The organism is Streptomyces sp. NPDC003327 (genome assembly GCF_053589515.1).
In genome coordinates, this window is sequence record NZ_JBSFSA010000021.1 from 56,136 (window position 1) to 96,594 (window position 40,459).

Here is a 40,459-nt window from a genome sequence, read left to right on the forward strand (position 1 = left end):
GGCGAGGGGCCCCGCCCCGGCCCGGAAACCGCGAGGGGAACCCCCGCTCCCCTACCGGGTGATGTCCTGCGCCGCCAGGAGGCCCAGTTCCGTGCGGTGCGGGATGCCTTCCCAGTCGCCCGGGACCGAGACGGCGAAGGCGCCGCAGAGCGCGGCCAGGCGGAGGCGGTCGGGGACCGGGGAGCCGTCGAGGTGGGCCGCGAGGTAGCCGGAGACGAAGGCGTCGCCCGCGCCGACCGGGTCGACCGCCGTGACCGGGATCGCGGGCTGGACGTGGACCTCGCCGCCCGCCACCACGAGGGCCCCCTCGGCGCCGAGTTTGAGGACGGCCTCGCAGGGGCCGAGCCGGGTGAGGGCGCGGGCCGTCCCCTCCGGGTCGCCCTCGGGCACGAAGAGCGCGGCCTCCTCGGGTCCGGCGAAGACGACGTCCGCGTACGGCAGGAGCTTTCCGAGTACCTCGGCGGCCTCGGCGCGGCTCCAGAGCCGCTCGCGGAGGTTGACGTCGAAGGAGACGGTGACCCCGGCGTCGTGCGCGACGGCGACGGCGCGCTCGACGGCCGCGCGGGCGGTGGCGCCGAGCGCCGGGGTGATCCCGGTGACGTGGAGGACGCGGGCGCGGGCGAGCCGCTCCTCGTCCAGGTCGGCGGGGGCGAGCCGGGAGCCGGCCAGCCCGGCGCGGTAGTAGCCGACGCGGAGCCGGTCGGCGGTCCTGCGCTCGCGGAGCATCAGGCCGGTGGGCGCGTCGGGGTCGACGCGGGCGCCGGTGACGTCGACGCCCTCGGCGCGCAGGCCGGCGAGGATCATCGTGCCGACGGGGTCGGCGCCGACCCGGCCGGTCCAGGCGGCGGAGTGCCCGAGGCGGCTGACGCCGACGGCGACGGTCGCCTCGGCCCCGGCCCAGCCGAGCCGCAGGGCGGCGCCGTTGGAGAGGGGTCCGGGTTCGGTGGCGGCCACGACCGCCATGGCCTCGCCGAGCGTGACGAGCTCGGGCGCGGGTCCGGTCTCCGGTGCGGGACCGGTCGTGCGGTCGGGGTGCGGCGGCGTCATCGGAGGCGTATCCCGTCGAGGAAGGCGGCGGCCCGGTCGGTGAGCGCCGCGAGGTCGCCGGTCTCGCAGGCGTCCCCGACGAGGGGGCTGCCGATACCGAGGGCGGCGGCCCCGGCCGCGAGGTACGCCGGGGCGTCGGCGGCGGCGATGCCCCCGGTGGGGACGAGCGGCACGTCGGGGAGCGGGGCGCGAACGGCGCGGAGGTACTCGGGGCCGCCGGTGGCGGCGGGGAACAGCTTCACCATCGTGGCACCGGCGCGCCATGCGGTGAGGATCTCGGTCGGGGTGTACGCGCCGGGCAGCACCGGCACGTCGAGGCGGGCGGCCTCGGCGATGACCTCGGTGGAGGTGGTCGGGGTGATGAGGTAGGTGGCACCGGCCTCGACGGCGGCGGCGGCCTCGGCGGGGGTGGTGACGGTCCCGGCGCCGAGCGCGAGTCCGGGCGGGGCGTCGGCGGCGTACTCGCGCAGCGCGTCGAGCACCCCGGGGGTGGTGAGGGTGAACTCGGCGGCGCGCACGCCGCAGGCGACGAGGGTGTCGGTGACCTCGGCGAAGCGGGTGGCGGAGGTGGAGCGGAGGATCGCGATGACGGGGGCGGCGGCGAGGGCGTCGCGCAGCCCCTCGTACGGGGTGGTCATGGTGGTTCCTTGCGGAGTGGGGGCGGGGAGGCCGGTGGGCGTCGGCGTACGGCTCAGAGGTCGGCGTACGGGGTGGTGGGCAGGCCCGTGGCGCCGGGGCGGCAGACGAAGAGGCGGCCGGCGTCGGGTTCGGCGCGCAGCTGCTCCTCGTCGAGGCCCTGGGTGGCGGTGGTGATGACGAGGACGTCGAGGTCGGGTCCGGCGAAGGCGCAGCTCGTCACGTGGGAGGCGGGGACCTCGACGCGGGCGTGGAGGGTGCCGTCGGGGGTGTACGCGAGGACCTCGCCGCCGCCCCAGACGGCGACCCAGACCCGGCCTTCGCTGTCGACGGTGAGGCCGTCGGGCACGCCGCGGTCGAGGACGGCGAAGGGCCGGCGGTCGGCGAGGGCGCCGGTGGCGGGGTCGTAGGTGAAGACGTCGACGCGGCCGGTGGGGCTGTCGGCGTAGTAGAGGAGGCCTCCGTCGGGGCTCCAGCCGAGGCCGTTGGAGATGGTGACGGAGTCGATGAGGGTGGCGAGGCCGTGGGGGTCGAGGCGGTAGAGCGCCCCGGCGCCGGGGCTCTCGTCGTACGCCATGGTGCCGGCGAGGAGGCGGCCCGCGGGGTCGACGGCGGCGTCGTTCAGGCGGCGGGGCAGGCCGTCGTCGGGGAGGGCGAGGGCGGCGAGTTCGAGGGCCTCGGTGGCGCGGCTGCCGTCCTCGACGCGCAGGAAGGAGGCGCCCGCGGCGACGAGCAGGGCGCCGGAGTCGCAGGGGGCGACGGCGCCGACGGGGCGGTCGAAGCGGAGGGTGGCGAGGGTCTCCAGGTCCGTCCGGCCGCCCTCGCGCCCGTGTCCGTCGGCGTGTCCGTCGGCGTGTCCGTCGGCGTGTCCGTCGGACGGCCCGTCACCGGGCCCGTCGCCACCGTCGCCGCGCTCGCCCGCCGTGGTGAGGGCGGCGCGGTGGACGAGGCCCTCGGTGATGTCCACCCAGAGCAGTTCCCCGCGCCGGGGGTCCCAGAGGGGGCCTTCGCAAAGGCGCCCGGGCTGGGGGGAGCAGGGCACGGCCCTGAGGTGCAGCATCTGGTCCTCCTGGGGTTGACCCTTAAAAAGCTAGGGCTTCGTCTAACGGTTGTAAATATCCCGCCGCCCGCTTCTTCCAACCCTTCGAATAACATTCCGGGAGGGACGTGGGCCGAGCGGAGGAGAGTCACGGGATGATCAAGCGGACGTCGCAGGACATCCGGCGCCTCAACCGCTTCGAGGTGCTCAGGCGGGTCTACGCGGGTCCGGGCGCGATGAGCCGCCAGGACATCGCGGCGGCGACCGGACTCTCGTTCGCCACCGTCGCCAACCTCACGGCGGAACTCCTCGACGCAGGCGTCCTCGTCGAGGCGGGTCACGAGGACTCCAGCGGCGGCCGGCCCCGCGCGCGGCTCGCCGTGAACGCCGAGCGCGGCGCGCTGATCGGGATCGACATCGCCGAGACCTCCGTCCACGCCGAACTCTTCGACCTCTCCCTCGCCGTACGGCACTCCGTCGAACGGCCGCTCCCGCCCGGCGACGTGCGGCCCGCCGACGTCGTCGGCCAACTTGCCGCCTGCGTCGAGGAGTTGCTGCGCGCGACCGGGGTGCCGCGCGAGCGGGTGCTCGGGGCGGGGGTGAGCGTGCCGGGCATGGTCGAGCGCGAGGGCGGCGTCTCGTCCTTCTCGCCGTACTGGTCCTGGCGCGAGGTGCCGCTGCGGGCACTCCTCGAGGAGCGGCTCGACCTGCCCCTCTGGCTCGACAACCCGCTGCGGGCCAGCACGGTCGCGGAGATGTGGTTCGGCGCGGGCCGGGACGTGGACGACCTGGTGGTGCTCACCCTCAGGGCGGGCGTGGGGGCGGGGATCGCGATCGGGGGCCAGCTCCACCGGGGCTTCACCAACAGTGCGGGCGAGTGGGGGCACACGTGCCTCGCGCTCGACGGGCGGCTCTGCACGTGCGGCAACCGGGGATGCGTGGAGGCGTACGTGTCGACGCGCGGGATCGCCGAGACGTGGCGGGAGTTGGCGCCCGGCGACGAGCGGGCGACGGGCCCGGACGACGCGGCCACGGTCGCGGCGCTGGCCCTCGCCGCGGCCGACGGTGACGCGACGGCCGCCGCGGTGATCGACCGCACGGGACGCTACCTCGGCGCCGCCGTCGCCAACCTGGTCAACCTGGTCAACCCCCGGGTCCTCGTCCTCGGCAACCAGGTCGTGGACCTGCTCGGCGAACGTCTGCTGACGGCCACGTACGAGGCGGTGCCGCGGCACGCACTGCCGCTGCCGCACAAGGCGGCGACGCTGCGCCGCAGCGCCGTCCCGCACAACGCGGTCACCCGGGGGGCGGCCACCTTCGCCCTGGAGGGCTTCCTCAACGACCGCGACGTCTTCGGTCCGGTCAGCCGCATGCGCCGGCCCCGGGACGGCCGCAGGAACCGGACGGCGGAGACCGGGGCCTGACGCACAGGAACCCGGTAGCGCCGGGGCCTGACGCACCGGACCCGGCCGCGGCCACCGGCCACCGGCCACCGGCCACCGGTCAGTGGACGCCGCGGAAGCCCAGGCGGGACGAGAGGTCGGCGGCGCCCCGGCCCGCGAGGGCGGTCAGCTCGTTCTCGCGGTCCTCGTTCCAGCGGGTCACCGGGACCGAGACGGAGAGCGCGGCGACGACCCGGCCCGACCGGTCGCGGACGGGGGCGGCGACACAGCTCACGTCCGGGTTCGACTCCCGCTGCTCGACGGCGACGCCGAGGATCCTGATCTCGGCGAGGGCGGCGCGCAGCGCGTCCGGGTCGGCGAGGCTGTGCGGGGTCATCGCGGTCAGCTCGCGCCCGTCGAGGCGCTCATCCAGCTCCTCCTCCGGCAGGGTGGCGAGGAGCATCTTGCCGACGGCTGTGCAGTGGGCCGGGAGGCGGCGCCCGGCGGCGGACACCATGCGGACCGCGTGCGTGGAGTCGACCTTCGCGATGTAGATGACGTCCATGTCCTCCAGGACGGCGACGTGGACGGTCTCGCCACAGGTCTCCGCCACCTGGTGGGCGACCTGGTGCCCCTCGGCGGCGAGGTCGAGCTGTTCGGCGTACCGGCTGCCCAGCTGGTACGTGCGCACGCCGAGGCGGTAGCGGCCCGGCTGGTCCCGCACGGGGACCAGGTAGGTGCGGGCGGTGAGCGTGGCGAGGAGCTCGTGCGTCGTCGTGCGGGGCAGCTGGAGCCTGCGGGCGATCTCGGGCGCGGAGAGCGTCCCGTCGCCCTGGAGGAAGAGCTCCAGTATGTCGAATGCCCTGGTCACCGCGGGAACGAGTCGCCCCATGGCCCCCCACCTCACCCTCGCATCGTTCGATATCCCGTACCACGACCGAAATCGCGGACAGAGACTAGCGGTGCGGACGGGCCCGGGCAACGGCCCCCACGCCCCGTGGATGCGCCTCCGCCGCCGGGGACGCGCTCCGGGCGCGCTGCCATTGACACCTCGACGAGCCGCTGCCTACGGTCGCGCCAGCCCGCCGAACACGATGCGGCATCTCGAACACGCCACGCCGACGCCCAGGGAGCAACTACCGTGCGCCATAAGGGAATCACCACCCACGACGCCGGTACGCCGCGGGACGGAACAGCGAGGCCACGGTCCGGTCGCGCGGTCCTCGTCGAACGGCCCGGCACCCACCGGCTGATCGAGCGGGAGACACCCGAGCCGGGGCCCGGCGAGGTGCGCGTCCGCGTCGCGGCCGCCGGGATCTGTCTCAGCGACCGCGAGCTGTACGACGGCCGCCGCGCGCCCGGGTACGTCCGCTACCCGGTCGTACCGGGGCACGAGTGGTCCGGCACCGTGGAGGCCGTCGGCGCCGGGGTGGACGGCTCGCTGCTCGGCCGGCCGTGCGTGGCCGAGGGGTTCCGCGCCTGCGGCACGTGCGAGCGGTGCCGGTACGGCGAGACGAGCCTGTGCACGGCCGGGTACGCGGAGACCGGCTTCACCGAGCCGGGCGCCTTCGCCGACCACCTGGTCGTCCCGGCCCGGCTCCTCCACCCGCTCCCTGCGGACGCGGACCTGCGGGCGGCGGCGCTCCTCGAACCGGCGGCGGTCGTCGCCGCGGCCGTACGGGCGGGGCGGCCGCGTCCCGGCGAACGCGTCGCCGTCGTCGGCGCCGGGACGCTCGGACTGCTCGCGGTGCAGTGGCTCGCCGCCTCCTCCCCCGCCGAACTCGTGGTCGTCGACCCGCGGGCGGGCCGGGCCGCGCGGGCCCGCGCGTTCGGCGCGACCCGGGCGCTCACTCCCGCGGAGGCGGAGGCGGAGTCGGCGGCTGCGCGCGGCGCCTTCGACCTGGTGGTGGAGACCGCGGGGGCGCCGGGCACCGCGGCCTCGTCCTGCCTGCTGGCCCGCCGGGGCGGGCGGGTGGTGCTGACGGGGATGTTCGCGGAGGGGGCGACCGGGATCGACCCGGTGCACCTGTCGGTCAGCCAGTTGGAGGTGCGCAGCGTCTTCGGGGCCTCCTCGGCGGCCTGGGCCGACGCCGTCCGCGCCTTCTCGCTCGGGCTGCTCGACCCGGGCCCGCTGGTCACCCACACCTTCCCACTGGAGGAGTTCGGCGCGGCGCTCGCCCTCGTCGGCGGCGGCGACCCGGCGACCGGCAAGGTGCTGCTCGTCCCCTGACCGACCTCCCGTCGACGTCTGCCCGCTCTCCCGTCGACGTCCTGTCGAAGCGCTTCGACGTTTCCGTTCCCCTCCCTGGGCAGGTCAACTCCCCCGCGTCTACCGTCTGTTCCGATCGTCGACGCGATCACTCGACGCAGTGTCGACGAAGCGATTCACCCCGGGGAGATGGGATGGTCACGCTCGCCGAGGTCGCCCGGCACGCCGGAGTGTCGGCCGGCACGGTGAGCCATGTCCTCAGCGGCAAGCGCCCCATCTCCGACCCGATCGGGAGCGCGACGACGGAGCGTCCCGCCGGTCCCCCCGACGCGGCGGTACGCCTCCCGGGGCCCGGCACCGAAGCCGTCCGGTGCCGGCCCTCGGCGTGCGGAACGGGGACGGGCCCGCGTGACTACCTTCCGGCGCCGCCCGGATCGTGACCGCCGACGGCGGCGACGGCCGACGCCGTCGCGACGAGTCCCGCGCTCAGCAGGAACGGCCCCGTCGGCGGGTCGAGCACGAGCGCCGCGAGCAGCGGTCCGGCGACCGCGCCGACGTTGAGGGCCGCCGTGGCGTAGGCCCCGGCCAGGGCGGGGGCCTCGGCCGCCTCGTACAGGATGCGCGCGACGAGCGTGCCGCCGAGCGCGAACGACAGGGCGCCCTGGACGAGGAGGAGGCCGAGCAGGGCCCCCGGGTGGTGCGCCGTGACGGCCAGGGCGACCCAGCCCGTGAGGAGCAGCGGTCCGCCGACGGCGAGGACCCGGTCCGCGTGCCGGTCGGCGAACCGCCCCGCCAGCGTGACGCCGGCGAAGGAACCTGCGCCGAACAGCACCAGGGCCCCGGACACCCACGGCGCCGCGAGCCCCGCGGGGCCGGTGACGACCGGCGCGAGATAGGTGAAGGCGCCGAAGGTGGCGGCGTTGACCAGCGCGGCCAGGACGATCACCCGGACGAGCCGGGGTGCCCGGAGTACCGCGAACTCGGCCCGCAGAGACGTGGGTTGGAGCCGCTCGGACGGTCGGTCGGGTACGCCGCGCAGGATGCCGAGGGCGGCGGGTACGCAGAGGGCGGCGACCGCCCAGAACACGGCCCGCCACCCGGCGAGGTTCCCGAGCAGGGCGCCGCCGGGCACCCCGACCACGGTGGCGACGGTCGTCCCGCCGAGGAGGACGGCGAGCGCGCGTGCCGTGCGGTCCGGCGGGACGAGCGCGGTCGCCGTGGTGAGCGCCAGGGCGAGGAAGCCCGCGTTCGCGAGGGCGGCGACGACCCGGCTGACGAGCAGGACGGGAAGGCTCGTGGCGACCGCGCCGACGACGTGGGAGACGAGGAAGACCCACAGGAACGCGAGCAGCCAGGACCGGCCCGCCCGGCCCCGGGCGACAACGGCCATGAGCGGCGCGCCGACCACCATGCCGATGGCGAAGGCGGAGGTGAGCGACCCGGCGGCGCCGACGCTCACCCCCAGGTCGTGGGCGAGGTCCGGCAGCAGGCCGGCGAGCATGAACTCCGATGTGCCCATGGCGAAGACGGCCACGGCGAGGAGGGGGAGAGCGAGGGGCAGCGGGCCGCGCGACGGCGGGTCGACGCGGCGGTGGAACGTGGGCTGGGGCACGAGTGGCTCCCGGGGTGAGGCGAGAACGGTGGACGTCGTCTCGTCACCGCCGCCGCCTCGAAGTGCCCGTCCGCCCACCCGTCCGCGGGCACGCGCGACCGGCCGCGCGGTGCGTCGCGACGGCTGGTCGGTGGTCGTGTCACCGGCTCGGGGGACGACGTAGGGGCTCAGGGGCTGACGGCGCGTGACCGAAAGCCCCCCGCTCTGGACGCCTCGGGGCTCGCCATACGGGCCAGGCTAGCCACGCCGGCCCCGCGGCCGCAGCGGGTTTTCGGACGGCCCGCGGACGTCCGGGTCCGCCCGCTGCCCGGGGCCGTTGTCAGAGCCTCCCGCTAGCGTGCCGACAGCACGCACGCCGGCTTCGCACCCTCCGGGAGAACACACGTGTACGTCCTGCTCATCGCCGGCCTGTGGCTCACCCCCTCCGCATGGGACGACGTGGTGGCCGAGCTCACCGCGCTCGGCCACCGACCCGTGCCGATCGCCCTCCCCGGCCAGGGCGACGGCGCCGCCTCCGCGACGCTCGGCGACCAGCTGGCGGCCGTGGTCGCCGCCGTGGACGCGGCGCCCGGGAAGCCGCTGGTGGTGGGGCACTCGGCCGCGGCGAGCCTGGCTTGGCTGGCCGCCGACGCGCGGCCGGAGAAGGTGTCCAAGGTGGCGCTGATCGGCGGTTTCCCCGCCGCCGACGGGCGGGCCTACGCCGACTTCTTCCCGGTGGCCGACGGGGCCGTGCCGTTCCCGGGCTGGGGCCCGTTCGAGGGAGCCGAGTCCGCGGATCTGGACGACGAGGCCCGGCGACGCTTCGCGGCGGCCGCCGTTCCCGTCCCCGAGGGGGTCGCCCAGGGCGTCGTGCGCCTGACCGACGAGCGCCGCTTCGACGTCCCCGTCGTGGTCGTCTGCCCCGAGTTCACCCCCGCCCGGGCCAAGGAGTGGATCGCGGCCGGAGAGAGCCCCGACCTCGCCCGCGCCACCCACCTCGCGTACGTGGACCTGGACTCGGGCCACTGGCCGATGGCCACCCGCCCCCGCGAGCTCGCCCGCGTCCTGGCGGAGGCCGCGGCCCCGTAGCCGGTGACGCCCGCGCCCGTGCCGCACAGCCGAAAATGCGTCGACACCGCCCCTTCTCCCCCGGCACAGTGGCCGACCGTGACGAGCAGTGAACTGTGGACCCGCGCGACCGCCGAACGCTACGACGCCGAGGAGACCGACCTGTCCTCGCCCGCCGTGCTCGGGCCGACCCTCGACTTCCTCGCGGAACTCTCCGGGGACGGCCGAGCCCTGGAGTTCGCGATCGGAACCGGACGGGTGGGCGTTCCGCTCCGGGAGCGCGGTGTGCCGGTGGTGGGCATCGAACTGTCCGAGCACATGGCGGCGGTGCTGCGGCGCAAGGTCGACGAGGAGACGCTGCCGGTCGTCATCGGGGACATGGCCACCACCGTCGTCCCCGGTGGGTTCACGCTGGTCTACCTCGTCTACAACACCATCAGCAACCTGCTCACCCAGGACGAGCAGGTCGCGTGCTTCCGCAACGCCGCACGGCACCTGGAGCCCGGCGGCCGCTTCGTCATCGAACTGGTCGTCCCCCCGCTGCGGTTCCTGCCCCCGGGACAGGTCGCGGTGCCGTTCGACGTCTCCGAGCGGCACCTCGGCTTCGACACCTTCGACCTGGTGGAGCAGGTCCTCGTCTCCCACCACTTCACCCGCGACGCCGCCACCGGCCACTACCGCCGCGAGAACTCCCGCCACCGGTACGCCTGGCCGGCGGAGCTCGACCTGATGGCCCGGATCGCGGGGCTCGAACTGGAACGTCGTGTCGCGGACTGGGACGGGTCTCCGTTCACCCAGGACTCCCCGAAGCACATCTCGGTCTGGCGCAAGCCGGCCCAGGGTGTGTTTCGAGAGAGGATCTTGGATGAGTGACGAGCAGAGCAGGGCGAGGGAGGAATCCCTCGGCAGGGCGTTCACCGGTGCCTCGCGCGTCGTGTGCGGTCCCGTGGACGTCGAGGCGGCCCGCCTGGCCTACCAGGAGGCGGGTTTCGACGTCACCGACGAGCTCGTGGCGTTCCTCGGGAAGTACGGCGAGACGACGGTCTTCTGGCCGTCGCACGTCACCGGGGACGAGACCTCGCTGACGATCTCGGTCGGGGAGGCCGCGGAGGCGTTCGCGCCGAACGTGCGGTCCTTCGAGAAGCGTCTCGGGATGTCCGCCCTGCCCGTGGGCATCGCTTTCGAGACCGAGGAGATGGTCCTCCTCGCGGAGAACGGTGACATCGCCCTCGGTGGCGACGCCGGAGTTCAGCGGGTCGCGCACGGCTTCGAGGAAGCCGTGCGGGCCCTGATCTCGGGCGACTGGGACATGAGCTTCTTCTAGTCGCCGCAGCTCTCAGGCCCGGTGCTGATCACAGCCGCAACCGGCCCGAAGCCCCGAGCCACGTCCAGGACTTCACGTTCCCGGGGCCCAGCATCCTAACCGCGTACGGCAGTTCCGTGTCCGTCGCGGTCGCCGTCGCGCCCGTGGCCGTCCGGACGGGTGGCGTACGAGGCGTGGACGCCCTCGCGCATCAGCCAGAAGCCGTCGGTGAACTTCATCTGGTCCTTGGGGTGGGGTGGGGGGCTGCACCGAGCCCCCAATAGTCATCCCGGAAAACAAAACGACGAACCAGCCCCGCGGGGAAGCCTCCGGGCCGGCACCGCACGGTTGCCTGACGGGTCGTCATAGAAAACGCTTGCGCGATCCATTGACGAAGCGTGCACGCCCCCCTAGCTTCATGCCCGTTGCACTTCGTACGTCATATATGAGACGCGATACACGAGATCTGAGAGTGCTCCATGGCCTTCGCCCCCAGTCCCATCCCCTCCCGCACGCAGTACGTGCTCGAAGCGATCAAGCACGACATCCTCACCGGAGGGCTCAGACCCGGTCAGGCACTCGTGGAGACCGAACTCGCCGCCCGCTTCGGGGTGTCCAAGACCCCGGTGCGGGAGGCGCTCAAGACCCTCGCGGGCAGCGGGCTCGTGGTGATGAGCCAGTACAAGGGCGTCACCGTCCGGATGGTCGACGCCGACATGGCCCGTGCCGTCTACGACGTGCGGCTGCTCCTGGAGCCCGAGGCGGTCCGCCGCGCCGTGGCCTCCGGCGCCCCGCTCGACGAGGCGCGGGACGCGCTGCTGCGGGCGGCCGGGGCCGAGGGCCCGGCCGAACGCTCCCTGGCCAACCGCGCGTTCCACCGGGCGCTCTACCTGCCCTGCGGCAATCCGCTGCTGGGCCGGATGCTCGACGAGGTCCGCGACCAGGCCGCGCTGGTCTCCACGGTCGCCTGGGCCGCCGTCCCGTCCTGGGAGCGCGAGGCGGCCGAGCACGAGGAGATCCTGCGGCTCGCGGCCGCGCGGGACGTCGACGGGGTCGGGCGCGCGGTGCACGACCACATCGCGTCCTTCGTCGAGCGCGCCTTCCCCCAGTCCCCCCTGAACAGCGAGTGAGCATGCATTTCGAGACGATGAGGGCCGCCCTCGCCGATGTCGTGGCCATCCCGGTCACCCCGTTCGCCGAGGACGGGTCGGTGGACACCGCCGCCCACCGCGCGCTGCTGCGCAGGCTGCTGGACGGCGGCGTGCGCACCCTCACCCCGAACGGCAACACCGGCGAGTTCTACGCCCTCACCCCCGAGGAGCGCCGGGCCGTCACCGAGGTGACCGTCGAGGAGGCGGGCGAGCGGGCGGCGATCCTGGTCGGCGTCGGGCATGACGTGCCGACGGCGGTCGCGGCCGCCCGGCACGCCCGGGAGGCCGGCGCCCACATGCTGATGGTCCACCAGCCCGTGCACCCGTACGTCTCCGAGAGCGGCTGGGTCGAGTACCACCGGGCCATCGCGGAGGCCGTGCCGGAGCTGGGCGTCGTCCCGTACATCCGCAACCCGCTCCTGAGCGGGGCCCGGCTCGCCGAGCTGGCCGACGACTGCCCCAACGTGGTCGGCGTGAAGTACGCGGTGCCGGACGCGGCGCGGTTCGCCTGCTTCGCCCGGGACGCGGGCCTCGACCGGTTCGTGTGGGTGGCGGGTCTGGCGGAGCCGTACGCCCCCTCCTACTTCGCGGGCGGCGCCACCGGCTTCACCTCGGGGCTCGTCAACGTCTCCCCCGCGCTCTCCCTGGAGATGCTGGGCGCGCTGCGGGCGGGCGACTACGCGACGGCGATGAAGGTGTGGGAGCGGATCCGCCGCTTCGAGGAGCTGCGGGCGGCCAACGCCAGCGCCGACAACGTGACGGTCGTCAAGGAGGCCCTCGCCTCGCTCGGCCTGTGCCGCCGCGACATCCGCCCGCCGAGCCGGGAACTCCCCGACGCCGAGCGGGCCGAGGTCGCCGCGATAGCCGCCGGGTGGCCGGTGTGAACGCGCCGGAGGGGACGGGGAGGCGTCCGGAAGAGATCGCGCAGACCGAGCGGCCCGAGCAGACCGAGCGGTCGCGGCGGCCCGGGGAGGCCGGGAAGGCCGGGATGCGGCCCGAGGAGCTGCGCAGCCACCAGTGGTACGGGACGGACGGACTGCGCTCGTTCAGTCACCGCGCCCGGACGCGCCAGCTCGGCTACCTGCCCGAGGAGCACCTCGGCAAGCCGGTGATCGCTGTCCTGAACACCTGGTCCGACATCAACCCGTGCCATGTGCACCTGCGCGACCGGGCGCAGGCCGTGAAGCGGGGGGTGTGGCAGGCCGGCGGTTTCCCGCTGGAGTTCCCGGTCTCGACCCTGTCGGAGACCTTCCAGAAGCCGACGCCGATGCTCTACCGCAACCTCCTGGCCCTGGAGACGGAGGAGCTGCTGCGCTCGTACCCGGTGGACGGGGCGGTGCTCATGGGCGGCTGCGACAAGACGACCCCGGCGCTGCTGATGGGCGCGGCCTCGGTCGACCTGCCGACGGTCTTCGTGCCGGCCGGTCCGATGCTGCCGGGCCACTGGCGCGGGGAGACGCTCGGCTCCGGTACGGACATGTGGAAGTACTGGGACGAGAAGCGGGCCGGGACGATCGGGGACTGCGAGCTGGCCGAGCTGGAGAACGGGCTCGCCCGCTCCCCCGGCCACTGCATGACCATGGGAACGGCCTCGACGCTGACGGCCGCCGCCGAGACGCTCGGCGTGACCGTGCCGGGTGCCTCCTCGGTGCCGGCGGTGGACTCGGGGCACGACCGGATGGCCGCGGCCTCGGGCCTGCGGATCGTGGAGCTCGTCCGGCAGGACCTGCGGCTGTCGCGGATCCTGACCCGGGAGGCGTACGAGGACGCGGTCGCCGCCGTCCTCGCGCTCGGCGGTTCGACGAACGCGGTCATCCACCTGATCGCCATGGCCGGGCGGTCGGGCGTGCGGCTGACGCTCGACGACTTCGACCGGATCGCGCGGACGGTGCCGGTGCTGGCGAACCTTCGGCCCGGCGGGCGGTTCCTGATGGAGGACTTCCACTTCGCCGGCGGCATGCCGGGGTTCCTGTCCCGGCTGACGGACGTACTGCACCTGGACCGGCCGACCGTCTCGCACGCCACGCTGCGGGAGCAGCTCTCCGGCGCCCTCGTGCACGACGACGAGGTGATCCGGGACCGGGCCCGGCCGCTGGCCGCCGAGGGCGGGGTCGCGGTGCTCCGCGGCAACCTCTGCCCCGACGGGGCGGTCATCAAGCACATCGCGGCCGAGCCGCGGTTGCTGAAGCACACCGGCCCGGCGGTCGTCTTCGACGACTACCGGACGATGCAGCGGACGATCGACGACCCGGCGCTCGGGATCACCGCCGACCACGTCCTGGTACTGCGCGGTGCGGGTCCCAAGGGCGGTCCGGGGATGCCGGAGTACGGCATGCTGCCGATCCCCCGCTACCTGCTGGAGCAGGGCGTGCGGGACATGGTGCGCATCTCGGACGCGCGGATGAGCGGGACGAGTTATGGGGCGTGCGTGCTGCACGTGGCGCCCGAGTCCCATGTCGGCGGACCCCTTGCCCTCGTCCGTACGGGCGATGCGATCACCCTCGACGTCGCGGCCCGCTCCCTCCACCTGCACGTCACGGACGAGGAGCTGGACCGGCGACGGGCCGCGTGGACACCGCCGCCGGCCCGGTACGAGCGCGGCTACGGCGCGCTGTACATGGAGCAGATCTCCCAGGCGGACACCGGCTGCGACTTCGCGTTCCTGTCCCGGCCCGGGAAGACCCCCGATCCGTACGCGGGCTGAACCCCGCCCCGAGCTCAGCGGCCCCGGGCCCACCACCCGCGCTCTGCCCGTCCACCTCACCGACCCCATCGTTCGACATGTCGAACGTCGTTCGCGAAGCGCTTCACCTTTGGTGCGGTGCGCCCGCGGACCCCGCACGCCCGCCCGAGAACGGAGCCGCCGTCATGGCCACAGCTGTGACCCCACCGCCCCGAGCCGCCACGGCACGGGGGCGCCGCCACACGGGAGCGACCCCCCGCCGGCTGCCGTACCTCCTGATCGCCCCCGCGGTCCTGCTGATGCTGGGCTTCATCGCCTACCCGGTGCTCAGCGTCTTCTACTACAGCCTCCAGCACCACAACCCCACCAAGCCCTGGCGGAACGGCTTCGCGGGCCTGGAGAACTTCACCCGGATCTTCACCGAGGACCCGCACTTCTGGGGAACGCTGACCTTCAGCCTCAAGTGGGTCGTCGTCGAGGTGACCCTCCAGCTCCTCTTCGGCCTGGCGCTCGCCCTCATCGTCAACCAGACGTTCGTCGGCCGGGCGCTCGGCCGGGCCCTGGTCTTCTCGCCCTGGGCGGTCTCCGGCGTGCTCACCTCGGCGATCTGGGTGCTGCTCTACAACTCCCAGACCGGCATCACCCGTTACCTGGCGGACCTGGGGATGGGCGAGTACGGCACGTCCTGGCTCTCCGACACCGCCACCGTCTTCCCGGCGGCGATCGTCGCCGACCTCTGGCGCGGCGTCCCCTTCTTCGCCATCCTCATCCTCGCCGACCTCCAGTCGATCCCCCGGGACCTGTACGAGGCGGCCGAGGTCGACGGGGCGGGCCGGGTCCGGCAGTTCTTCCACATCACCCTGCCCCACATCCGCGACGCCATCGTCCTGTCCACGCTGCTGCGCGCGGTGTGGGAGTTCAACAACGTCGACCTGCTCTACACGCTGACCGGCGGCGGCCCGGCGGGCGAGACGACGACCCTGCCGCTGTACATCGCCCAGACCAGCGTCGAAGCCCACAACTTCGGCTACGCCTCCGCCCTCACCACGGTGGCGTTCGTGATCCTTCTCTTCTGCTCGATCGTCTATCTGCGCCTGAGCAAGTTCGGAGGCGACGGCAAGTGACCGCCGAGACCACGCTGGCCGCCGTGCCGGCCACCGGGGGCGCAGCGGCCGCCCCCACGCCCCCCGACCGGACCCCGCCGGCCACGGCGCGCAAACGGAACCGCGCCTGGGACGAGGTGCCCCGCTGGCAGATCTACCTGCCGCTCGGGATCTACCTCCTCTTCACCCTCGTCCCCTTCTACTGGATCCTCCTCTTCGCCGTGCGTCCCGCCGGCTCCACCTCGCTCGTGCCCTGGCCGATGACCACGGCGCACTTCGAGAAGGTGTGGACCGACCGCAGCTTCGGCGTCTTCTTCCAGAACAGCCTGCTCATCGGCGTGGCGGTGCTGATCAGCACCACGGTCGTCGCGCTCGCGGGCGGATACGCCCTCGCCCGCTTCGAGTTCAGGATCAAGAAGGGCTTCATGCTCGCCCTCCTCTGCTCCCAGTTCGTGCCGGGCGCGCTGCTCCTCGTCCCGCTGTTCCAGATCTTCGCCGAGCTGCGGATGATCAACTCGATGGGCAGCGTGATCATCGCCGAGACCGTCTTCCAGCTGCCGCTGTCGATGATCCTCATCAGCGGCTTCATCAGGAACGTGCCCGTCTCCCTGGAGGAGGCGGCCTGGGTCGACGGCTGCAACCGCTTCCACGCCTTCCGCGTGGTGGTGCTGCCGCTGCTGCGCCCCGGACTCGTCGCCGTCGGCTCCTTCGCCTTCGTCCACGCCTGGAACCACTTCCTCTTCGCCCTGATGTTCCTCAGCAGCCAGAGCAAGCAGACGATCCCCGTCGGCCTGAACACCCTCATGGGCGCCGACAGCGTGGACCTCGGCGCGCTCGCCGCCGGCGGTGTCATCGCCGCCGTCCCGGTCGTCATCGTCTTCGCCTTCATCCAGAAGTGGCTGGTCACCGGGTTCAGCGCCGGGGCGGTGAAGGGATGACCACTCCCCGCGCCACCCCACGCACCACCCCACGCACCACCCCCCGCACCACCCCACGCGCCGCCGAACCGCTGCCCGTCGTCCTCGCGGGCGCCCGCGGCCACGGCCGCAGCCACCTCCTCAACATCCGCAGGCTCGAAGGGCTCGGCCGGGTCCGGCTCGCCGGCGTCTGCGAGCTGCGCCCGCTGGACGCGGCCGAACTCGACGGCCCGGGGGAGCAGCCCGAGCAGTCCGCCGACTTCGAGGCGCTGCTCGCCTCCACCGGAGCCCGGATCGCCGTGCTGAGCACCCCGATCCAGACGCACACCGACATGACGCTGGCCGCCGCGCGGCACGGCGCCCACGTCCTCCTGGAGAAGCCTCCGGCCCCCTCGTACGCGGAGTTCCGGCGGATGGCCGACGGCGTCGAGGCGGCCGGGGTGGCCTGCCAGATCGGCTTCCAGTCGCTCGGCTCGCACGCCGTGCCCGCCATCCGCCGGATGGTCGAGGAGGGCGCGATCGGCGAGCTGCTGGGGGTCGGCGCCGCCGGGGCGTGGGTCCGCGACGAGGCCTACTTCCGGCGCGCCCCCTGGGCCGGGCACCGGCGCCTCGACGGCGTGGACGTCGTCGACGGGGCGCTCACCAACCCGCTGGCCCACGCGGTCGCGACGGCGCTCACCCTGGCCGGCGCCTCCCGGGCGGAGGACGTCGCGCACATCGAGACCGAGCTGCACCGCGCCCACGCCATCGAGTCCGACGACACCTCCGCCGTACGGATCGTCACCTCCTCCGGCCGGCCGGTCACCGTCGCGGTCACGCTCTGCGCCGAGCGGACCGCCGAGCCGTACGTGGTCGTGCACGGCGACCGGGGCCGGATCACCTTCTGGTACCGACTCGACCGGGTGCTCGTGCAGCGGGCGGGCCACGGCCCGGTCGAGACCGACCACGGCCGCACCGACCTCCTGGAGAACCTGGTCGCGCACGTGACCGACGGCGAGCCGCTGTGGGTGCCGCCGGCCGACACCGGGGCGTTCATGCGGGTCGTCGAGGCCGTGCGGACGGCGCCCGACCCCCGCGAACTGCCCGCCGCGCACTGGCGGGCCGAGCCGGGCGAGAGCGCCCCGCGCCGGGTCGTCGAAGGCATCGACGCGCTGGTCGACGCCAGCGCCGACCGGCTCAGGCTCTTCTCCGAACTCGACGCCCCCTGGGCGTCGCCGACCCGGGCGGAGGTCCGGTGAACACGGACCGCACCCCGGCCCTGCGCTGCGCGGGCCGGACCGTCGCCCACTACACCACCCGCCCCGACCTGGCCCTCGGCCACGCGCCCCGGCCGTACCTCCACCCCGTCACCACCCTCGCCGGGCGCGCGGTGACCGAGACCGTCCCCGCGGACCACCCGCACCACCTGGGCGTCGGCATCGCCGTCCCCGACGTCGACGGGCACAACTTCTGGGGCGGGCGCACCTTCGTCCGCGACCGCGGCCCGGTCGCACTCGACAACCACGGGGTGCAGCGCCACGACGGGTTCAAGCTGTGCGACCCGGACGGCTTCGTGGAGGAGCTGAGCTGGACGGCGGGCGGGGAGCGGCTGCTGCGCGAGCACCGCACGGTGGCGGCGACCGCGCTCACCGGCACGGCGTGGGCGCTCGACCTGACCTTCTCCCTCGCGAACGTCTCCGGGCGTGACCTGTCGATCGGCAGCCCCGCCACCAACGGCCGTCCGGGCGCCGCCTACGGCGGCTTCTTCTGGCGCGCCCCGCGGGAGGCCGTCCCGCCCCTGGCGTTCGGCGCGGCGGGCGACGGCGAGGCCGCGGTGCACGGCGCGCGCGGCGACTGGGTGGCCCTCGCGGGCGACGGCTGGACCCTGGTCTTCGCCGGGGCGACCGCGACGACCCGGCGCGACCCCTGGTTCGTGCGGGCCGCCGAGTACCCGGGCGTCGGCTCGTCGCTCGCCTTCGACGAGCGCCTTCCGGTGGCGGCCGGGGAGACGGTCGTACGGCGCGTGGTGACGGTGGTCGCCGACGGGCGCCTGGACCGGGACGGGGCCGCGGCCCTGGTCCGCAAGGCGGTGGCGGCATGAGCGGCCCCTGGTGCCCGGGGTCACCGGTGACCTCGTCGACGGCACGTACCGCAACCCGGTCCTGGCGGCCGACTGGTCCGATCCGGACGTCCTGCGGGTCGGCGAGGACTACTACCTCACCGCCTCCAGCTTCGGCCGGGCCCCCGGCCTGCCGCTGCTGCACTCGCGGGACCTGGTCAACTGGACGCTGGTCGGCCACGCCCTGGAACGGCTCGAACCGGCGGCGGCGTTCGCGGCGCCCGGACACGACCGCGGGGTGTGGGCGCCCTCGTTCCGGCACCACGACGGCCGGTTCTGGATCTTCTGGGGTGACCCCGACCACGGGATCCACCAGATCAACGCCCCTTCGGTGCGCGGCCCGTGGACGAGCCCCCACCTGGTGAAGGCGGGGCGCGGCCTCATCGACGCCTGTCCCCTGTGGGACGAGGAGTCGGGCGAGGCGTACCTCGTGCACGCCCTCGCCAAGTCCCGCGCCGGGGTCAACAACCGGCTGATCGGGCACCGGATGAGCCCGGAGGGCGACAAGGTCCTCGACGAGGGCCGGGTCCTGGTCGACGCCGACCTGATCCCCGGCTGGTTCACCCTGGAGGGCCCCAAGCTCTACCGCCACGACGGCTGGTTCTGGATCCTCGCCCCGGCCGGGGGCGTGGCCACCGGCTGGCAGGGCGCCTTCCGGTCGCGGTCCTTCTTCGGCCCGTACGAGGAGCGGATCGTCCTCGCGCAGGGCGACACCGACGTCAACGGCCCGCACCAGGGCGGCTGGGTGCGCACCCAGCGCGGCGAGGACTGGTTCCTCCACTTCCAGCAGTGCGGGGCGCTCGGGAGGCTCGTCCACCTCCAGCCGATGCGCTGGGACGGCGACGGGGACGGGGACGGCTGGCCGGTGCTCGGCGCGGAGGGCGCCCCGGTGCGGGTCCACCGCAAGCCGGACCTGCCGGAGCAGCCGCCGTCGCGGCCGGCCGTCGACGACACCTTCCCCGGCGGGCGGTTCGGCCGCCAGTGGCAGTGGACCGCCAACCCGGGCGAGGGCTGGGCCGTCCGGCACGGGTGCGACGGGCTGCGCCTAAACTGCGTGCGTACGGAGCGGCTCGACGACCTGCGGAGCGTGCCGCACGTGCTGACCCAGCGGCTGCCGGCCGGGGCGCGCCTGGTCGAGGTCGGGCTGCGGCTCGACGGCGAGGGCGCGCCCGGGGCGCGGGCCGGGCTGGTCGTCCTGGGTGACGCGTACGCCTGGATCGGCCTGGAGCGCGGCCCGGACGGCGCCGTCCGGCTCGTGCACCGCTTCGCGCCGGGCAACGCCGACCGGGAGCGGGACGCGGCCCGGTCCCGGCCCCTGCCGGACGCGGAGCCCGGCGGCGGGACCGAGGTCCTGCTGCGGATCGAGGTCACGGCGGACGCGCGCTGCCGCTTCTCGTACGCCTCCGGGAGCACCGCGGATCCGGTGCCGCTCGGGCCGGAGTTCACGGCGACGCCCTGGCGCTGGGTCGGGGCCCTGCTCGGCCTGTTCGCCGGGGCGCCGGAGGGCGCGGGGCACGCCGGGACGGCCGTGTTCACCGCCTTCCGTACGACTCCCCTCTGACCCCGTCCGTTCCTGACGACACCCCCGTCCTTCCTTCGGACTCACCCCCACCCATTTCCCGCACAACCAAGAGAAGAGAGCCGACGATGACCATCTTCCGTGGTGGACGGCGCAGAGCCGCCCTCGCCCTCGCCCTGACCGGTGCCCTCGCCCTGACCGCCACCGCCTGCGGTGACGACGGCAGCGGCGCGGGCGGTGACAAGGGCACCGAGGGATCGGGCAAGGGAAAGATCACCTTCTGGGACAACAACGGCGGTGTGCGCACCGACGTCTGGAAGGAGATCATCGCCGACTTCGAGAAGGCGAACCCGGACATCGACGTCGAGTACGTCGGGGTGGCCTCCAAGGAGGTCCAGTCCAAGTACGACACCGCCATCCAGGGGGGCGGCCTGCCAGACGTCGGCGGCGTCGGCGCGGCGATGCTCGCCGGGATCGCGGCGCAGAACGCCCTCGAACCGCTCGACGAGCGCATCGAGTCCAGCTCCCTGAAGGGGAAGCTGAACGCGGGCATGGTCGAGAACGTCCGGTCGGCCGGCGGCCGGGGCAAGCTGTTCACGGTCCCCACCTCGGCCAGCAACGGCGTCCTCTACTACCGCACCGACCTGTTCGAGGCGGCCGGGCTCCCGGAGCCGTCCACCTGGTCGGCGTTCTACGCGGCGGCCGACAAGCTCACCCAGAAGGACAAGAACCGCTTCGGCTACACGATCCGCGGCGGCGCGGGCTCCATCGCGCAGGCCCTGGACGCCATGTACGGCCAGAGCGGCATCAAGGAGTTCTGGGCGGGCGACAGGACGACGGTCAACGACCCGAAGAACGTGGCGGCGCTGGAGAAGTACGCGGGGCTGTTCAAGAAGAACACCCCGGCGGCCGACGTCAACAACGACTTCACCAAGATGGTCGCGCAGTGGGACAGCGGCGAGATCGGCATGCTCAACCACAACCTGGGCTCCTACCAGGACCATGTGAAGGCGCTCGGCACGGAGAAGTTCCGGGGCATCCCGAACCCGACCCTGGACGACGGCACCCGGGTGATGGTCTCCAACCCGGTCGACGGCCTGGGGCTCTTCTCCTCCAGCAAGAACAAGGCCGCCGCCTGGAAGTTCATCGAGTTCGCCGCCTCGCACGAGTCGAACAGCAAGTGGAACAAGTCGGCCGGCGCGATCCCCGCCAACACCGAGGCGGCGAAGGACCCGTGGCTCCAGGAGGCGGAGCCGACCAAGCTCGCCGCCGAGGTGCTGTTCAGCGGCAAGGCCACGATCGTCCAGCTGCCGTACTACCTCCCCGACTGGAACACCATCTCCAAGGCCGACAACGAGGCCGAGTTCCAGAAGGTCCTGCTGGGCAAGGCGACCGCCAAGGAGTTCCTCGACACCCTCGCGGAGCAGCTGAACGCGGCGCAGGCCGAGTGGAAGCAGCAGAACAAGTGAGCGTCGGACGCCGCGGGGTCGTCGCGGCCGGGGCGGGCCTCGCGCTCGCCCTGGCCGCGGGCCCGGCCGCCGCCCGAGCCGAAGGGCCCCGCCGCATGCGCACCCTGTTCGTCGCGGGCGACTCGACCGCCGCCCAGAAGTACGCCGACGCCGCACCCGAGACCGGCTGGGGCATGGCCCTGCCGTTCTTCCTGCACCGGGACCTGCGGGTCGCGAACCACGCGGTCAACGGGCGCAGCACCAAGAGCTTCCTCGACGAGGGGCGGCTCGAACCGGTCCTCGCGGCGATCCGCCCCGGCGACGTGCTGCTGGTCCAGTTCGGTCACAACGACGCCAAGAGCGCCGACCCGGCCCGTTACACCGCGCCGTGGACGGCGTACCGGGACAACCTGCGGACGTTCGTGGAGGGCGCCAGGTCCCGGGGCGCGCTCCCGGTCCTCGCCACCTCCGTGGAGCGGCGGAGGTTCGACGCCTCCGGCACCGCGCTGCGCACGCACGGCGACTACCCGGCGGCGATGCGCGCGGTGGCGCGCGCCTCGGACGTGCCGCTCCTGGACATCGAGGCGCTGTCGCTGGCGCTGTGGCAGCGGCTCGGCCCGGAGACCACCACGACGTACTTCAACTGGACCGCCACCGAGCAGGACAACACCCACTTCAACCCTCCGGGGGCGATCGCCGTGGCCCGTCTCGTGGCCCGCGAACTGCTCCGCACCCGGGTCCTGGCGCCGCGCGAGACGCGCCGCCTGGACGACGACGTCCCCACCGGCCTGATCACCTGGCCCGCATCCGAGGAGAGCCCTTCGTGAACAGACGCAAGCAGCTGGGAGTGGTGGCCGCGACCGCCCTCGTCCTGACGGTCACCGCCCCCGCCGCCGGTGCGCACTCCGGCCACCGGCCGGGCGGCGACCCGGCCCGCGCGACGCTCCCGGCCGGGGACGGCTGGGCCTCGTCGGGGACGGGTACGACGGGCGGCGCCGCCGCCGACGCCTCCCGGGTCTTCACGGTCACCACCTGGGAGGAGTTCCGGGCGGCGCTGGCCGTCCCCGGCACCGAGCCGCGGATCGTGAGGGTCGTCGGCACCCTGGACGCGACCGCCGCGGGCTGCGGCGCCTTCGCCGCCCCCGGCTACGACTTCGGCGCCTACCTCGCCGCGTACGACCCGAAGGTGTGGGGGTACGAGAACGAGGTCAGCGGCCCGCAGGAGGAGCTGCGGGCGGCCTCGGCCACCGCGCAGGGCCAGGCCGTCAAGGTGAGGGTGCCGGCCAACACGACGATCGTGGGCGTCGGCCGGAAGGCCGGGATCACCGGCGGCAGCCTCCAGGTGCAGGGCGTGGACAACGTCATCGTGCGCAACCTGACCCTGGAGAGCCCGCTGGACTGCTTCCCCCAGTGGGACCCGACGGACGGCGCCACCGGCGCCTGGAACTCGGAGTACGACAGCCTCGTCGTGTACGGCTCCACGCACGTGTGGATCGACCACAACACGTTCACCGACGGGGCCCACCCGGACAGCTCCCTGCCCTCGTACTTCGGGGAGCTGTACCAGCAGCACGACGGCGAGCTGGACGTGGTGCGCGGCGCGGACCTGGTCACGGCGTCCTGGAACGTCTTCACCGACCACGACAAGACGCTGATGATCGGCAACAGCGACAGCGCGGGCGCCACCGACCGGGGCAGGCTGCGGGTCACCCTGCACCACAACCTCTTCGAGAACGTGGTGGAGCGGGCGCCCCGGGTGCGCTTCGGCCAGGTCGACGCGTACAACAACCACTTCGTGGTGCCGGACGCCAGCTACGTGTACAGCTTCGGCATCGGCCAGGAGTCCCAGCTGTACGCCGAGAAGAACGCGTTCACGCTGGCCGCCGGCGTCCCGGCGGGGAGGATCCTGAAGAAGTGGAAGGACGCCCCGGTCACCACCGTCGGCAACTACGTCAACGGCGCCCCGGTCGACCTGCTCGCCGTCCATAACGAGCAGTACCCCGCGGAGCTGCTGCGCGGGGACGCGGGCTGGACGCCGGTGCTGCGCACCCGGGTCGACCACCCGCGCGCGGTGCCCGCGCTCGTCGACCACCGGGCGGGCGCGGGCCGGCTGCGCTGAGCCTCCGGTACCCGCCCTGCCAGGGGCCGCGGCGGCTCCCCCCGTGCCGCCCCGGCCCCTGTTCCGTTCCTGCCTGCCGTCACTCATCTGATTCCGCCGTCGCGACCAGCGAAGGAGCACCCGCATGCCCGCGCACGACCCCCGCACCGCCTCCGCCTCCCCCGCGTCCGGGGCCGTCCTCGGCCGCCGTGCCCTGCTGACCGCCGGGGCCGGGGCCGCGCTCGCCCTCGCCCTCCCGGCGGCGCCCGCCTCGGCGACCACGACGGCCTCGCCGGCCCCCCTCGGCCGGCCCTTCGGGCGGTACGGTTCCCCGGCCGCCCGGCTGAGCCGTCGGACCCTGTACGTGCACCCCGGCGGGCTCGGTGACCACACGAGCGTGCAGGCTGCGGTCGCGGCGGCGAACGGCCCCGGCTGGATCCTGGTGCTCGCCCCGGGAACGTACCGGGAGACGGTGGTCGTCGGCGCGGCCCGTACGGACATGACCTGGATCGGGGCCACCGGGAACGCCAAGGACGTCGTCGTCGTGTACGACAACGCGGCCGGGACTCCGCAGCCCGGGGGCGGCACCTACGGGACCTCGGGGTCCGCGACGACCACCGTCCAGGCGGACGGCTTCACCGCCCACGCGGTCACGTTCGCCAACGACTTCCTGCGCACGGACCTGCCGGGGAACCCCGGCACGCAGGCGGTGGCGCTGAAGGCGCAGGGCGACCGCTCGGCCTTCTTCCACTGCCGTTTCCTCGGCCACCAGGACACGCTGTACGCGGACTCGGCGTCCCTGGGTTCCTTCGCCCGCCAGTACTTCGCGTACTGCTACGTCGAGGGTGACGTGGACTTCGTCTTCGGCCGCGCGACGGCGGTGTTCGAGCACTGCCACTTCCGCACGCTGGTCCGTACGGACCTGGCGGGCGCCCCGTACGGGTTCGTCTTCGCCCCCTCGACGGCGGGACCGAACCCCTACGGGTTCCTCGCGGTCCGCTGCCGGATCACCAGCGAGGCCCCGGACGGCTTCTACAAGCTGGCCCGGCCCTGGGTGCCGAGTTCGGACCTGACGGCGCGGCCGTCGCTCGTCGTCCGCGAGAGCTTCCTCGGCGCGGGGATCGACGCCGTCGCCCCGTACGCGAACATGCGCGAGGCCCACCCGTGGCAGGCGCAGCGCTTCGCCGAGTACCGCAACACCGGGCCGGGCGCGGAGATCACGGTGCCGGAGAACCGCCCGCAGCTGACGTGGGCCGGGGCACGGGCGGCGAGCCGTGCCGGATACCTCGGCGACTGGGAACCGCGCCCGGACTGCTTCTGACACCGGGGGCGCGGGCGGGAGGGGGCGGGGGCACGGCCAGGGGCGCGGGCGTGCCCCCGGAGCCGGGCCCCGCCGGTGGGGGACGGACGGGGCCCGGGGTCTGCGGCGGCGGCGCGCCCGTCAGCCGGTGAAGGTCCACCTCTGCGCCGGGGCGTTGTCGCACGCGGCCAGCGTCAGCCGGGTGCCGTTCGCGGTGGCGCCTCCGGCCGGCGCGAGGCATCGGCCGCCGCTGCGGATCGAACTCTCGGCGCCGAGGGACCACTTCTGTCCGGCGCTCCCGTCGCACGCCTGCACGGTGACCTCGGCGGCGGCCGCGCCGTCGAGGCAGACGCCGTCCAGTCCGGTGAGCCGGCCGTCGGCGTGGAAGGTCCACTTCTGGTTGCCGCCCCCGTGGCAGGTGTAGAGCGTCGGCCGGGTGCCCGGGGCGGTGCTGCTGTACGGGAGGTCGACGCAGCTCGTGGAGGCGGCGTTGACCAGGGTCGTGTCGCTCGGCGGCGGCGCGGCGAGGCCCGTCGCGGAGAGTTCCCCGACGCTGGTCCACGGTCCGCGGTTCCCCGCCTCGCTGAGGGCCCTGAGCTTCAGGTGGCGGCCCGTCTTCGGCGTCAGCGGCAGGGTGGTGCTCCCGGCGATGTCGGCCAGGGTGCCGCTCGCCACCGGGGTGCCCCAGTCGGCGGTGGTCTCCGAGACGTAGACCTCGTAGCGGCCGACGCGGCCGTTGACTCCCCCGTCCTGCCGGGGCAGGTGGGTGAGGCCGTCGACGGTGTACCGCCCGCCGAGGTCGACGCGCAGCTCGTGCGGCAGCGGGGCGGGGGTGCCGGAGGACCAGGCGGTGTGCCAGAGCGTGGCCGGGTCGCCGTCGACGGCGTGGCCCGCCGGCTGGGCGGCCTCCTGGCTGTCCGCGGTGGCGGTCCAGCCGGCCTGGGGGATGCGCGGGGAGGCCGGGACGGGCGTCGCCGTCGGGAGGGTGGTGCCCGTCGCCTTGACCGTGAACGCTCCCGACCGGCTGCCGGCCTTGATCCACAGGAGGCCGCCGCGGTCGGCCGCGTCGAAGAACCAGCCGGTGGCGGCGGCGTCGTAGGCGCTCTTGGAGGTGTGCTTGGTCAGCTTCGTCGTGCCGACGGTGACGCCCGAGGGCGCGCCGGCGGTGTGGACGCTGAAGTCGTAGCCGCGGGAGGCGGGTTTGCCGGCGTAGCTGCCGTTCGCCGCGCCGACCGCGATGGTGACGTCGCCGGTCCCGGCGGTCGGCGCGGTGACGTCGACCTTCTGCTTGGCGAAGGCGCCGTTCTGGAAGGCGCGCGTGATGCCGTCGTCCTCGTAGAGCGTGAAGGAGGAGGTGCCGCGCGGGTGGATGTCGTAGGTGAGGGTCGAGACGGCCTTCTCACCCGTGTGGTTCATCTGCGGCCACATCGGGACGATGCCGCCGCCCTTCACGAACAGCGGCAGCCTGTCCAGGGGGGCGTGGTACCCGTGGAGCCAGCCGGGGCCCCGGTGGGTCGTGCCGGTCCAGTAGTCGGTCCAGGTTCCGGCCGGGAGGTAGATGCCGTTGCGGACGGAGGTGTCGGAGACGACCGGGGCGACGAGGAAGGAGTCGCCCGCCATGAACTGGCCGCTCGTCGCGTTGCCACGGGCCACCGGGTCGTCGGGGTACTCCAGCACCATCGCCCGCGTGCTGGGCACGCCGGTCTCGTGGGCGACGCGGCTCATGCTGTACAGGTACGGCATGAGGCGCATCTTCAGCTTGAGGTACGTGCGGTTGATCGACAGGTACGGTTCGGCGAAGCGCCAGGGCTGCTTGTCCTGGTAGCCGGCCGCGGGGTGGGTGGCGCCCCAGCCGGACATGGTCATGAAGGCGGGGGTGAACGCCTTCCACTGGAGGTCGCGGACGTAGGTCTCGGGGCTGCCGGCGAAGATCCCGTCGACGTCTCCGGCCGCGTAGTTGAGGCCGGAGAGCCCGGCGCCGGCGAGGGCGGGGACGTGCCAGCGCATGTCGTCCCAGGTGCCGTAGGTGTCGCCGGTCCAGACGACGGCGTTGCGCTGGGTTCCGGCCCAGCCGTCGACCGTCCAGACGAAGCGCCGGGCGTCGGAGTTCTTCTCGATGCCGTCGACGGCCTGCTGGACGCCGTCGAAGGCGTACTTGTAGCCGCGGCCGACCCAGGCGACGTCCGTCTTGACGGCGCGGCTGCCGGAGACGCCGACCTCGTCGCGGATGTTCGCGAGGCCGCTGTCGGTCCACAGTCCGGTCTTGAAGCCCTTCTCGCCGAGTGCCTGCACGGTGGCGGTGAGGTCGGTGTACCCGCAGCCGTAACCGTCGTTGGGCAGGAACCAGCCGGAGGGCATGTCGGCGGCGCGGGCGTCGGTGGCGTAGCCGACGACGTCGGGGGTCGTCTGGTGCCGGGCCCTCGTGTGGTCGCCGCGGTAGTCGGGGTTGGACGCGTTCCAGCAGTCGGCGTTGCCCAGCTCGAAGCCCCACTGGGGAGCGAGGAACGGTTTGCCGGTGACGTCGGTGTAGTCGTCGAGGACGCCCTTGAGGGAGGTGTCGACGAAGTACCAGGCGTCGAAGCGGTTCTCGTCGTGCGTGAACGCGCCGGGCGAGCCGAAGCTGTACGAGCCTGGCGCCCAGGTGTTGCGCATGACGCCGTAGCCCTTGGTGGACATGTAGAACGGCGCCGGGCTGGCGTTGGTGTTCTCCCGGTACTTGTTGTCGACGGCGACGGGCACGGTCTTGCCGCGCAGCGCCCACTCCCCCAGGCGCAGGCCGGTGCCGTAGAACTGCTCGTCGGCGTCCTGGGAGAGGTACTGGGTGGTCTTGGTGCCGTCCCAGCTGGTGGGTGCGGTCTCCTCCCACACGAGGGTGCGGTCGTCCGCGCGGTAGACGGAGAACCGCAGGGGTGACTTGTGGACGTGGACGGAGAGTTCGGGAGTGGTGACGCGGTAGTGGGTGCCCGCGTCGGTGAAGCCCGTCGTGACCGCTCCGAAGTCCGTGTTGATCGCGAGGTCGGTACCCGCCGGGTCGTCCGTGAAGCGGCCGTCGGGGGCGAGCCAGATGCGGAAGACGTCGGAGCGGGCGAACGAGATGCGGGCCCTGGCGCCCGAGGACGTGGTGGCCGTGAACGTCGGTCCGGACTGGCTGAACCCGGTGACCGCGCCCGCGGTTCCGGCCGCGGCGGTTCCGGTGGGGCCGACGGTGACGAGTCCGAGGCCGGCCACGAAGGTGGCGAGTGCGGTGACGAGGGATCTTCTGCGCCCGGCGTGCCTGCGGGGGGTCGAGCCGTGGGTCATGAGGCTCCCTGGGACGGTCCGGAGGCGGACGACGCTGCCGGACACCTGGAGGCGGACGGCCTGTAATGTACGCGACACAAACGCAGGATGAGAAGAGTTGCAACGAAGAGCGTTCATTCGAGCATGAACGATCGCCGGAGCCCGCTTCTCGCGGACTCCGACGATCGGCCGGGCGGGCGGGTCAGCGGCGGGGTCAGCCGATGGTCCACCGCTGGACGGTTCCGCCGGTGTCCGGCTGCTGGGTGACGGGAGCGCCGTTCGTGGCGCCGCCGGTCAGGAGCAGCCCGCTGGCCACCGAGGCGACCGTGTGGGTGCCGTCGGCCCGGCGGGTGACGTTCCACCGCTGGTTGGGGCCACCGCTGCACGTCCACTGGATGATCTTGGCGCCGGCGCTGGTGGATCCGCTGTGGACGTCGGCGCAGAGACCCGACTCGGCGTTCTTGAGGACGTAACTCCCGTCGGCCTGACGGGTGAACGTCCACTTCTGGTTGGGGCCGCCGGTCGGCGTCCAGGTGATCAGCTGGGTACCGGCGACGGTGCTGTGGTCGGGGTTGTCGAGGGCCCGGCCGTCGGCGGTCAGGGTGTGCGTCCCGTCGAGGGTGGCGGGGGCCGGACCGGTCGCGGTGAGCGTCAGGGTCTGCTCGCCGGCCGTGCGGCTGCCGCCGACGGCGTTGCCGGTGGTGTTGGTCCAGCTGCGGGTGGGCGTGGTCTCGGCGGGTCGGCCCGGGTCGGCGGAGAGCCCGATGACGAGCCCGCTGTACCGGTTGACGATCTTGTACGTGCCGGTGGGGCTGTCGTCAGTGGGAGAGGCGCCGGGGACGACGAACCACTGTTGGCCCACGGTGGGGCCGGCGGGGCCCGGGTTGGTGACGGTGGGCTTGGTGCCCCAGGCGCGGGTGGTCGTCGTCGTGGAGTCGACGCCGAGGAGCTGGCCGGTGGACGCGTTGGCGATGCGGTAGGAGCCGTCACCGTGGGACGCGAAGGTCCACGAGTCCAGGCCGGAGCCGGACGCGGAGGCCAGGGAGGTGGTGGCGGAGCTGCCGGATGCCTGGGCGAGGACGCGGCCGTCGCCGTTGGCGATGCGGTAGGTCTTGGTCGTGTCGACGGGTGCGGCGGGTGCGGTGGTGTCGATCTTCAGGTTGATGTACTCGGCGCTTGTGTTGTTCGAGCAGCCGAAGGAGCAGTAGGAGCGGAAGTCCTTGCCGACGATGCCGGAGCTGGTCTTGTTGGCGCTGTCGAGGAACCAGCGGTACCAGGAGGCGTTCTTGTAGCCGCCGGTGTCACCGAGGCGGAACCACTTCTGCGTGGTGAGGTTGTCGGTGGCGTAGATCTCCTGGGAGGCGTTCCCGCTCTGGTCGACGGCCTGGGGCTGGCCGATGTAGAGGCCGAGGTGGGCGTTGTAGGTGATGTCCATGACGAACAGGGGAGACGTCGGCGGGGTGAGGCCTGCGGCCACCTGCTCGCTCACCGAGCCGGGACTGGAGGGCTTGTACTCCTTGTCGGGCGCGGTGTATCCGGTGGTGCTGCCGGATCCGACCGGGACCATGGTGCTCTCGCGGCCGCCGACGCCCGGCTCGGTCCAGGCGCCGTTGTACCACTTGCGCCAGGAGTCGGGCGCCATCTTGCCGGAGATCGGGGCGCGGGCGACGTGCCCGTAGAAGGCGGCCCAGCCGCCGCCCTTGTTCACGAGGCGGGAGCCGTAGAAGGCGTAGAAGTAGCCGGAGGCGGTGTCCACGAACAGCCTGGGGTCACCGTCGCCGTAGTGGTACGTCTGCTGCGGGAAGGCGGCGGTGTCCCCGCGCTTCGTGCTGTAGGGGGAGGTGATGACGTGGTCCTTGATGGTCCACGTGCGGCCCTGGTCCTTGGAGACGGCGTAGTCGATGCCGTCGTAGTGGGAGTAGTCCGCGAAGGGCTCCGGGGTGAACTCGTTGTGCACCAGGCCGTACCAGTCGCCGGTGTCGGGGTCGACCCATGTGCCGACGAGAACGCAGTAGTTCCGGTGGGCGTAGGTCCCGGTGGAGGGCGCCTGGGTGGACTTCACGCCGGTCACGCTGTTGTTGCAGCGCCACGTGGTGTTGTTGTTGCGGTCGTTGGAGTTGGCCGGGTTGACCGCGTCGCTGAGGGCGCTGGAGCGGGTGGCGGTGTCGAAGTTCGTACCGGTGTAGAAGCTCCACTTGCGCGAGTCGGTCGCGCTGTAGAGCGAGTGCGCCTGCTGGAAGTAGAAGGTGCCGTCCTTGTCGATGTACGGAGCGGCCGGCGTGTCGTCCGGGGTCGTCCAGGAGCCCTTGGCGCCGACGGTGACGGTGTACGACGCGGCGGCCGGTTCCGCCGATGCGGCCGTGGGTGTCGTCAGCGTGACGGCGCCCGTGACGACCAGCGCGGCCGCGGTGAGCGCCCCGGCCAGTCTGGTGCGGGAAGCGTGCAACGGTACTCCTTCGGCAAGGGAGCCGGGGAACGGCTCCGGGGGGAGGTGCGGGAGGGGAAGGGTCAGATGAGGGGTGCGGGAGCCGTCACTTGACGGCCCCGGCGGTCATGCCGGCGCGCCAGTACCGCTGGAGCGAGAGGAAGGCGATCAGGAGCGGGACCACGGAGACCAGTGAGCCGATGACGACGAGGGGCGGGGGCACGGCCACGTGGCTGGCGTTCCAGCCCACGAGGCCGACCGTGACCGGCTGGAGCCGGTCGTCGCCGAGGACCATGGCGGGCAGCAGGTAGTTGTTCCAGATCTCCACGAACTGGAAGAGGAAGATCGTCACCAGGGCGGGGAGCATCATCCGTACCGCGATCGCGCGGAAGACGCGGAACTCGCCCGCGCCGTCGATGCGCCCGGCTTCGAGGACCTCGTCGGGCACGCTCTGTTCGGCGAAGACCCGGGCGAGGTAGACGCCGAAGGGGCTGACGACGCTCGGCAGCAGGACCGCGAGGGGGTTGTCGATCAGGTGGACGCCCGAGAACATCAGGTAGAGCGGGAGCGTGAACAGCACCTTGGGTACGAGGACGGCCGCCAGGACCGCGGAGAACAGCGCCCCACGGCCGGGGAAGTCGTACTTGGCCAGGGCGTAGCCGGTGAGCGCGGACAGGACCGTCCCGATCAGCGCGCCGACGCCGCAGTAGAGGACGCTGTTGAGCATCCAGCGCCAGAAGATGCCGCCGTCGTGGCCGCTGAGCCGGGCGATGTTGTCGAACAGGCCGAAGCCGTCGAACCACAGGCCGCTGCCGCCGAACTGCTCGCCGAAGGGCTTGGTCGCCGAGACCAGGAGCCACCAGAGCGGGAAGAGGAAGTAGAAGGCGGACAGGCCGAGGAGGGCGAGGACGGTGACGCGGCTCGCGGGGTTCGTCCCGCGCCGGGGTCCGATCCGGGCGGCGGGGGCGGGGGTCACCGTGGTCATGCGTGGTCTCCTCGGCGGGTCAGTCTGAAGAAGAGGAACGACACCGCGCCCACGGCGACGGCGAGCAGGACGGACTGGGCGGCGGCGTACGGGTAGTTGCCCGCCGCGACGGCGCTCTGCGCGGACATCAGCGGGGTGAACGCCGAGGAGATCGAGCCGCCCGAGACCGGCTGCAGGACGGCCGGTTCGTTGTACAACTGGGCCGAGCCGATGATCGAGAACACGGTGGTCAGCACGAGCGCGCCCCGCACGGCGGGGATCTTGACGCTCCAGGCGATCCGCAGGGCTGAGGCCCCGTCCATCCGGGCGGCTTCCAGGACCTCGGCGGGGATGGACTGGAGGGCCGCGTAGATGATGATCATGTTGTAACCGGCCCAGCTCCAGGTGACGATGTTGGCCACGGACCAGAGCACGACGTCCTCGTCGAAGAAGGGGACGGTGACGGCGAGGGGTTCCAGCAGCCGGTTGAGCGGGCTGGACGTCGACGCGTACATGAACGACCACACGAGGGCGGCGCTGACCCCGGGGATCGCGTAGGGGACGAAGCTCGTCAGGCGGAAGAAGCCGCGTCCGCGCGCGGACGCGGAGTCGATGAGCAGCGCCAGCGCCAGGGCGATCGCCAGCATCAGCGGCACCTGGACGACGCCGAAGAGGGCCACGCGGCCGAGCGAGGCCGTGAACGGACCGTCGTGCAGGGCCCGTACGTAGTTGTCCAGCGGGGCGAAGACCTCCGTGGGGGCGGTCAGGCCCAGGCCGGAGCGGCGGACGGTGAAGAGGCTGCTGTACGCGGCGTACACGATCGGCGCGAGGTACATCGCGAGGAAGAGGACGACGAAGGGGGCGCAGAAGAGCAGCGGGCCGCTTCGTCGGAGGGCGCGGGGGCGGTGGAGGTCTCGGGGGCGGTGGAGGTCTCGGGGGCGGTGGAGGTCTCGGGGGCGGCGGAGGTCTCGGAGGCGGCGGAGGTCCCGGGGGTGGGGGAGGTCTCGGAGGCGGTGGAGGTCTCGGGGGTGGTGCGCGTTTCCGAGGCGGTGCGCGTCGGGGGCTCGGGTCACGGTCGTTCCTCACTGGGGCCGTCGCCGGTGTGCCGGGCGGGAGCGGCGGCGACGGCGGGGGACGGGGCGGCGACCGCCGGGCGGGGGCGGTTCACCCGCCCGGCGGGCCTGTTCTACGGGGCGACGGCGAGGCCCTGCTCGCGCATCTCGGCCACGGTGGAGTCCTGGGCGTCGCCCAGCGCCTGCGCGAGGGTCCCCTTGCCGGTCCACGCCGCGCCGAGACCGTCGTTGAGCTTCGCGACCGTGGAGGTCATCAGCGGTCCCCATGTCCAGCCGGAGTCGACGCCGGGCGCGGCGGCGGCGAAGACGTCGTAGATCTGCTGACCGCCGAAGTAGGGGTCGGCCTGCAGCTGGGGCAGGTGCAGCAGCCCACTGGCCGCCGGGTAGAGCGAGGCCTTCTCGATCAGACCTCCGAACGCCTTCTCGTCCGTGCTCAGCCAGTGGGCGAACGTCCACGCGGCCTCGGTGTCCTCGCAGCCCTTGAGCACGGCCGTGGCCGAACCTCCGGCGTTGCCGACCTTGTTCGCGCCCTTCTCCCACTGCGGCATGGGGGCGACGGCCCACTGCCCGGCGGCCTGCTTGGCGCCTCCCTTGATGACGCCCGCCTGCCACACGGCGCCCACCACGGTGGCGATCTCGCCGTTGCCGAGGCCCGTGTACCAGGCCTGGTCGTACATCGGGGCGCTGCTGATCAGGCCGTCGTCGACCAGACCCTGCCAGTAGTCGGCCACCTTCTTGTTCTCGGCGGACGCCATGGTGACCTTCCAGGAGTCGCCGTCGACGCCGAACCAGTCGGCGCCCGCCTGCCAGGCGAGGCCGGCGTAGTCGTAGTCGAGGTAGGGCGAGGAGAGGAAGCGCTTGGGGTCGGAGGCATGGATCCTCCGGCCGGCCTCGCGGTACTCGGCCCAGGTGGCGGGCGGCTTCAGACCCAGCGAGTCGAAGAGCTTCTTGTTGTAGAAGAGGGCCATGGGGCCGGTGTCGACCGGTGCTCCGTAGACGGCGCTGCCGAGGCTGACGGCGTTCCAGGCGGCGGGCTGGTAGTCGTTCCTCGCGGAAGCGGCGTGCTTCGCCACGTCCTCCAGCGCGCCCTGGGCGGCGAAGCTGGGCAGGGTCTCGTAGCCGAGCTGGGCGAGGCAGGGGGCGTTGCCGGCCTTCACGGCGTTCAGCATCTTCTGGTAGCCGCCCTTCGCCCCGGGCTGCACGGCCTGGTACGTGACCCGGATGTCAGGGTGCTCGGCGTTGAAGGCCTCGACCGCGTCCTCGTACCCCGGAGCCCAGCCCCAGAATGTTATCGATGCCTTGGCGTCGCCCTGCGGGTCGGCGCCGGAGCCGGGCCCGGAGCAGCCGCTGACCGCGAGCAGGGCGGCGAGGGCTCCGGATATGCAAACAGAACGAACAAATTGACGCTTCACAGCTCCTCCTGACTACCGCGCACAGGGGGAAGGTCACCTGCACAGGGGCCGCACGGTCGGCGGGGCATCAGGGAGGTGACGCGTCCGACTCGTATCGATGGCCGGAACTATGACAGAGAATGTTATCGATGCCAATGACTTCCACCGGATCATTTCTGAGAAGGCTGGAGTACCGCCTCGGCGCCGTGTGCGGCGATATCATCGAGCGGACCGAACACGGGGAAGGGACCTCATGGGGAAGCGCGGGGACACGGACCTGGCGAAACGCCCGCCGGGCATGACGGACGTGGCACGCGTCGCGGGCGTGTCCGCGCAGACCGTCTCGCGCGCCCTCGCGGGCCATCCGAACGTGCAGGAGAAGACCCGCGCGAAGGTGCTGGCCGCGGTCGACCAGCTCGGCTACCGGCGGAACAACGCCGCCCGGATGCTCTCCTCCGGCCGCAGCCGGACCCTCGGCGTCGTCACGCTCCAGACCAACTTCTACTCCCGGGCCGCCGTCACCACCGGCATCGAGAACGCCGCCCGCGAGGCCGGTTACGCCGTCAGCACCGCCACCACCACGTCGCTGGACACCTTCGCCATCGAGAACGCGCTCTCCCGGCTCGCCGACCAGGACGTGGAGGGCATCATCCTGTCGGTGCCGCTCATCCACAGCAGCAGCCGGATCGAGCAGCTCACCCGGTCCACGCCCACCGTCACCATCGACGGGTCGCGCACCGACGCGACCGAGATCCTCGCCGTCGACCAGGCGCAGGCGGCCCGGACGGCCACCCAGCACCTCCTGGACCTCGGGCACGAGACGGTCTGGCACATCGCCGGACCCGCGGAGTGGCTCGAATCGACGCAGCGCCGCGACGGCTGGGAAGCCGCCCTCCAGGCGGCGGGCCGCGCCGTGCCGCCGCCCCTGGAAGGCGACTGGTCACCGGGCTCCGGCTACCGCAACGGCCTCGTCCTCGCCCGGATCCCCGACGTCACCGCGGTCTTCGTGGCGAGCGACGAGATGGCCTTCGGCGTGATCAGGGCCCTCCACGAGGCCGGGAGGCGCGTCCCGGACGACATCTCGGTCGTCGGCTTCGACGACATCGAGCTCGCCGAGTACTGCTCGCCCTCCCTCACCACCATCGCCCAGCCGTTCCAGCACATGGGGGCCCTCGCGGTGACCCACCTGCTGCGCCGCATCGAGGCCCCCGGCCCCCTGCCGGAACCGCATTCCGTCGAGCCGCGCCTCGTCGTCCGCGCCAGCACCACGACGGCGCCGCGCCGCTGACCGTACCCGGGGCACCCGCCCCTCCGGCTCTCCCGTCAGCCCGCCGGAGGGGGCGGATCCTCCCCCTGCCGGTCCTGCTCGGGAGAGCCGGGCGACCGCTGGTGCGGGGCGGGGCGCAGCAGGCTCAGGACCACCGAACCGGCCAGGACGACGACGATGACCGCGAGGCTGACCGGCGAGGGGATCTCGGGGATGCCGGTGCTGATCGTCTTGTGGGACGCCTGGAGGACGAGCTTCACGCCGATGAAGGCGAGGATGATCGCGAGGCCCTTGTTCAGGTAGTGGAACCGGTCGAGGAGTCCGGCGAGCATGAAGTAGAGGGCCCGCAGGCCCAGGATGGCGAACGCGTTGCTGGTGTAGACGACGAAGGCGTCGTCGCTGACGGCGAGGACGGCGGGAACGCTGTCGACGGCGAAGACCAGGTCGGCCGCCTCGATCGCGGCGACCACCGCCAGGAGCGGGGTGGCCACGCGTGTGCCGGCCTCCTTGACGAAGAACTTCATGCCGGCGTACTCGTCGCGGACCGGCACGACCGTGCGGAGCATCCGTACGGCGACGCTCTTGCCCGGGTCGAAGGTCTCCTCGTCGCCCCTGAGAAGCTTGTAGGTGCTGTAGAAGAGGACGGCGGCGAAGGCGAAGAGCACGGCGGTGAAGCGGCTCACCACCGCGACGCCGAGGGAGAGGAAGATCCCGCGGAAGACCAGGGCGCCCATGACGCCGAAGAAGAGCACGCGGTGCTGGTAGGCGCGGGGCACCTTGAAGTAGGCGAAGATGACGGCGAAGACGAAGAGGTTGTCGACCGAGAGGCTCTTCTCCAGGAGCCACGCGGTGGTGTACTCCGTGCCGGCCGTCGTGCCGAGGACGAGGAAGACGACCCCGCCGAAGACCAGGGCGAGGCCGACCCACAGGGCGCTCCAGGCGGCGGCCTCCCTGAAGCCGATCACGTGCGCGGTGCGGTGCGCCAGCAGATCCACCGCCAGCGACACCACGACCGTCACGGCGAACGCCGCCCACAGCCAGAGCGGGACCTCGAGCACACCCGTCACTCCCCGACGGCCCGCGACTGGCGCGCGGACCCCTTTACCGCATTCTGCGCCCCCTCGGGGACGCGGGCGATTCAGAGGGAGCGGGACGGGGCCACGTCGACCACCGGTCGACGGCCGGCGGAGGGCGACTCGTACAGTAGGCGGCATGCCTCGCACTTCTCCTTCAGTCGCTCTCGACACCCTGCTCGCCGGCAACCGTCGCTTCGTCGCGGGCACCCAGGACCACCCCAACCAGGACGCCGCCCGGCGCGCCCAGCTCGCGCCCGCACAGGAGCCGTTCGCCGTCATCCTCGGCTGCTCCGACTCGCGCCTCGCCGCCGAGATCATCTTCGACCAGGGGCTCGGAGACCTGTTCGTCGTGCGGACCGCCGGTCACGTGCTCGGCGCGGAGGTGCTGGGCAGCATCGAGTACGCCACGAGCGTGCTCGGCTGTCGGCTGGTCGTCGTCCTGGGACACGACTCCTGCGGCGCCGTCGCGGCGGCCCGCACCGCCGTGGAGGACGGCCTGCCGGCGCCCGGCTTCGTGCGCGACGTCGTCGAGCGCGTCACGCCGAGCATCCTGGCCGCCCGCGCCGCCGGCCTGACGGACGGCAGCGACATCATCGACGAGCACATCCGCCACACCGCGGACCTGCTGGTCAAGCGCTCCCAGGTGCTCTCGGAGCAGGTGGCGTCCGGCGAGGTCGCCGTCGTGGGCCTCGGCTACCGGCTCGCCGAGGGCAGCGCCCGGCTCGTGACGTCGCACGGCGTCGACGAGGACAGGTGATCCGGCGCATGACCCTGCCGTACGACTGCGCGGACCCGGCGGCCCGCTCCGCCGGTATCGCCGCGGCGGTGACCGCCCTCGGCCAGGGGGACCTCGTCGTCCTCCCGACCGACACCGTCTACGGCGTCGGCGCCGACGCGTTCGATCCGCGGGCCGTCGCCCGTCTGCTGGCCGCGAAGGGGCGGGGGCGTCACAAGCCCTCCCCCGTGCTCGTCGGCTCCACGGCCGCGCTCGGTGACCTGGTCGCCGACCTCCCGCGCGCGGCCGAGGATCTGATCGAGGCGTTCTGGCCCGGTGGGCTGACTCTGGTCCTCCGCCACCGGCCCTCGCTCTCCTGGGACCTCGGCGAGACCGGGGGGACGGTGGCGGTGCGAATGCCCGACCATCCGGTCGCCCTCGAACTGCTCGCCGCGGCCGGTCCGACGGCCGTCTCCAGCGCGAACCTCACCGACCAGCCCTCCCCGGAGGACTGCGAGAGCGCCCTGCGCATGCTGGGGGACTCCGTGGCGGTGTACCTCGACGCCGGGCGGACCGCGGGACCGCTGTCGTCGTCCATCGTGGACCTCACCGGTGACAGCCCGGTCCTCGTGCGCGAGGGCGTCCTGTCGGCCGCGGAGCTCGCACGCGTCGTCCCCCGTCTGACCAAGCCCTGATCCCCGGGCGGCTTCCGCGTACGACGCGCGGAAGCCGCCGCGCCCCTTTCCACCGAGGGCGCCACCTCTTCCCCTGGCCCCGTCGTACGGGGCGCGAACGGTCCCCTCCCCCACTCTCCCGCGTAGCCGGATTCCACCACCTACCCGCGTTTGCAAATATGCCGCGCGTGCAATTATTGTGGAGGCATGCAAAGGGATCGTTCAAGCATTTCCGGAAGGGGGCGAGCCATGCCGCTCGCGCTACTGGCCCTTGCCATCGGAGCCTTCGGCATCGGCACCACCGAGTTCGTGATCATGGGGCTGCTGCCCGAGATCGCCACCGACTACGGCGTCTCCATCCCCACCGCCGGCCTCCTCGTCACCGGATACGCCCTCGGCGTCGTCCTCGGCGCGCCGCTGCTCACCGTGCTCGGCACCAAGGTGAGCCGCAAGCGGATGCTGATGGTGCTCATGGGCCTGTTCGTGCTCGGCAACGTGCTCTCCGCCGTCGCCCCGAGCTTCGGGCTCATGCTGACCGGTCGGGTCGTCGCCTCGCTCGCCCACGGCGCGTTCTTCGGCATCGGCTCCGTGGTCGCCGCCGAGCTGGTCGCCCCCGGCAAGAAGGCAGGCGCCATCGCCACCATGTTCACCGGCCTTACCGTGGCCAACATCGTGGGCGTCCCGCTCGGCACCTTCATCGGACAGGCCGTCGGCTGGCGCACCACCTTCGCGCTCGTCGCCGCGCTCGGCGTCGTCGGACTGCTCGGCATCGCCAAGCTGGTGCCCGCCACGCCGCGCCCCGAGGGCGCCCGGCTGAGCGGCGAGCTGACCGCCTTCCGCAACCCGCAGGTGCTGCTCGCGATGGCGATGACGGTGCTCGGCTTCGGCGGCGTCTTCGCCGCGATCACCTACATCGCCCCGATGATGACCCACGTCGCCGGCTACTCCGAGGGCGCCGTCACCTGGCTGCTCGTCCTCTTCGGCGTCGGCATGTTCCTCGGCAACCTGATCGGCGGACGGTACGCCGACCGCGCCCTGATGCCCATGCTGTACGCCACGCTCGGCGGGCTCGCGGTCGTCCTCGCCCTCTTCACCGTCCTCGCGCACCAGAAGGTCCTGGCCGCGATCGCCATCCTGCTCGTGGGCGCGCTCGGCTTCGCCACCGTGCCACCGCTGCAGAAGAGGGTGCTCGACCAGGCGCACGGCGCGCCGACCCTGGCCTCCGCCGTCAACATCGGCGCCTTCAACCTGGGCAACGCGCTCGCCGCCTGGCTCGGCGGCCTGGTCATCTCCGCCGGCTTCGGCTACACCGCCCCGAACTGGGTCGGCGCCCTCCTCGCCGCCGCGGCCCTCGGCCTCGCCCTCTGGTCCGCCGCCCTGGAGCGCCGCGCCCCCGCGACCGCCCCGGCCTCCCCGGCGACCGCCACGGTCGATTCGACCGCCGGCACCCCTGCCCGTACCCCCGTACACCACTGACCGTCCCTTCCCCCATCCGCACCGCGTAAGGAACCGCACCACCATGAGCTCCACCGCCCCCGTCCCCACCGTGAAGCTGAACAACGGCGTCGAGATCCCCCAGCTCGGCTTCGGCGTCTTCCAGGTCCCCGACGACGAGACCGCCGCCGCCGTCACCGCCGCGCTCGACGCCGGCTACCGCAGCATCGACACCGCCGCGATCTACGGCAACGAGACCGGCGTCGGCCGGGCGCTCGCCGCCTCCGGACTGCCCCGCGAGGAGCTGTTCGTCACCACCAAGCTGTGGAACGCCGACCAGGGGTACGACGCCACGCTGCGCGCCTTCGACGCGAGCCTCGGCAAGCTGGGCCTCGACCACGTCGACCTCTACCTCGTCCACTGGCCCGCCCCGGCCCGCGACCTCTACCGCGACTCCTGGCGCGCCCTGGAGCGGCTCGCCGACGAGGGCCGGATCCGCGCCGCGGGCGTCTCCAACTTCCAGCCCGGCCACCTCGCCCGGCTGAGGGAGGGGTCCGCGCTGACCCCGGCCGTCAACCAGGTCGAGCTGCACCCCGGGCTGCAGCAGGCCGAGCTGCGCGCGCTCCACGCCGAGCACGGGATCGCCACCGAGGCCTGGAGCCCGCTCGCGCAGGGCGCGGTCCTCGGCGACCCCGTCATCGCCGGACTCGCCGCCCGCTACGGCAAGTCGCCCGCCCAGGTCGTGCTGCGCTGGCACCTCCAGCTGGGCAACGTCGTCATCCCCAAGTCGGTGACCCCGGCCCGGATCCGCGAGAACATCGACGTCTTCGACTTCGCCCTCACGGACGCGGAGATGACCGCCCTGGCGGCGCTCGACCGCGGCCTGCGCACCGGCCCGCACCCCGACGAGCTCAACTGACCCGTCGGACCGCGCCGTTGAGAGGGGCCGCGGCAGGGGTCGTGAGGGGCCGCCGCTACCGGCCGAACCCGCCGCGGAGCGTGGACCGGCCCCCGTCCGGGCCGGTGAGGAGCACGGTGTACGTGTCGGCCGAGGCGTCCCGTACCCCCTCGGCGTGGTCGTACTGCGCCGCAAAGGTGTGCGGTCCCGGCGGCACCGTACGGCCCGGCTTCAGGGTCCACCGGTAGACGAGGGCGCCGCGCTCCTCGGTCACCGTGACGGTGAAGTCCTCGGCGGGCCGGGTACGCCAGTGGCCGGTGCTGACGACGCCGCCGGTCAGGGCGACGCGCAGTTCGACGGTGAGCCCGGTGACCTCCCCCCGGGTCGTCACGGCCAACTCGCTCTGCGCCCACCAGCGGTTGCTGCCGGGGTCGACGGTGCCCCGCGCCTCCGCGGAAGAACCGGGCGCGGGCGGGGCGGTGACCGTGGCGGGCGGGGCGGGCTGTCGGTCCCGGCCCGCGGCGACGAGCCCGCCGACGCCCGCCACACCGACGCCGGCCACGCCCGCGACGGCGGCACCGACGTCAAGGCCGGTGGCACCACCGCGGTCACCTACCGCTTCATCATCCCGCGCGGCCAGGTCACGGCCTCCGACGACATCAAGCTGGCCC

The 40,459-nt window shown here is 73.2% G+C and carries 36 protein-coding genes; 23 read left to right on the forward strand and 13 right to left on the reverse strand.

What is annotated here, in order from left to right; translation table 11 throughout:
• Window positions 1–51: 51 nt before the first annotated feature.
• The 3 genes from ACWDVG_RS18150 to ACWDVG_RS18160 are packed head-to-tail and all read right to left on the reverse strand — an operon-like array spanning window position 52 to window position 2,650.
• Window positions 52–1,047 (reverse strand): sugar kinase, encoded by a 996-nt coding sequence (locus ACWDVG_RS18150; protein ID WP_451700238.1) that lies wholly within the window; start codon window positions 1,045–1,047, stop codon window positions 52–54.
• Window positions 1,044–1,685 carry a bifunctional 4-hydroxy-2-oxoglutarate aldolase/2-dehydro-3-deoxy-phosphogluconate aldolase gene (locus ACWDVG_RS18155; protein ID WP_451700239.1) on the reverse strand — a complete coding sequence of 214 codons (642 nt, stop codon included), beginning with the start codon at window positions 1,683–1,685 and terminating at the stop codon, window positions 1,044–1,046. Before ACWDVG_RS18155 ends, ACWDVG_RS18150 begins: the two co-directional genes overlap by 4 nt.
• 53 nt (window positions 1,686–1,738) lie before the next feature.
• Window positions 1,739–2,650, reverse strand: a complete 912-nt coding sequence (locus ACWDVG_RS18160) for an SMP-30/gluconolactonase/LRE family protein (RefSeq protein ID WP_451700241.1) — start codon at window positions 2,648–2,650, stop codon at window positions 1,739–1,741.
• A 227-nt stretch (window positions 2,651–2,877) separates the two neighbouring features.
• Between ACWDVG_RS18160 and ACWDVG_RS18165 the strand changes: the two genes are divergently transcribed.
• A complete protein-coding gene (locus ACWDVG_RS18165) occupies window positions 2,878–4,146 on the forward strand; it encodes an ROK family protein (protein WP_451700242.1) in 1,269 nt (422 codons plus the stop codon).
• A gap of 79 nt (window positions 4,147–4,225) precedes the next feature.
• Here the strand turns inward: ACWDVG_RS18165 and ACWDVG_RS18170 are convergent, their stop codons facing one another.
• A complete protein-coding gene (locus ACWDVG_RS18170) occupies window positions 4,226–4,996 on the reverse strand; it encodes an IclR family transcriptional regulator (protein WP_451700243.1) in 771 nt (256 codons plus the stop codon).
• Between the two features lie 357 nt (window positions 4,997–5,353).
• Between ACWDVG_RS18170 and ACWDVG_RS18175 the strand changes: the two genes are divergently transcribed.
• Both ACWDVG_RS18175 and ACWDVG_RS18180 read left to right on the forward strand, forming a co-directional pair.
• On the forward strand, window positions 5,354–6,334 hold the full coding sequence (locus ACWDVG_RS18175) for a zinc-dependent alcohol dehydrogenase (protein WP_451700280.1): 981 nt from the start codon (window positions 5,354–5,356) through the stop codon (window positions 6,332–6,334).
• 173 nt (window positions 6,335–6,507) lie between these two features.
• Window positions 6,508–6,753, forward strand: coding sequence for a LacI family DNA-binding transcriptional regulator (locus ACWDVG_RS18180; protein ID WP_451700244.1), 246 nt, complete (start codon window positions 6,508–6,510; stop codon window positions 6,751–6,753).
• Here the strand turns inward: ACWDVG_RS18180 and ACWDVG_RS18185 are convergent.
• Entirely contained in the window at window positions 6,726–7,874 is a 1,149-nt protein-coding gene (locus ACWDVG_RS18185; protein ID WP_451700281.1) for a Cmx/CmrA family chloramphenicol efflux MFS transporter, read from the reverse strand. The genes ACWDVG_RS18180 and ACWDVG_RS18185 overlap by 28 nt on opposite strands.
• 435 nt (window positions 7,875–8,309) lie before the next feature.
• Here ACWDVG_RS18185 and ACWDVG_RS18190 point away from each other — a divergent pair, with 435 nt between their 5' ends.
• The 3 genes from ACWDVG_RS18190 to ACWDVG_RS18200 all read left to right on the forward strand — a co-directional run bounded on the left by ACWDVG_RS18190 (window position 8,310) and on the right by ACWDVG_RS18200 (window position 10,296).
• On the forward strand, window positions 8,310–8,993 hold the full coding sequence (locus ACWDVG_RS18190; protein WP_451700246.1) for an alpha/beta fold hydrolase: 684 nt from the start codon (window positions 8,310–8,312) through the stop codon (window positions 8,991–8,993).
• Window positions 8,994–9,071: 78 nt separating this feature from the next.
• Window positions 9,072–9,845, forward strand: a complete 774-nt coding sequence (locus tag ACWDVG_RS18195) for a class I SAM-dependent DNA methyltransferase (RefSeq protein WP_451700247.1) — start codon at window positions 9,072–9,074, stop codon at window positions 9,843–9,845.
• Window positions 9,838–10,296 carry an SUKH-3 domain-containing protein gene (locus ACWDVG_RS18200; protein WP_451700248.1) on the forward strand — a complete coding sequence of 153 codons (459 nt, stop codon included), beginning with the start codon at window positions 9,838–9,840 and terminating at the stop codon, window positions 10,294–10,296. The genes ACWDVG_RS18195 and ACWDVG_RS18200 overlap by 8 nt, the downstream gene beginning before the upstream one ends.
• A gap of 95 nt (window positions 10,297–10,391) precedes the next feature.
• Here ACWDVG_RS18200 and ACWDVG_RS18205 read toward each other — a convergent pair whose 3' ends face one another.
• Window positions 10,392–10,514 carry a hypothetical protein gene (locus ACWDVG_RS18205; protein WP_451700249.1) on the reverse strand — a complete coding sequence of 41 codons (123 nt, stop codon included), beginning with the start codon at window positions 10,512–10,514 and terminating at the stop codon, window positions 10,392–10,394.
• Between the two features lie 240 nt (window positions 10,515–10,754).
• Between ACWDVG_RS18205 and ACWDVG_RS18210 the strand changes: the two genes are divergently transcribed.
• The 12 genes from ACWDVG_RS18210 (at window position 10,755) to ACWDVG_RS18265 (ending at window position 24,613) form a co-directional block, all read left to right on the forward strand.
• A complete protein-coding gene (locus ACWDVG_RS18210; RefSeq protein ID WP_451700250.1) occupies window positions 10,755–11,405 on the forward strand; it encodes a GntR family transcriptional regulator in 651 nt (216 codons plus the stop codon).
• 2 nt (window positions 11,406–11,407) lie between these two features.
• Entirely contained in the window at window positions 11,408–12,310 is a 903-nt protein-coding gene (locus ACWDVG_RS18215) for a dihydrodipicolinate synthase family protein (protein WP_451700251.1), read from the forward strand.
• Window positions 12,311–12,414: 104 nt separating this feature from the next.
• The gene (gene araD, locus ACWDVG_RS18220) at window positions 12,415–14,130 is read left to right on the forward strand and encodes an L-arabinonate dehydratase (protein WP_451700282.1); all 1,716 of its coding nucleotides are present in this window, start codon (window positions 12,415–12,417) and stop codon (window positions 14,128–14,130) included.
• A gap of 164 nt (window positions 14,131–14,294) precedes the next feature.
• Window positions 14,295–15,233: a carbohydrate ABC transporter permease gene (locus tag ACWDVG_RS18225; protein WP_451700252.1), complete on the forward strand. Its 939-nt coding sequence runs from the start codon at window positions 14,295–14,297 to the stop codon at window positions 15,231–15,233.
• A complete protein-coding gene (locus ACWDVG_RS18230; RefSeq protein WP_451700253.1) occupies window positions 15,230–16,150 on the forward strand; it encodes a carbohydrate ABC transporter permease in 921 nt (306 codons plus the stop codon). The genes ACWDVG_RS18225 and ACWDVG_RS18230 overlap by 4 nt, the downstream gene beginning before the upstream one ends.
• Window positions 16,147–17,367 (forward strand): Gfo/Idh/MocA family protein, encoded by a 1,221-nt coding sequence (locus ACWDVG_RS18235; RefSeq protein ID WP_451700254.1) that lies wholly within the window; start codon window positions 16,147–16,149, stop codon window positions 17,365–17,367. The genes ACWDVG_RS18230 and ACWDVG_RS18235 overlap by 4 nt, the downstream gene beginning before the upstream one ends.
• Complete coding sequence (locus ACWDVG_RS18240; RefSeq protein WP_451700255.1) at window positions 17,364–18,209, forward strand: DUF6807 domain-containing protein; 846 nt, start codon at window positions 17,364–17,366, stop codon at window positions 18,207–18,209. The genes ACWDVG_RS18235 and ACWDVG_RS18240 overlap by 4 nt, the downstream gene beginning before the upstream one ends.
• A gap of 10 nt (window positions 18,210–18,219) precedes the next feature.
• Entirely contained in the window at window positions 18,220–19,788 is a 1,569-nt protein-coding gene (locus tag ACWDVG_RS18245; protein WP_451700256.1) for a family 43 glycosylhydrolase, read from the forward strand.
• 86 nt (window positions 19,789–19,874) lie between these two features.
• Window positions 19,875–21,215 (forward strand): ABC transporter substrate-binding protein, encoded by a 1,341-nt coding sequence (locus ACWDVG_RS18250; RefSeq protein WP_451700258.1) that lies wholly within the window; start codon window positions 19,875–19,877, stop codon window positions 21,213–21,215.
• Window positions 21,212–22,021, forward strand: a complete 810-nt coding sequence (locus ACWDVG_RS18255) for a rhamnogalacturonan acetylesterase (RefSeq protein WP_451700259.1) — start codon at window positions 21,212–21,214, stop codon at window positions 22,019–22,021. The genes ACWDVG_RS18250 and ACWDVG_RS18255 overlap by 4 nt, the downstream gene beginning before the upstream one ends.
• Window positions 22,018–23,313 (forward strand): pectate lyase family protein, encoded by a 1,296-nt coding sequence (locus ACWDVG_RS18260; RefSeq protein WP_451700260.1) that lies wholly within the window; start codon window positions 22,018–22,020, stop codon window positions 23,311–23,313. Before ACWDVG_RS18255 ends, ACWDVG_RS18260 begins: the two co-directional genes overlap by 4 nt.
• A gap of 124 nt (window positions 23,314–23,437) precedes the next feature.
• Window positions 23,438–24,613 (forward strand): pectinesterase family protein, encoded by a 1,176-nt coding sequence (locus ACWDVG_RS18265; protein WP_451700261.1) that lies wholly within the window; start codon window positions 23,438–23,440, stop codon window positions 24,611–24,613.
• A 120-nt stretch (window positions 24,614–24,733) separates the two neighbouring features.
• Here ACWDVG_RS18265 and ACWDVG_RS18270 read toward each other — a convergent pair whose 3' ends face one another.
• The 5 genes from ACWDVG_RS18270 to ACWDVG_RS18290 form a co-directional block, all read right to left on the reverse strand.
• Window positions 24,734–27,892: a TIM-barrel domain-containing protein gene (locus ACWDVG_RS18270; protein ID WP_451700263.1), complete on the reverse strand. Its 3,159-nt coding sequence runs from the start codon at window positions 27,890–27,892 to the stop codon at window positions 24,734–24,736.
• A 193-nt stretch (window positions 27,893–28,085) separates the two neighbouring features.
• Window positions 28,086–30,317, reverse strand: coding sequence for an RICIN domain-containing protein (locus ACWDVG_RS18275; protein WP_451700264.1), 2,232 nt, complete (start codon window positions 30,315–30,317; stop codon window positions 28,086–28,088).
• An 85-nt stretch (window positions 30,318–30,402) separates the two neighbouring features.
• Complete coding sequence (locus tag ACWDVG_RS18280; protein WP_451700265.1) at window positions 30,403–31,281, reverse strand: carbohydrate ABC transporter permease; 879 nt, start codon at window positions 31,279–31,281, stop codon at window positions 30,403–30,405.
• A complete protein-coding gene (locus tag ACWDVG_RS18285) occupies window positions 31,278–32,096 on the reverse strand; it encodes a carbohydrate ABC transporter permease (protein WP_451700283.1) in 819 nt (272 codons plus the stop codon). The genes ACWDVG_RS18280 and ACWDVG_RS18285 overlap by 4 nt, the downstream gene beginning before the upstream one ends.
• 350 nt (window positions 32,097–32,446) lie before the next feature.
• Window positions 32,447–33,745 carry an ABC transporter substrate-binding protein gene (locus ACWDVG_RS18290; protein WP_451700266.1) on the reverse strand — a complete coding sequence of 433 codons (1,299 nt, stop codon included), beginning with the start codon at window positions 33,743–33,745 and terminating at the stop codon, window positions 32,447–32,449.
• Between the two features lie 232 nt (window positions 33,746–33,977).
• Between ACWDVG_RS18290 and ACWDVG_RS18295 the strand changes: the two genes are divergently transcribed.
• Complete coding sequence (locus ACWDVG_RS18295) at window positions 33,978–35,012, forward strand: LacI family DNA-binding transcriptional regulator (protein WP_451700267.1); 1,035 nt, start codon at window positions 33,978–33,980, stop codon at window positions 35,010–35,012.
• A gap of 35 nt (window positions 35,013–35,047) precedes the next feature.
• Here the strand turns inward: ACWDVG_RS18295 and ACWDVG_RS18300 are convergent, their stop codons facing one another.
• On the reverse strand, window positions 35,048–36,049 hold the full coding sequence (locus ACWDVG_RS18300) for a TerC family protein (protein ID WP_451700268.1): 1,002 nt from the start codon (window positions 36,047–36,049) through the stop codon (window positions 35,048–35,050).
• Between the two features lie 154 nt (window positions 36,050–36,203).
• On the opposite strand from ACWDVG_RS18300, the gene ACWDVG_RS18305 reads away from it, so the two are divergent.
• The 4 genes from ACWDVG_RS18305 (at window position 36,204) to ACWDVG_RS18320 (ending at window position 39,809) form a co-directional block, all read left to right on the forward strand.
• Window positions 36,204–36,824: a carbonic anhydrase gene (locus tag ACWDVG_RS18305; RefSeq protein ID WP_451700269.1), complete on the forward strand. Its 621-nt coding sequence runs from the start codon at window positions 36,204–36,206 to the stop codon at window positions 36,822–36,824.
• Window positions 36,825–36,832: 8 nt separating this feature from the next.
• Window positions 36,833–37,477 carry an L-threonylcarbamoyladenylate synthase gene (locus tag ACWDVG_RS18310; RefSeq protein ID WP_451700270.1) on the forward strand — a complete coding sequence of 215 codons (645 nt, stop codon included), beginning with the start codon at window positions 36,833–36,835 and terminating at the stop codon, window positions 37,475–37,477.
• Window positions 37,478–37,705: 228 nt separating this feature from the next.
• Window positions 37,706–38,932 (forward strand): MFS transporter, encoded by a 1,227-nt coding sequence (locus ACWDVG_RS18315; protein ID WP_451700272.1) that lies wholly within the window; start codon window positions 37,706–37,708, stop codon window positions 38,930–38,932.
• 43 nt (window positions 38,933–38,975) lie between these two features.
• Window positions 38,976–39,809: an aldo/keto reductase gene (locus ACWDVG_RS18320; protein WP_451700274.1), complete on the forward strand. Its 834-nt coding sequence runs from the start codon at window positions 38,976–38,978 to the stop codon at window positions 39,807–39,809.
• A gap of 55 nt (window positions 39,810–39,864) precedes the next feature.
• On the opposite strand, the gene ACWDVG_RS18325 is transcribed toward ACWDVG_RS18320, so the two are convergent.
• Window positions 39,865–40,459 (reverse strand): hypothetical protein (locus ACWDVG_RS18325; RefSeq protein WP_451700275.1); only part of this gene is annotated, 595 nt, incomplete at its 5' end.

What these genes read in the sequence shown, in the direction of transcription:
- ACWDVG_RS18150 (WP_451700238.1), bottom strand. Translation starts at nt 1,047, where the DNA reads ATGACGCCGCCGCACCCCGACCGCACGACCGGTCCCGCACCGGAGACC.
- ACWDVG_RS18155 (WP_451700239.1), bottom strand. Translation starts at nt 1,685, where the DNA reads ATGACCACCCCGTACGAGGGGCTGCGCGACGCCCTCGCCGCCGCCCCC.
- ACWDVG_RS18165 (WP_451700242.1), top strand. Translation starts at nt 2,878, where the DNA reads ATGATCAAGCGGACGTCGCAGGACATCCGGCGCCTCAACCGCTTCGAG.
- ACWDVG_RS18170 (WP_451700243.1), bottom strand. Translation starts at nt 4,996, where the DNA reads ATGGGGCGACTCGTTCCCGCGGTGACCAGGGCATTCGACATACTGGAG.
- ACWDVG_RS18180 (WP_451700244.1), top strand. Translation starts at nt 6,508, where the DNA reads ATGGTCACGCTCGCCGAGGTCGCCCGGCACGCCGGAGTGTCGGCCGGC.
- ACWDVG_RS18200 (WP_451700248.1), top strand. Translation starts at nt 9,838, where the DNA reads ATGAGTGACGAGCAGAGCAGGGCGAGGGAGGAATCCCTCGGCAGGGCG.
- ACWDVG_RS18205 (WP_451700249.1), bottom strand. Translation starts at nt 10,514, where the DNA reads ATGAAGTTCACCGACGGCTTCTGGCTGATGCGCGAGGGCGTCCACGCC.
- ACWDVG_RS18210 (WP_451700250.1), top strand. Translation starts at nt 10,755, where the DNA reads ATGGCCTTCGCCCCCAGTCCCATCCCCTCCCGCACGCAGTACGTGCTC.
- ACWDVG_RS18215 (WP_451700251.1), top strand. Translation starts at nt 11,408, where the DNA reads ATGCATTTCGAGACGATGAGGGCCGCCCTCGCCGATGTCGTGGCCATC.
- araD (WP_451700282.1), top strand. Translation starts at nt 12,415, where the DNA reads ATGCGGCCCGAGGAGCTGCGCAGCCACCAGTGGTACGGGACGGACGGA.
- ACWDVG_RS18225 (WP_451700252.1), top strand. Translation starts at nt 14,295, where the DNA reads ATGGCCACAGCTGTGACCCCACCGCCCCGAGCCGCCACGGCACGGGGG.
- ACWDVG_RS18235 (WP_451700254.1), top strand. Translation starts at nt 16,147, where the DNA reads ATGACCACTCCCCGCGCCACCCCACGCACCACCCCACGCACCACCCCC.
- ACWDVG_RS18250 (WP_451700258.1), top strand. Translation starts at nt 19,875, where the DNA reads ATGACCATCTTCCGTGGTGGACGGCGCAGAGCCGCCCTCGCCCTCGCC.
- ACWDVG_RS18265 (WP_451700261.1), top strand. Translation starts at nt 23,438, where the DNA reads ATGCCCGCGCACGACCCCCGCACCGCCTCCGCCTCCCCCGCGTCCGGG.
- ACWDVG_RS18270 (WP_451700263.1), bottom strand. Translation starts at nt 27,892, where the DNA reads ATGACCCACGGCTCGACCCCCCGCAGGCACGCCGGGCGCAGAAGATCC.
- ACWDVG_RS18280 (WP_451700265.1), bottom strand. Translation starts at nt 31,281, where the DNA reads ATGACCACGGTGACCCCCGCCCCCGCCGCCCGGATCGGACCCCGGCGC.
- ACWDVG_RS18285 (WP_451700283.1), bottom strand. Translation starts at nt 32,096, where the DNA reads ATGTACCTCGCGCCGATCGTGTACGCCGCGTACAGCAGCCTCTTCACC.
- ACWDVG_RS18295 (WP_451700267.1), top strand. Translation starts at nt 33,978, where the DNA reads ATGGGGAAGCGCGGGGACACGGACCTGGCGAAACGCCCGCCGGGCATG.
- ACWDVG_RS18305 (WP_451700269.1), top strand. Translation starts at nt 36,204, where the DNA reads ATGCCTCGCACTTCTCCTTCAGTCGCTCTCGACACCCTGCTCGCCGGC.
- ACWDVG_RS18310 (WP_451700270.1), top strand. Translation starts at nt 36,833, where the DNA reads ATGACCCTGCCGTACGACTGCGCGGACCCGGCGGCCCGCTCCGCCGGT.
- ACWDVG_RS18315 (WP_451700272.1), top strand. Translation starts at nt 37,706, where the DNA reads ATGCCGCTCGCGCTACTGGCCCTTGCCATCGGAGCCTTCGGCATCGGC.
- ACWDVG_RS18320 (WP_451700274.1), top strand. Translation starts at nt 38,976, where the DNA reads ATGAGCTCCACCGCCCCCGTCCCCACCGTGAAGCTGAACAACGGCGTC.